This window comes from Paenibacillus sp. IITD108, from assembly GCF_036541265.1.
Taxonomy (GTDB): Bacteria; Bacillota; Bacilli; order Paenibacillales; family Paenibacillaceae; genus Pristimantibacillus.
Genome location: NZ_JAZHCT010000010.1, coordinates 115,343 through 173,013, shown reverse-complemented (window position 1 = coordinate 173,013; position 57,671 = coordinate 115,343). Strand labels below are relative to the sequence as shown.

Below are 57,671 nucleotides of genomic sequence, written 5' to 3'. Positions count from 1 at the left end.
GCGGACATCACTCAGCATGGAAGATATGTTGCTTGCTGTAAGCTCGCATACCCGGACGACCATTTCCCAGCCGCTTGCCGCATCGATGCCGAGGCCGCACTTTTGTAATATGTCGCTAGTTTCTTCATATAGCGTTTTCATTAAAGATATACGATTGCTTGCCAGCAGCAATTCGCCATTAGGAACATCAAAAATAGCGGTCAACGGATTAATAACCGCATTGACGAGCAGCTTTTGCAGCATGCGATTGTACATGTCATTCGACAAAAATGCCGAAATTCCTGCCTTTTGCAGCATATTGGCTAGCAAAATTTGTGAATCGGGCTCTAGCATTTGAAGTTCTCTGCTGCCTTCAGCATGTTCACTTATCCATACCTCGCCAGTCCCGGTATGCTGGACCGTGTAAGCATCATATTTCCTGGCGCCTTCAGTTGTAATAGCCGCATAGATCCGGCATTCAGGCAGCGATTTGCTAAGCCACTGCAAATGCCCGAAGCCGTTTTGCAGCGCAATAACGGAAATGTGACGGCTGTCCATCCCTCTCGTTAGCTCCTGTAAGTCTAGTGCCAGCTCAGTACTTAATTGGGTTTGCTTGACGCACAGCAGCAGCCAGCGCATATCCTGCCCGAACTTCTTCATAGTCTGCGAACGGACAGCCAAGCAGTGCGCGCGAACGGTCAAGCCCTCAGCTGCAACCGAGCCGTCCACGGCAAGCAGCTTTAATCCGTGCTCATTAATCAGCTCGGCCTGCTCCTCAGTACGGGTCCAAAGGTTTACCTGAAAGCCAGCGCCAGCCAATCTGGCCGACATTAACAAGCCTATAGAGCCGCCGCCTACAACATCTATCAACATTGAAATCGCTCCTAGTATTTCCACAATCTCGCTATGCGTATTATATACTTTTATTAAATTAAAATAAACGGCTCCAAAAGAAAAGCCCGCATTGCCATTCGAGGCATTGCGGACTTTTCTTTATAGCTAGCACTACAATGAGAACTATTCCATTCTTTCCAGATTACCATTTGCGTCCATTTTAAAACGCGGCTTTACTTCATCCTCATGGGACAACACAGTCAATCTGCGCGCTCTGTCCATAATTTGAATTAGCGTTTTATAATCATCATTAACTGTCCGGTAATCAGTCTGCACATTACTTACTTCCTTGGACAATTTTTCGTTCTCAGTGCGCAGGCGGTTAAGCTCATCTTCCTTCTCTTTCAAATCCTTTTCGAAAAACTTAATTTGCCTGGATAAATCTTGATAGGTTGTTTTCCAATTTCGTAGAAAACGAATAACCGCATCAATGGATAAACCTTCATCCATCGAAACAGAATGGATCGCATCCTGTTTGAAGCTGCTGCGTTCTTCCGTTTCAAAAATAGCAACCGAAGATACCTGAGGCGTTGCCGAATACGATTGCTTTTTAAAGTAATTTCTTTTTTGTCTTTGCTGCTTCGCTATTTGAATAGCTTCTCCATACTTTTTACGGACATAACTGTTCCAGCGAAAGCCGCAGGCTGCCGGCGTCCTGGCTATTCTTTCCCCAACCTCTTCAAATGCCGCTAACTGAGTACTGCCCTCTCTAATATGGCGTAAAGTAACCTCGGCAAGGACTAAATCGTCATCCGGGCTCCACGCATCTTGTCTGACTGCTGTCATGCAACAAATACCTCCTAACGTAAAGGCGCTTACTTTATCTCTATGCCCTTGGTAGAGTTCATAGAATCTATTGGATACTATTTTGTATATCCATTTTGCAAATTAATCATACATACTTCGTCCAATCTTTGAGCAAACTATGTATAATGTAAGTAATCCGACTAAAAGTTTGCGATTTTGTCATGCTTTCATGTGGACACTATATCGTTACGAAGGTATAATGAACTTTAGAAAAATCGGCAAGCAACGAAAGGGGGATGGTATCGTGGCACGTATGTATCGAGTACTTGGTTTTTTCTCACTAGTGATCGGGCTGATGGCATTCGCAGGTGATTTGTACGAATTTGCACTGCTTTTCTTTGCACAGGCCGTTGCTTTCGTTTTTCTAGGTTACTTGAACTTCTCAGAAAAAACGTATATTTATATGTTCTGGGGATATATGGTAATTTCATTTGTAGGATTTACCTACTGGTCGGTATTCAAAATGAGCTTGCCGTTCTAAAGGAACAAAGATAAACGGCTTCGCTGTCCTTCGGACAGGCGCGTTTACCGATGAAATATAAGAACACGTATAAGGTGAAACTTATACTTTCTTATATTTACAAAGGGAAATATATACATATTTCCAAATGAGGCTATTCCAAATAGGTCTAAAGACCATTGGGATAGCCTCATTTCCATTTATGCGCCTAATTATATACAAACTGGTATTATTCTTATTTCTCCAATATAATCACTTTAAACAGCTCGCTCATTTGATCGCTGAGGAGCAGTTGTCGAATAGCCCTGTTTTTGCGATTCGCTTCGCTGAACGGATTCTCATCTGTCGTGTCGGCCAGCATTTCCAGCAAGCCGTTATCGATCAAAAATTGCTTTTGTGAATTATAATAGCTTACCTTGAATCCTGACTGTTCAGCCGCATGACGTATGGAAGTAAAGCAAACCTGTGCAGTAATATCCTGCTGTCCCGCCCATAAAAAAGGCTGATCGCTAGCCAAATGACGGTGATAGCACATCAATGTTCCGTTCATGCGATATTCTGCTGTAAATTCCTCGGCTTCATGACCATAATCTATCAGGATAAGCTTTCCTTTCCGCATATGCCGAAAAATTTCTAGCAGCCATGCCTCCGCATCCAGGTTTACTTCCGTTATTTGCCCTTCATGCAGCTTAATCCTGTCACGTTCCAGCAGCTCCATAATGGCTGGGCTGGAGAGCGGCATGTACATGTAGCGGAAGCCTTTCTCCTCATCGCTCGTGACACCCAGCTCCACAAGCTTGTCCCCCATCCGCTGCACGCGATGAATGGCAAAAGCATCCAGCAGCTCATTGGCAATGATGATAGCCTTATCCGTGCCTGCAAGCAGCTCCCAGCCTTGTGCAGACGCTGCGATATGCTCCGCCTGTATCCAAGTACTAAGCCGGCTTTGCTGCTGCGCCGCTTGCCGATGGGCAGCATGATCATCAATAAGCCAGTGCTTTAGCCGTATCGCTCCAATGGGATCGATGCGGTTTGCTGCCTCAGCCATTTGGAAGGAAAGCTTGCCTGTGCCGGCTCCCCACTCGATTACTGCCAGCTTTTCCGCGCTGCTTGACAGCTCCTGCAAACAATTGGCTGCCAGTATCTCAGCGAAAATGGTGCCGATCGCAGAGCTTGTATAAAAATCGCCCATCTTGCCTATACGCGTCTCACCGCTCATATAATACCCATACATAGGATCGTACAGGCAGCTTTTCATATAGGTGTAAAACGTAATTCCTTTTGCCGGTATCTGCTCATTATTTTCGTTATAACGCCATCCCTGCAGCTGCGAGCTCTCGATTTGTTTCATCAATTGTTCAGCTAGCTTCGTGTGGCCAAAATTATCATTTTGTTTCATCTCATTATTCATCCTTCTTCATTTGTAGGATATAATAGATATATTTGCCGCATAGAATAATAGCCGAGGAGGAGGTATCCGTTGAAGCAAATAAATTATAAACCGTTATTCATTATACTGCTCGCCGCCTTCACTTTATGTACAGCCTTGTTTCTGCGGCCGCCTGCTCTGGCTGAGCAGCAGCCTTTTGAAGCTGAAGACAGCGGCACTCAGGCTATTTTAGAGAAAAGCTTATCTCTGATAGAAATTGATAAAGAAATTGACAGGATTCAAGAGGAGAAAGAGCTTCTGCTATTATCGCTTGACGAAACAGAGCTGCTCCTTGTCCAGCAGGAAGCTGAGCTGTCGGACAAGCAGGAGCAGGCAGGCAAAGTGCTGCGTGCTTATTACATGGGTGATCGGAATTTTGTCTATGCTGCCTTAGTTTCTTTCGAATCGCTGCCCCAATGGTTTCAAATGCTTGATTTTATAGAAATAATATTTGCTAGCGACAAAAATACGCTTATCCAGTACGCCAATAAATATGATCTGCTTAAGGAAAATAAAAATAAGCTCGAATCGAGACAGCAGGAGCTGATCCTGCTGGAAGAGCAGCTGCATGAGCAGCGCAGCCGTGTATTGGCGCTTGAAGCCGAGGTTGCCGATGAGCTGAAAAATAGATCGGATGCAGAACGCATTCTGCTATTGATTAAACAGCTAAGCGACCATTGGAACACGCAAGGCGTCGAAGCTGTCCGCCAATATTTTCAAGCCTTGGCAAACGCAATGAGCGAGCTTCCAGGCTGGATTCAAAACAATAAGCATTTGCTGGAAAGCAAAGGATTAACGTATACGATAACGGTACCGGATACCGATTTAAATGCCTTTTTGCGCGAGCAAAATCAAATGTTCAACCACTTCGTATTCGAATTTGCCGATGGGCAAATTATTGCCAAAGGTAAAAATGAAGAAATTGAAATTAGTGTAACCGGCCATTATAGTATTGAAGAAAAGCCTAAAAACGGAATTATATTTCATGTAGATAAGCTCATTTTTAACGGTTTCCCTCTGCCAGACACGACTCGTAAGCAATTGGAGAAAGATTTTGATCTCGGCTTTTACCCGCAGCTGATCATTTCGTTCCTCAAAGCAGATGAAGTGAAGGTAGAGGACGGCAAGCTTATTATTAAGCTAAGCATCGCTTTATAAAATGAAAAAGCAGCCTCATCTTCGTACTGAATTCAAGAGGCTGCTTCTTTTTGCTGTTTATTGTAGGCACTGATAGAATGCAGTAAAGCATCGGCATCCTCCAGCCAGCGCTGCTGCCAATCTTCCCAATAAATAAGCCATTGCGGATCAAAACGGGAACTCTTATGCTCGGCAGGCTTCTGGTTCAGGCGATTGAGCCAGTCAAACTCCCTGCTGAACTTGTCTTGCTCCCAGTAGTCCATCTCCTGCAACGCGGTTACCGTAGTAGGCAGGAAGCGGAAAGATTCATGCAGTTGCTGCTGATGAGACAAGTCAGTCAGCGCTTGAATCCATTTCATAGCTTCCTTGTCATGTTTCGTTCTGGAGGAAATAACAAAGCTCTGACCGTTCAGCCATGGATATATAATAGACTCCTCATCAACGATTAGCTGTTCCTTTACACTGCTGTTCAAATACATATATTCATTCCAAGGCAGCACGGCTGCAAGCAGATGTCCGTTGGCAAATGCCTGTCCTACTTCTTTGCGATCTGAGGTTTGCAGCAGTAGATTATGCGCTTCAAACTGTCTTAGGTCATTTATTTGCTCATACTGGCGGCTGGACCATGTTTTGAGATGAAGCACATTATCCTCTTCAGATTCGAATTTGCCTAGCAGCGGCAGCAGTTGAGTGAAATCATCCAATTCAACCGCAAATAATGGCTGATCAGCTGCAGCATCCAGGCTGTCTGCGGCTTCCACCCACTCCTTCCAGTTTGAAGGCGGCTCCGTCCATCCCAGCTCAGTCAGCAAAGCCTTATTCCATAGCAAAATATTAGGATTGAGCATTCTTGGCACACCCCATAAATAACCGTTCCATCTGAGCGCATCCAGCACAGCCGGAAGCTGGTCTGCAAGCACATCGCCTGCCATTATGCTGTCTACGGGCTTCAAGTAGCCTTGAATGGCAAACTGCCTGACCCAGCTATTGTCCAGCAGCATAATATCCGCCGTTTTTCCTAATGCATGCTGCTCCGACCATCGTTCATATGCATATTCCGAACTATTATCATTGCTTAAGTAAACGTTAATGCCTCTTGTATACTTCATAAATTGCTCATTCATCAGCCGCAGCTGCTCAAATTCCTCCGATGTTAAGGAAACGTTTACAAAAAGATCTACCGGCTGCTCCGCTGTAATTTGGCCTTGAATAGGCAAAGCAGGCAGATGATGCATTTGATCTACACCGCGCGACCATTTAATGCTGCGAGAGCTTGGAATTAACAATAACGCAATAATGAGCAGCGCGCCTATAACGAGTGGCGCAAACTTCCGTACTTGCACAGCCTCTTCCCTCCAGCTCTATCATATGCGTATAGAATAACAGTAATTGTCCGATATGTCCAAGCACATATTTCGAACAAACAAGGATAAACGGCTCCGCCGTCTTTTGGACAGGCGCGTTTACCGATGAAATATAGGAACATGTATAAAGTGAAAACTTATACTTTCCTATATTTTAAAATAACAGACGAAACCCGCCTTCAATCGGCAGCAGGTCCCGTCTGTTCGGTTTAAAGCAGATCAGCAGCTAATTGGGCTAATCGGGAGCGTTCTCCTTTCTCCAGCGACATATGTCCACTGATGCTTTCTTGTTTAAAGCTTTCAATAATATGCGTCAGCCCGTTGCTGACGGCATCGAGATAAGGATGATCAATTTGCTCCGTATCGCCCATTAAAACAATTTTACTGCCTTCTCCTACTCGCGAAACAATCGTTTTAACCTCATGCCTTGATAAATTTTGCGCTTCATCAATAATAATGAACTGGCCAGGAATGGACCTGCCGCGAATATATGTGAGCGCCTCCACTTGAATGCTGCCCATGCCAAGCAATATTTTATCGATATCGCCTGTTTTTTTCGTATCAAATAAAAATTCCAAATTATCATAAATCGGCTGCATCCAAGGCCTTAGTTTTTCTTCCTTTTCTCCCGGCAAATAACCGATGTCCTTGCCCATTGGCACTACTGGTCTTGCTATTAGCAATTTTTTGTATTTATGCTCGTCCTCCACCTTCATTAAGCCCGCTGCCAGCGCCAGCAATGTTTTTCCGGTGCCTGCCTTGCCTGACAAAGTAACAAGCGGGATATCATCATTAAGCAGCAGTTCCAGCGCCATTCTTTGCTGCGCGCTTCTCGCGCTGATGCCCCATACGGGATCATTGCTCAAATAAAGCGGTTCTAACCGGCAGCCATCCTGGCTTACCTTGAGCAAAGCAGATTTGGAAGTGCCGATTTCATCTTTAAGAATGACAAATTCATTGGGTCTGAGCCTGCCCTTCACCGGTATCATCGCGACAGGTAAAAACCGATTCGAATAAAATTCATCAATAACAGACGGGTGCACATAAATCGTTCCGTAGCCTGTGTAGCCATCGCTTGAAATGACCGATTGGTCCGGCAAATAATCTTCAGCCAGCAGCCCCAGCACATCGGCTTTTATGCGAACGAGCACATCTTTGCTTACAATGACAACCTGGCGTTTATCCGCCTTATCCTTTTGTTCCAGCTGATAATTCAACGCTACAGCTAAAATGCGATTATCATTCGATATTTCGCTAAACAAGCTTTGGACGCGCTCAAAGCTGCGATGGTTCAATTCAACCTTTAAAATACCGCCTCCTGGCAAAGCAATGCCATTATGCAAATGCCCCTGTTTGCGAAGCGAATCCAGCAATCTGGAAATATGCCGCGCATTGCGGCCCAGCTCATCGGCCAATCGTTTTTTGGAATCAATTTCCTCTAGCACAACCGCAGGAATAACAACCTTATGATACTGAAAGGAAAATATGGCTTGCGGATCATGAAGCAGCACATTAGTATCTAGCACGATTATTTTTTCCATCTAAATCCTCCTACCGTCTAAATTACTATTGCGTACATATCCTATCGCTTGACGGGCAAACTATGGATGAAAGAAAACTCACATGTAAGAAGAGGTGGATACATGTACAAATGGCTTGCTTCACTTATTATTATTGCTGCTGCGGCTACCGGCTGCACAACTGCAGCTAACAAAGAACCATCACCCTCTCCACAGCATAATCAATCTATACGGGCAAAGCAGTCTGATGTCAAAAAAGAAATTACTGATCCCAAGCAAGTTTCCGCTCATTTGGAGCAGATTGCTATGTCAGTCAATGGCGTACAGAACGCCCATTGTGTCGTATTTGGCAATACAGCCATCGTTGGCATTGATGTGGATGAAAAGCTTGAGAGATCTCGCGTCGGCACTATAAAGTTTTCTGTGGCCGAGGCGCTTCATAAGGACCCTTATGGTATCGATGCGCTTGTGTCAGCAGATATCGATATTGCTGAACGGCTTAGAGAAATCGGTAACGATATTCGCGCCGGCAACCCTATAACAGGCTTTGCTGAAGAAATGGCAGATATTATAGGACGAATTATTCCTCAGCTCCCGCGCGACATTATCGTTCCAGATCAAGCTGAAACCGGCGGTCAAGACGGAGCTGTTGCTAATTATTAGAATATGCTCCTAAAGACGCTTCGGAACCTACCTTGTCCGGATGAAAAAAATGTGCTCCCAGCTTTATTTCAGGAAGAGAAGCAACATTGTTTGGGGCTGGTGGTTTATGGATGAAATTCAAGTGAAAATCTCAAAAAAGCCTAGTGAGCTTCACTAGGCTTTTTATATGAACAATTACAGTCAAGCGTTTATAGCAATGCTGAGCTCCCATATTGTTTGTCCTCCCTACTGCCGCCCGTAATGCAGCTGCAATTATACGACTATACTTGAAGTATATTAAGGGAAGTGGTTGTTCATTCTGCCATATTTGCCTTTAAGGCATCGCTGGCTTCTTTTACGCTGTCATTATTCAAGTAAACATAAGGGCTCTTCCATGTTCCAGCAACGGTTATAAAAGTAATATCAGAGCGTTTGACATTATAATAAGTCGAAAGCATATTTTTAATTTCGCTCTCTGGCATATCCATCTTCATATTGTTGCCTACAGCATCAATTAACGAGCCGATTTTCATCATTCCGCCAAAAGACATCGCTTTATCAAAAATAGCGCCGACTACTTCTCCCTGTCTGCGATTTCGGTCAAAATCGCTTGACATATTTTTGCCATCCTTCGATTGTCTGTAACGGACAAAATCAAGCGCTTCTTTGCCTTTTACTATTTGCCGGCCTTTTTCCAAATTAATATTGGTACCGTCATAGCTGTCTGAATAAACCATACGCATATCAACATCAACCTCAATGCCGCCAAGAGCATCAACAACATCGGTAAAGCCTTTAAAATCGATAATAGCACTGTACTTAATATCGATGCCAAACAATTCTCCCAACACATCACGAACAGCACTCATGCCGGCTAGCTCGGCTTCCTCCTGCGGAAGCTTTTTGTTTTTGGCATTCATGTAGAAAGCTGCATAAAACGCATTAGCTTTGCGAGCTTTATAGCCTTTGGCCGACAGCTTCGAATCCCTTGGCAGCGACACGACGACGACTTTCTTCGTTTTGGGATTGAGAGAAGCGACCATCATAACGTCTGTGTTAAGACCGCCGCCCTTCACGCCGGCAGGGCGCTTATCCAAGCCCATCAGCACTATTGCGGTCGGCTTGACCTTGACTGATTCAGAGGCTGTAACTTTACCGATAAGGTTACCTAACGATCCGATCTGCCCAAGCGCTTCCGACGACTTATGTAGCACATATCCTGCGCCAGCCCCAGCTAGAAGCAATATTCCGACGAATAAAAGCAAAAATATACGCAAAAGCGGTCTTTTTTTCTTTGTTTTTTTTAATTGCTTCGCCTTCTGTGGACTCGACTTTCTAGGAGGAATTGGTTCATACTCGACGTTCATTTGTTCCACCTTCAAGCTTCATTGTATTTAGGATTCGCATTGATATCAGCCAATAGCTGTCCAGCGAGCTCTTGTCGAAACTGTTTATGATGAACTGTGCCATCAAGCTCATATTGAACTAAATACATATTATCGCCTGAATCATTTACACTGAAATGACTGATACTGAAATCCTCTTGTAAAATTTGTTCAAAAAACTGCAGCGTTTGTTCCGCTGCCCCATCATGAGGCCTCGCCATGGCGACAACTTTAATTTGCAACCAATTGAATAGAGCCTCCTCCAGCTTCATTGCTGATCCTGCCTTGGCTGCTCCAGGCCGCTCTTTTTCGCAGAATTGCCTTTCCACTTGTCATACATTTGTCTGCCGCGCAGCATAAGCATCATAGCGACGGCAATAGCCATACATTGAATAATCGGAAGCTTATCTATCTGCAATATAGTTAATATAAACGATCCTATCAAAATCAAAACATAGACTAATATTTCCTTAAGAATCGGCAATTTTTGCTGCGGCCGGAAAACCGAATTGAAAATAAAAATAGTAAAGGCAACAATTAAAATATAAGATATAAGCATATGCTCACTCAGCCATGCTTGCATATTTACATAACCTCCACTTTTATGTTAAGACACGCAATCAAGGATAAACGGCTTTGCCGTCACTAGAACATTATGGAACAGTCCGGCGTTAAACGCCGGACTCTGCCATTTTGCGATGCTTTTCTGCTCTTTCGCGTTCGCTTTTTACTAGAATTTTTTTGCGAAGACGAATCGATTTGGGAGTTACCTCGCAGTATTCATCGTCATTCAAATATTCCAAAGCTTGCTCAAGAGTGAAAATCCGCGGTGTCTTCAGCTTGACTGTATCGTCTTTTCCAGTTGATCGTACGTTGCTTAGATGCTTTTCCTTGCAAATATTAACGATAATATCGCTATCGCGGTTATGCTCGCCTACGATCATGCCTTCGTAAATTTCGGCTCCTGGCTCAAGGAACATCGTACCGCGATCCTCAACGCTCAGCATGCCGTAGAAGGTCGATACGCCGTTCTCGCTGGCAACGAGCACACCTTGATGGCGGCCGCCTACTGACGAGCCGGCAAGCGGACCGTAACTGTCAAAAACGTGGTTCATAATGCCATAGCCTCTTGTGAGCGTCAAGAAGGACGTGCGGTAACCGATAAGTCCGCGGGCTGGTATCGTAAATTCAAGACGAACCTGTCCATTGCCATGATTGACCATATTAAGCATTTCAGCCTTTCTTGATCCCAGGCTTTCCATTACAGCTCCCATGCTTTCTTCAGGCACATCAATAAGCAAACGCTCATACGGCTCCTGCTTCACGCCATCGACTACTTTAATAATAACCTCCGGCTTGGATACTTGCAGCTCAAAGCCTTCACGGCGCATATTTTCTATAAGAACGGTCAAATGAAGCTCTCCGCGGCCAGACACGATAAACGCATCCGGGCTGTCTGTTTCGTCGACACGCAATGCAACATCCGTTTCCAATTCTTTAAGCAGACGCTCGCGCAGCTTTCTTGAAGTCACCCACTTGCCTTCACGTCCGGCAAACGGGCTGTTATTAACGAGGAACGTCATTTGCAAAGTCGGCTCGTCAATTGTCAGTACAGGCAGAGCTTCAGGCTGATTAGGGTCAGCAATCGTCTCCCCGATATTGATCTCGCGAATGCCGGCAATAGCAACGATATCGCCTGCTCCTGCTTCCTGAATCTCAATACGCTTCAACCCTTGGAAACCGTACAGCTTCTCGATACGGGCTTGCTTAATGCCGCCTTCTCGCATCATTACCGCTACAGCTTGCCCTTGGCGGATAATTCCGCGGTTGACACGGCCGATGGCAATTCTTCCAACATACTCATTATAGTCGAGCAGCGTAACCAAAAACTGCAGCGGCTCGTCGACTTTTTCCTGCGGAGCCGGAATATGCTCGGTAATGGTATCGTACAGCGTCATCATATTTTCATCCTGCTGATCTGGATCGAGGCTTGAAGTTCCCATCAATGCAGATGCATAAACAACAGGGAATTCAAGCTGACTGTCGCTGGCTTCAAGCTCGATGAACAAATCAAGCACCTCATCGATTACTTCAGAAGGCCTTGCATTTGGACGGTCAATTTTGTTGACGACGACAATCGGAGTTAGATTATGCTCCAGCGCTTTGCGCAGCACGACCTTCGTTTGCGGCATACAGCCTTCAAAAGCGTCTACAACAAGCAATACGCCATCAACCATTTTCATAATTCGTTCCACCTCGCCGCCAAAGTCAGCGTGACCAGGTGTATCAACGATATTAATCAAATAGTCTTTATACGTGATGGCTGTATTTTTTGCCAAAATAGTAATACCGCGCTCACGCTCCAGATCATTGGAATCCATTGCTCTTTCTTGGATAACCTCGTGCTCCCGGAATGTTCCTGACTGCTTAAGCAGCTGGTCCACAAGAGTTGTCTTGCCATGGTCTACGTGGGCAATAATTGCGATATTACGAATATTTTCTCTTTCTTGCATAAAAGTTAATCCACACTCCATCTTTATAAGTCTTGAAAATTATTGTGATCAATTACCATCGTTTACGGCTGCTGATTGTCAGCCAGGCGCCTGCTCCAATAAGTGCGGCAGCAATTACATAAATGCCCCAGCTCCACATTAAAGCAATTACGAAAAACAATGCTGAAGCTGCAGTAAGTGCGATCGCTGCTGTAAAAACAATCTTTGGAACTGACGAGCCGAACAAATAATACTCGTACAAGCCAGCCGCAACGCCAAATATAAACAAAGGCCATAAAAACTTCAGGCTATCCCAACCGAATATGTTGCACAAAATAAACAGCAATGAATAGACTACAAGCACTCCACCAGGTACTAGCATATATGCTGGCACTAATCTGCCGAAATACAGTACATGAATTAGTATACCGGGAATCAACACGAGCAATGGCCAGAAAATTGCACCAAGAAAGCCAAAAACTCCTGCTTTACCAAGTAAAATAATTACTCCGACAATCAGCAAAATGATACCAGCGGAATATTTGTTTTTTGGCATTAGCTCCGCTCCTTACAGCGTCAGTCGCATTTGACGAAAGACGACAGTTTTTATCTCTATTAGTTTATAGGAACTGAGACAAAAATACCAGTGCAGCGAACAGAGAATCACAAAAAAAAGCCGCAGAGATTGCAGGAAGGCGGCTAATTTGTTCACATTTTTTTCTTAAATTAACTTTTTTCTCATAATTGCAATGACGAAAACGAGCGGCACACAAAGCAGCGGAATGAGCTCCTGCAGCGTTTTTTCGGCAAAAAATGCAATTTGAACAATAGCCTTGTCCTTTATAAGCATATCTCCTGCTGTGTAAGCAAGCATCCCTGCCCCAATGTAGGCCAGAGCAGGAAATTTATGCAGCAAAGTTGTAAACAGGCTGCTGCCCCATAATATAATCGGAATGCTTAAAATAATACCCAAAAAAATCAAGATTATATCACCGCCTGCAATTGCAGCTATTGCAATTACATTATCAAGGCTCATGACAACATCTGCCATAACGATTGTCGCTACTGCTTGGCGAAGCGTTTTGCCCCCGCCCTTCACATTCACTTCATGACCGGAATCAGCAAGCAGTTTAACAGCGATAACGATTAAAAATATGGCGCCTGCAGCCTGCAAATATGGAATTTTGAGCATTTGTATGGCGGCAACCGCTAAAATACAGCGCAGCGCAATCGCTGCGCCCGTCCCCCAAAACAGAGCTTGCTTTCGCTGCTGCTTGGGCAATCCCTGGCTGGCCATTGCAATAACGATAGCATTATCTCCGCTGAGCAATAAATTAATGAGCATTATTTCTAGAAATATGATTGCATGATCCACGTTATTCCCTCCCATACTAAGACGTATGTACAAGCATGAATCATTATGTCTGACGACAAAATTTTTCTAATAGCACCATCTGTATCTTCCCGAAGCTTCCATTTTGTTGTATTCTTCATTATGTAGAAATAATGAAAGGGGGTTAAATCTAAGTGGATTTTTTCTCGGCCGAATTTTTCACTGCTTTGCTGACTATCATATTTATCGATTTAATACTGGCCGGGGACAATGCAATCGTCATCGGGCTAGCAGCTAGAAATCTTCCCGCGGAGCAGCAGAAAAAAGCTGTTATCTGGGGAACTGCCGGAGCTGTAGGCATTAGAATAATAGCAACACTTCTTTTTGTTAAATTATTAGCTGTTCCATGGCTGAATTTAGCAGGCGGATTATTGCTGCTTTGGATTGCTTACAAACTTGTTGTGAAGGAAGATACACACGACGATATCAAGGCGGGCAATACGCTTATGCAATCGATCAAAACAATTATCATTGCCGATGCAGCCATGGGCATTGATAACGTGCTTGCCGTAGCAGGCGCGGCGAACGGCCATCTGCTGCTAGTTGTTATTGGTCTCATTATTAGTGTTCCGATCGTAGTATGGGGCAGCACCTTGTTTATCAAGCTGATCAATCGTTTCGAATGGATCGTGTATTTAGGCTCTGCCGTCCTTGCTTTTACAGCCGCAAAAATGATTACACACGAAAAAGTGTTTACTGACTTTTTCAGCAATAAACTTTATTATTGGGTATTCATTGCTATTATGATTATTATTGTTATTAGCCTCGGTTATTGGACAAATACCCGCACTAGCAAGCGGGCAGCAAAAAAACAGGCTTCCACCTAGGAGCCTGTTTTTTTGATTAAAACCAATTGTCCTCGCCCGCCGCTTCAGCAGCTGTTACCGAATCCGGTGAAAGCAGCAGCACCTCAGTCGTTTCGATCGCTTGCTCAAGCATTTCCTCCAAATTGGCAATCGCTGCTTCTTGCCCCTCTACAACTCGCAAATTTGGGTTTGTGCTAGGTGCTTTTGGAATGAATAAAGTGCAGCAATCCTCGTAAGGCAAAATCGATGTTTCATACGTTCCTATTTTTTCAGCAATATCGATTATTTCCTGCTTGTCCATCATAATCAGCGGCTTGATCAGCGGCAGGCTTGCCGCTCTGCCAATCACATTCATGCTCGATAACGTTTGGCTTGCTACCTGGCCAAGGCTTTCACCTGTCACGATGCCTTTGGCGCCGTGCTTGAGCGCTAGACGCTCTGTAATTCTGAGCATTGCCCTTCTCATTAACGTAATCAGCAAGTGATTTTGCTTGGACTGCGCCAGCGTTGTTTGAATTTCAGTAAAGGAAACCATGTGCAGCTTCAAAGGTGCTCCACTGTAATAGGACAATCGCTTTGCCAGCTCAATGACTTTATCTTTAGCCTGCTGGCTAGTATAGGGATAGCTGTGAAAATGTACAGCCTCTATCTCAAGCCCCTTGCGCAGCGCCATATATCCAGCCACCGGGCTGTCGATCCCACCGGAAAGCAGCAGCATTGCTTTGCCATTGGAGCCGAATGGAAAGCCGCCAGCAGTCGGAATTACCTCACAAAAAATATAAGCCGCCTCTTGTTGAATATCGATGCGCAGCTCCAGCTCCGGTTTTTTCACATCAACGCTAAGCTCCGGGAACGAGCGTAAAACAGGAGCGCCTATCAAATGGCACATTTCCTGAGAATCATGCGGAAACTTCTTCCAGGCGCGCTTAACACTTACTTTAAACGTACGCGGCGGATTCGGCTGGGCATGCATCAGTTGAAGTGCTGTTGCTTCAATCTCCGCCAAATCCGGTTTGCAACTAATAACCGGACTGAGTGATACTAATCCGAAGATGTCCTTCAATCTGGCTATAACCGGCTCGTGCTCAGTGCCATTCAAAATAACGTAGAGCCTGCCAAACGTGTGCCAGTATGTCAAATTTTCATAAGAACGAAGCTTATGCTTGACCTGACTCAGCATTTTTCGTTCAAAAATATTGCGATTACGGCCTTTCATCGTAAGATCGCCATAACGAAGCACGATTTGATCATATTGCATTTACCTGTTGCTCCTCTCCAAATGGGACAAATTCGATACAGTAAGCCGCAGCGCGCTGAGCAGCGTATCTACATCCGCTTCTGTATGCTCATCGCCAAAGCTGATTCTAACGCCGCTGGCAGCAGCACCTGCTTCGGCGCCCATCGCAAGCAAAATACGGCTCGGCTTTTCTTCCTTGGAAGAGCAGGCAGATTTAGTCGATGCCATAATCTGATGCTGCTCCAGCATATGAATCATAACCTCAGGCCTCATGCCGGGATATGAAAAATGCACAATATGCGGCGCAAGCGGCTGTTCGCCATTAAGCTTAAGTTCTGGTATTTCAGCAATGCCGTCACGCAGCCTGCTGCTAAGTTTCCGGTATAAGCTGGCATTCTCTTTTCTTGACTCCATTGTCAACCTTACCGCTTTGGCTGTGGCTACAATCGCCGGCACATTTTCCGTTCCTGCCGCCAGACCTTCCTCCTGTGAACCGCCGGTTCTAAGCGGCGCCAGCTGTACGCCGCAGCGGACATAGAGCAGGCCCACTCCTTTTGGACCCCTCAGCTTATGCGCTGATCCGCTTAGCAAATCAATGCCATATTCTTCTGGCCAAATATCCAGCTTGCCTATACTTTGCACCGCATCAACATGAAATAAAATTTTCGGATATTGTCGCAGCAGCTGTCCAATTTGCTCAATTGGCTGCACAGCTCCGACCTCGTTATTCACATGCATAACACTAACGAGAATCGTTCGCTCTGTAATCGCCTCCTGCACTTGGTCAGCGGTAATATGCCCTCCAGCGCTAACAGGCAAATAAGTTACTTCAAACCCCTCCTGCTCGAGCCTGCGGACAGTTTCGAACACAGAAGGATGCTCTATCGACGTCGTTATAATATGATTCCCTCGATTGCGATAATGATAAGCCGCACCTTTTAGCGCAATATTATTCGATTCTGTGCCGCCTGAAGTAAACAGCCATTTGCCGCCAGACGTACCGAATAGCTTGGCTATCAAAGCGCGCGACCGCTCAATAAGCTGGTTTGCTTCTACGCCAAGCTTATGCATGGAGGATGGATTGGCATAATGCTTCTTCATCACCTCATACAAGGTTTGTATGACCTCATCATAGGGTGGCGTAGAAGCTGAATGATCAAAGTAAAGCATAATGTCACCGCCTTGTTGTAAAAATAATGAATGAACAGTTTCCGGAGATTTGCAAGCTGTCCAGAAATCGAAAAAAATCATTGTTGTAAACCGCCATCTGCTGCGGAACACAACAATGATTGTCAAGCAAGCTTATTGCCAAGCATTCATTACTTTAGAAATGTAGCGCTGTGTTTCCTGCGGCAGCAGCTGAAGCCGCTCCTGCAGCTGCTCTTCTGTACGGATGCCAAGCCGGTCTACCCGGCCAGGCCCTGCGTTGTAGGCAGCAAGCGCAAGAGGCGCCTGTCCATCATATTTGCGAAGCAGCATCGCCAAATATCTCGTTCCGCCCTCTATATTCTGAACAGGATCAAAAGAATCGGCTACGCCAAGTCCTCTTGCCGTTCCATCCATGAGCTGCATCAGCCCCTTGGCCCCGGCGTGGGAAACAATAGCGGCATTATAGCCGGATTCCACCTGAATCACAGCGTGAATAAGATCAGAGTCTATATTATACTTAAGTGCAGCCTGTTCGATAATCGAATCATACTTCGTTTCTTCGCGAGGTGTCCTGTCTGATATGCCTAACTGATTCAAATGCGTCCACAAAGGATTATAGCTGCTTAAGCCGCTCATTCCGTTCAAGCCGGGGCTTGCTTCAGAATAACGATTCATTATGCTGCTAGTGCTGTTATTCCAAACAGAAGGCTGCTGAGACATCTCGCTGCCCAGCATCATTTGAAACAATGAGGCTATGCCAGTGCCGCTGTCCTGCCCTTGCTGATTGGAAGCAGATAAAAAATTGACGCTTGGCGTCATGTATTGCAGCAGCAATGATTTCATGATGCGCGGATCCATGCCGATGTCCATGCTCAAATCTTATATCTCCCCTCAAGTGCTTATCCATTCGACAATTAATGATACTATTGTACTTGTTTTAGGGTGAAACATCTAGTCGCTATTCTGAAATTTCTATTTTAATTGGCGACCATTCGCCTATAACCGTTTGCCCATGAACCGATGTGCTTCCCTCCGGAGAGAGATCCTTCTCTGTCATAATGCCCAGAGCAACGGTGAACTGATTGAACTGGACCGGAACGTCGCGCTCCCGGCGAATCTCTTCGCCGTTCAGGTAAAAGACAATCTCGTTGCGTTCTTTGCTGTACGTAATTTTGTACGTGTTGAATTCATGCTTTTTATAGTTCGTATCCTCTTTGAAGATGCAAAAATACTTGGTCTTGCCTGTATTTGGCACTTCTACACCTGGGAATGGCAGTATTGCATATACACTTGCGTACTTGTCATTGCCGGCAAAGAAATCAAGTGCCGCGCCAGTTGTAAAATCAAGCAAATTCAAGGATACGTATCCGTCATACAAATCGTTAGGCGCCGTTCCCCGCGTTCTTGCTCTCATTTGCAGCTCAAAGCTTATTTCTCCTGCTTCCGGCACGATTACAGGCTCTGCCGAATAATACATATGCTTGGCATTGTCCAAAATTTGAATTTGATCATTGGCGCGGCTTAACAAAGCTCTTACATATAATATGCCATTGCGTACAATAACAACGGCTTCTGGCTCCCGATATTCCCAAAAAGATCCGTCTGGAAGCTGAAATCCGCCCATCTTCCATACTTTTCCTTCCTCAAGAATCGTATCAAAATCTCCTAGTACCCATTGCTTTTCCATTTATGTCCACTCTCCTGACTGATCTAGATCCTCTATTATCTTGTAATGAATAATATTATTTTAATGAATAATTAAAGCTTGTACAATAAGCGCCACTATCATTATGGCACCGCATCGAATCGCCGCTTGCAGCGAGGCGCCCATAAGCGGAATATAGGCTTTCGCTTCATTACCGTTGCCCAATCTGCCGTAAACCATATATAAAGGAATAGCAGTTACAAGTCCAATTAAGCTGTAAGGTGGCAGTGTACCGTATAGTACACAAACGATTAAAGCCAAGTAGGCCAGCGCCAGCAAAAGCTTAGAGAACGAAAGCGCACGCTGCTCGCCCCAAACGACAACAAGTGTTTTTTTGCCTGCCTGCTTGTCCGCCTGCCAGTGTAAAAAGTGATGGTTGAACAAAATTAGCGTTGTAAGCAAGCCGATGGGAAGCGACAGCAAAAAAGCATCCAAATCAAGCGTTGAGGTTTGCACATAATAAGCGCCGGCAACAGGCAGTACGCCAAAGGACAGCAAGATGGCAATCTCGCTATAGCCTTTCCCTCGATAGCCGAATCTTATCGGAGGCGCTACATAAAAATAAGCGATCAAGCCCCCCAGAAGGCCAAACACAAACGCCCAAAAACCGCTGGTAAAGCTAAGAATAATGCCGCAAGCTGCAGCGACGGCAAGCAGCAGCCAAGTAACTGCTTTAAAACGCTGTATGCTCCATGTGCCGTTAGTTAAAAATCCGGAGTTGGTCGATATAGCATCGACACTTTCCTTTGCTTTGGAATCCGTGCCATTTTTATAATCCCATAAATCATTGACCATATTGGAAAATAAATGGGCTGCGCTCGCGCCAAGCAGCGTAATAATAAATAAAACAATATTAAATTGCCCCTTCCAGGCCCACGCTCCAAGCGCGCCAAGAATGACGGGAATTAACATGACAGGAATAACTTTAAATCTTGAGGCGCGCAGAAACTGTTTAAACATATGAAGTCACTGCCTTTCTGTTACTGTAAGCATTATAAATATAATAAAAATCGTCATAAGATCATCTTAAGCTCGTGAAATCGACTTGTAAAGACTCGATAATCGATGAGAATACTGATGATAGTCGAACATTTAGACCTAATTTGACCAATTTAAGCCCGTTGAAGGTCCTTTTGAGAGTTGTCATACAGGCGACAATTTCGTTATAGTTATCAATATATACTTTAAATTTATGGGAAAAGGGTAGTGAGAATCGATAATGGGTATAGGACTTAATATTTTTATGTTCACTCTTCTAATTATACTGACTGCGTTTTTCGTTGCGACAGAGTTTGCAATCGTCAAGCTTCGTACAAGCCGAATCGACCAGATGGTATTAGAGGGACGCAAAAATGCGCTAGCCGTTCAAAAAGTAACGAGCAACATGGACGCTTACTTGTCAGCTTGTCAGCTCGGTATTACAATTACGGCACTTGGGCTAGGTTTTCTTGGAGAGCCGACGGTTAATAAATTGTTAACCCCTGTGTTCGCCAATCTTGAGCTCAACAGCAAGCTTAGCGGGGTTCTATCTGTCACCATCGCCTTCGTATTTACAACCTTTCTGCACGTTGTTGTAGGTGAGCTAGCACCTAAAACCTGGGCGATCCAAAAAGCAGAGTTTATTAGCTTGCATACGGCCAAGCCATTAATATTTTTCTACAAGCTGATGTTTCCATTTATTTGGGCGCTTAACGGGTCAGCTAACGCGCTCGTTCGTTTCTTCGGGCTAAAGCCTGCCAAAGAGCATGAGGAAGCGCATTCCGAGGAAGAGATACAAATTATTTTGAATGAAAGCTATCAAAGCGGCAAAATCAACAACACAGAATACGGTTACGTAAGCCGCATCTTCGCTTTTGATGAGCTGTTAGCCAAAGAAATTATGGTGCCGCGTACAGATATGATCTGTTTGTACACCAACAATACACTGAAAGAAAATTTGGAGATTATCCGCAAGGAGCAATATACCAGATTTCCAGTAGCGCTTGAAAGCAAAGACAACATTGTAGGGATGCTGAACACGAAGCAGTTATTTCTTGAGTATGATTCCAATAAGGAATTGGATTTCAAAAAATTGATCCATCCGGTTTTAACCGTTTCGGAGGTTACTCCGGTCAAAATGCTCCTCAAAAGGATGCAGCAGGAGCGTGTCCATATTGCGATTTTGGTTGACGAATATGGCGGCACCTCTGGACTTATAACAATCGAAGATATTTTAGAAGAAATTGTAGGCGAAATTCGCGACGAATTCGATGCCGACGAAAGGCGCGAAATCGAATTGCTCGCTGAAAATTGTTATTTATTAGACGGAAAAGTGCTGCTGGATGAGTTGACTGAGCTTACTGGACTTGGCTTTGAGGATGAGGATGTAGATACGATCGGCGGCTGGCTGTACAGCAAAATTACCGAGCCTAAGCCTGGCAAGGAGATGCAGTTCCATCACCTCAAGTTCATTATTCGCGAAACGAGCAAAAACCGAATCCGCAAAGTTGAAATGCAGATTTCCCCTCCTGAGCTGGAAGGCGAAATTGCATAAAATAAAACCGTACCCCTCTGTATAAGTGGCGGTACGGTTTTTTATTAAAAATTTAAGAAAGTATAAGTTTTTGTAACCTTATAGCTGTTCTTATATTTCATCGGTAACGCGCCTAGTCCAAAGGACGGCGGAGCCGTTTATCCTTGTTTAAGTGACTATCTGCCTAATCAGAATAGTTGTGGAACCCCTTTGGACTTTGTAAATGCCATCCACTTCCGTTCCATTTACCATTTGATCCCACTCCAGTGCCATCCGATCCGCCCAGTACCATCCTCTTCCGTCGCAGTTGCCGAGTCCATGATTCGATAGCTTCTAGCCGGTCAGTCGTTCCGTTATTATGCCCAAATTCGTAGTTTTAAGGTAGCAAGTGGACAGACGATCCGTTATTGACCCATAAACCGCAGAGAAAGCCCCGTTTGAAGACGAATAGCGGAATGTGTGACCGCGAAATTAAAAAAATAGCGGTTTTAAGGCAAATAACGGAACGTGTGACCAAGTCGATCCATTCTTTATATCGCGAAATGTGCCAACTAAAAGTAGTTTAAGGTGCACCCACCCGTTCTGTATGATATTTCATACCCAATTGTTTTTTTCAGAGCATGTCAGGAATCCAGCAATAAAAAGCGGTCCCTTTTTGAAGGGAGCTTTTTACAGTAATAATGCCGCCCATAAGCTGGCTGAAGCGCTGGCTAATGGCAAGCCCCAATCCAGTCCCTCCATACTTTCTTGTCATGGAGGCATCTGCTTGTGTAAAAGGCTCAAACAGCTTGCCCAAATGCTCCACGGTCATGCCGATTCCGGTATCCTCAACAAGAAACGTATATCCAGGCTGATTCCCTCTTGTTTCCCTATACACCGTAAAGGCAATGTCGCCGCCCGCATCCGTAAACTTGTTAGCATTGCTTAGCAAATTAATCAAAATCTGCCTTAGCTTCATGCTGTCTACCGTTATAAAGCCGGTCAGATCAATATTCGTTGTTAAATGATTGCCTTTGGCCGATACTAACGGCCGGATCGTTGTAAGCACGTCCTGCACAATTTCCTGCAGCGAGCACGGCTCAACAAACAGCTCCATTTTGCCCGCTTCAATTTTGGATATATCTAGAATATCATTAATAAGCGCAAGCAAATGGTTGCCTGCGGAGCTGATTTTTCCCAAATCATCAGAAAAAACGGTTTCCCCTATTTCATCTGCTTCTTCCTTGAGCATCTCGCTATAGCCGATTATGGCATTAAGCGGAGTACGCAGCTCGTGGCTCATATTAGCTAAAAATTGGCTCTTCACCAAATTGGCTCGTATCGCTTCGTCATGCGCGGTGGCCAACTGCTCTGTCCTTTTCGCAAGTTCGGACTCAGCTTTAACACGATCCGTTATGTCAGTCCGAATCGATATAAAATGATGCGGCGAACCATCCTCATTCAAGTACGGGACAATCGTCGTATTCATCCAATACTCACTGCCATCCTTGGCGCGATTTTTCACCTCACCCTTCCAGACCTTACCTTGCTTTATCGTATCCCACATATTTTTGAAAAAGTGTTTGGAATGATGGCGTGAATTGATGACTCGATGCGTTTTGCCGATCAGCTCTTCCCGATTATATTTCGATATTTCGCAAAATTTAGTGTTTACATATGTAATAACACCTTTTTCATCGGTTATGGCGACGATCGACGATTCATCAAGCGCATTCTCGATATCGCGCAAATTTTCTACCGTCTGGTCCAGCTGGCTTTCATGCTGCTTGCGCTTCGTAATATCTGAGCCGATGGCAAGGTATTGATAGATAGCTCCCCCCTGATCCGCGAACGGAACAATCTTCAGATCCAGCCAATATTCTGTACCGTCCTTGGCCCGGTTTTTAATATCGCCTTGCCAATGCTCGCCTTCGCGGATCGTTTCCCACATTTGCTTGAACATTGCTGGCGGGTGAAAGTTTGAGTTAAGCAATTTATGCGGTTGACCCAAAAGCTCGCTCGGATTATATTTTGACACCTCGCAAAAATTATCATTTACAAAAGTTATAATGCCGTTTGCATCTGTCATGGAAACGATAAATATTTGCTCGAATGCAGACAGTGCGTGCTTCATATCGATCGAGTTAGTAAACATGTTGTCGGCAGTCCCCTTTTTATACTACATTAAGTCTATTTTCACTGGCAGTTATAGGGCTGTCAAGAAATAGTTTATGCCTGCAAACGAGCTAGCGGCTGAATTTTTAGAAAATTTAAACTTTGAAAAAACGCTTGCAATCATTATAGATTCTGTGTATTATAAATCTTGTGTTCCGAAACGTTAACCACGCCGTTGTAGCTCAACTGGTAGAGCAACTGACTTGTAATCAGTAGGTTGGGGGTTCAAGTCCTCTCGACGGCACCATTTCTTATCGGGACGTAGCTCAGCTTGGTAGAGCACCTGGTTTGGGACCAGGGGGTCGCATGTTCAAATCGTGTCGTCCCGACCATAGTTGATTAGAATGGTTTTTTACATAACTGAAAGGACATTTCCACTAGGAAATGTCCTTTTTTCTTAGAACAAGGATAAATGGCTCCGAATTATTAGAACTTATTCTAATGCGGCCACCCATTCGAGTTGACTTACTTCGTCGCAAAGTATACCGAGCAATGAAGAACTTCTAAGGGTTGCCACAAACGCTATTCGTGCAAAAATGACAGCTTGAATTTTCTAACGGTTGATATTGTGCTTAATTTCCCAAAAATCATTGGTTTTGCTCGAGAAATGGTACAATAGCGCTCGTGGCAACCGTTACATGCTTAAATGAGCTAAAATAATCGAAATAGCCCCTATGGCAACCGTTAGCGTAATTTCGGAAATTGATTACAGGGTACGTTTTGATGTGCCGTGTAAAAGACACCTCTTCTATGCATATATGCCGATTTTCGCTCTGCGAAAGTTGAGCTATAAATTCTTTTAAACAAGGATAAACGGCTCTGCTGTCCTTTGGACAGGCGGGTTTACCGATGAAATATAAGAACAGGTATAAGATAAAATTTATACTTTCTTATATTTTTAAGAAGAAACGCTGCAGCCTATATAAAGACACAACGTCTCTTCTTATTTATTAACGGTCAGCTTGCATACCTTCATCTTCTTCAGGATCCTTCGGATATTCAATTGCATCCCATTTTTTCGAATAGGCTTTACTTATAGCAAACAAGGTCAGGCCGCAAATAATAACAGCTACTAGTCCCATTACGATCCATACCTTTAGTGGCACTTCCATTCTTTTCACTCCTTTAGCTGCAAACAATGGCAACTACCACTATAACATTATTTCACGCAAATGGGCAGTATCGTTCAGTCAATCGGCGCGAGCCTTGCCTCGATTTCTGAGCGGCGCTGCTCAAGGAATGGCGGCAAATCAAGCGAACGGCCCATATCTTCAACTGGAGAATCAATTGTGAAGCCAGGTCCATCGGTTGCTATTTCAAACAGAATGCCGTTCCCTTCTCTGAAATACAAGCTTTGAAAATAAAACCGGTCTATAACACCTGACGTATCATAGCCGCGCTCTCTCACTTTTTGCTCCCAATAGCGAAGTTCCTGCTCATCCTTTACTCTAATCGCCAAATGATGAATGCTGCCTTTGCCTGGACGCTCAACAGCGCCATCCTGCTGCACGATTATAATTTCGCCGAATGACTCGCCAGCTGCAGACTGCAAAATTGCAGATTGCTCATCCTGAGCTTTTACCTGATAGCCAAACATTTCAGTTAGCATAGAAGAAAGCTTCTGCATATTTTTCACCGTAATTTCTACAGTCCCCATTCCCATAATGCGATGTTCTTGCACTACAGAAGATCCATCCCACTGCTGCCAATGTGCTGGAACGGGCTCACCGTTATTGTTAATGATCGCCAAACGCAAACCTTCATGATCTTCAAACAAAATAGCATCACGGCCAGCAAAAGCAGTAATATCACTGTGCTGTACGCCGAACTGCTCAAAGCGCCGCTTCCAATAATGCAAGCTTTCATAGGAAGGTACTAAAAGTCCGATACGAGTAATTGCATTCGTCCCCCTTACAGCCTGCGCAAGCATCGGCATCTCAAAAAATGAAAGCTCTGTGCCAGCACTGCCAGTCAGATCACCGTAAAATAAATGATACATAAACGGTGAATCTTGATTCACTGTTTTCTTAACTCTTCTCATCCCTAAAACTTCACTATAAAAACGGTTATTTGTTTTTGCATCCTTCATTAACATAGAAATATGGTGATGGCCTATAATAGTTGTCATTTGTAATTCCCCCTCATATCACTTGATTAGTCAATTGAAATATTAAAAAAAATTACACAGGCGGCAATTTTTTTTTCATACTATGCTTCTGAACTTTCGTTATTAATTGGTACAGCAGTTTCTGCTCGTCACCGGATAACGGGCATTCGAAAAACGAGGATTGGAAAGCTAATTGCTCTGGTATGGCGCGCTGCAGCACAGCTTCTCCCTTATCCGACAAACGGATCGTTTTCGTTTTCCAATCCTGCGTCCGCTCAATATATCCTTCTCTTTCCAGCCGGGCCAGCATTCTAGAAATACCGCCTTGAGTGACGATGATTTTCTCTGCAAGCTCTGTCTGGGTCAGGGGCTGATAGACTTGAATTTGCAGCAAGCAATCGAACTGGGCAGTTGTCAGACCGAAGCGGCTAAGAAAATCATTTGATAACTGATTGCTTTGATTTGCGAACCTCATAATACGCAGCCAAGTTAACGAGCCAATCGTATTATTTTTCATCAGCACCCTCCTTTCTGCTTCCGTACCATCACTTTACTACTCAAGTGACATTCTGTCAACTGTTTTAACTCTGCCCCTTTTCTTTTACGCCGCTTACCGCAGCTGTTGGCTGTTTCGCAATCCTCTTCATTCCAAATTGCAAATTATATACAAGCAGCAGCAAAGCTACTACCAAACTCATCACCAGCAATATATTACTGTAAATAGAAGCCGCGGAGTTGCTTACGATCGGATTAAGCGGTGTTACAGTACTATTTTGATCTAAAAACTTGCCTATTACACTCATCGAAATCGCTCCGGAAATAAAATTCATCATAGAAAATAATCCCATTCCGACGCCAATTTGTGTTTTTGATAAAGTTCTGGAAATCGTATTGGACATCGCAATTTGCATAAAGGTCAGACCTATATTGCCTGAAATTAAAATAATGGCGATAACATAAGGCGATGCACCGACGAAACTAGACAAAAGAAGGAAGCAAAGCAGCATACTGGAGCCGGCTAGCATAACGAGAAAGCCATTGCCGCGCTCATCAGCGATACGCCCTCCTCGGCGTCCAAGCATAGAAGCGCATAGCGCCGCAGGAAACAAAACGAAGCCGATGCTTCCTGGAGTAAGACCATTTACCGCAGACAAAAACTGCGGGGTCATAAAGGAAAGGCCGAAGTTCATCGATGTTGCAAAAAATGCAATTGCAAGGCCGATCGAGTAGCTTCTATTCGCAAATAAAGCAGGCTCGATAAATGGATTTTTTGAACTCTTAATACGAATAAAGAACAGTACAAACAAGATTAATGCTCCCGCGAGCAGCAGCAGACTGCCCTGTGTAATCGTTAAAAGGAGCATCGCAATGGCTCCGCCCAGCAATATGCCGCCGATAAGGTCGAAGGAGCTCTTTTGACCGCCTGAATCATTCAAATATTTACGGAAGAACGGCAGCGTGGCTAATGAAATCATTGAAAATAAAAACAATATTCGCCAGCTTCCAAAATTTGAAATCATTCCGGCAACTATCGGTCCCAGGGCGCTCCCCAGCGCAAGGCCCATCGCCGTAGTGCCTAGTGCGCGGCCTCGTTTTTCAGGAGCAAAATACCTTACCGGAATAATCATGGCAGTCGCGGGCATTACAGAAGCGCCGGCTGCTTGCAGAATTCGGCCGGCCACTACCATCCAGTAATCCACAGCAAACATTCCTACTACTGAGCCAAATGCGAAAATAATAAGGCCTATCGTCAGCAAATCTTTAAGGCTGTAACGGTCTGCCAACTTGCCGAATATAACGGAGCCGATGGCGTATAGCACCATGTAGCTCGTCATAACCCAGCTCACCTGAGACGGCAGCAGCTCAAATTCTTTTCCGATCATCGGCAATGCGACGTTGAACATCGTGCCGTTCATAACTGAAAAAATTAAAGCGAAGACAAGTACTTTCAACAGCCGATCTGCATGTTTTATTTCATGTCCATTCATATCCTTCACCCTCTGCTTTCTTGATTAAAGTGCAAACTTGTACTAATCCAGTTATAATAAAATTATGAATTGAAATGAAAGGAGAACTGGAACTTGCCTTCCAATGAAAGCCATTCGCAAGCTGTCGATATTTTACACTACCTGGCACGATCAGCGCATTTCATTAGGCGTGAATTCAAAGCGGAGCTGGCAACGCTGAATTTGCCATTTACGATTTCGGGGCCGCGCCTGAGACTGCTTTCTACTGTTCACAATGCCGGACAAATCCGCATGAATGAGCTGGCCGCTAAGCTGGGCATTCAAGCTCGGACGGTTACTGACTTTGTCGACGGTTTGGAGAAAGAAAATTTGATCATCCGTTTGCCGGATCCTACTGATCGGCGCGCCATACTAGTCAAATTAACTCCTCAGGCTGAGGAGCATTTGGATAAAGCTTTAGCGAAACAGGCTGAAGCTGCTGAGCTGCTGCTGCAAAATCTGAATGAAAAGCAGCGAAGCGAGCTGTTGGCACTGCTTATGCAATTAATATCAACGAGCGACTTAACGAATCCTAGCGTCGACCATCTGCTATCCTAGCCATATGAGCCGCTATGCACAAGTATGCTTGCACGACTATGCAGCAAAGCTTGCGAATAATTACTGAGGTTACTCACTATGTGCTTACACACTTAAATATAGCGTGTTCATGACAAAAGGTCAATCCACTTCTCAATGGATTGACCTTTGTATAATTATGACACATAAATTCTTTCTACCCGCTCCCCAATTCGGCAGAACACTTCATTCGTTATCGTATTGCAGCGCCGCGCAATCTGTCCAGCTGTAATCTGTTCATCGCCGTCATGCCCTATAAAAGTAACGATATCGCCTGGCTGGACGCCATCAATAGCTGATACATCGAGCATCATTTGATCCATGCAAATATTTCCCGAAATTGCCGCTCTCTGCCCTTTTACAAGCGCAAACCCACCACTTTCAAACAGCTCGCGCGGTATGCCATCCGCGTATCCGATCGATACTGTTGCAATTCGGCTGCCTTTGGCAGCAAAGTAATTTCCCCCGTAGCTGATTGTGCTGTCTTCATCTATATTTTTTATTACCGTAATCGTCGCCTTCAAGGATAACGCCGGCTTTAAATCTACTTTTTTCTGCACAAGGTCCTCATCACGGCCAAGAACGCCAAACAATGCAATGCCAGGGCGAGCCAAATCACAACGCAGCTCCGGATAATTCAATATTCCATAGCTGCTTTGCATATGAAGCTTTCCAGGCTCGATGCCCGCTTCTTTTAATGAATCAATAACCGTATAGAATCTTCTAATTTGTTGATCGGTATAAGCAATATCTTTTTTGCTTGTGCTGTCAGGGGCCGATAGATGAGTATAGGTTCCCGTTATGTTCAAGTACTTGAGCCTATACAGGCTTTTAATACTTTCGGCATGCAAATAGGACTCGCCCACTCTGCCCATGCCTGTGTCTATTTTAATATGCACATCGAGCGTTTTCTTATAGCTATTCAACAGCTGCGCGTATTGAACATCCAGAACGGTCTGCGTCAATCGGTAGCGTCTAAGCTCATCGAATTGCTCTGGCTGCGTATAGCCCAAAATTAATATATCGCCTTTGATTCCGCCTTCTCGCATTTTAATCGCCTCTGTAATAGTAGCAACGGCAAAATGCGTAATACCTGCATCTGTAAGAGCATGTGCAGCTTCCACACTTCCGTGACCGTAGCCATTCGCTTTTAAAACGGCAATTATTCCACATCCGCTTGGCAATATCCGGCTTAGCTCCATCGCATTATGCTTAATATGCGTTACATTTATTTCAGCCCACGCTCTTCTATTAGGTACGGACGGCTCTGCTCGCTTGCCTGCAAACTTTGTAATTACAGCAGCTAAAGCAAACGACAATACAACCACTGCCATATAATGCAAAATACTATTAGTTACGAACAAATTAGTTGTGCCTGTTACTTTCGCAGCACCTCTGACGATAATAATCGCTAATGGATGCAAAATATAAATCCAAGTGCTAAGCTGCCTAAAGGACACATAGTTGCGCACGTCTAGCTTTAATAATAAATGGACGAGAAAATATACGACAGGCACTAAAAAAATATACATGCTGTCATGTCTTGGGAACTCGGAGTAATGAAGCAATACTCCTTCCAGCACCATAATAAACGTACATATTATTAAAAAGCCCGCATTCGTATTTACATCAAATATAGCTTTCGGCCGCTTTGCCGTCCAAGCTCCCATCGCAATAAACAGCGGTGCGAAAAACAAACCGTTTCGAGTATAATCAAATATTTTAAACAATATATCATAACTGGCTTGCAAGGCTGAGCTCTGTACGGATACCCCATAGTAACTATCGCCAAACAAACCAACAATATATAAGCCGCCTGTAATTGCCATTATGAATGCGAACGGCAGTCTATGATATAAGAAAGCTACAATATATACGCCAATAATTAAAGCTGGAAAATACCATAAATGATACAAGGTGCCATCGAATATGAAATCCTTCACAAGTGAATACCATGTAAAATCTGTACTAAAGTAACCTGCGTATATATTAACTGGAATATAGATCGCAACTGCTATTGCATACAGCTTTAATATACGCCATATATACTTGTTCACTATGCTGCGATCCTGCTTGCGTCTGCCGCTTAATTTCCCAAATAGAAAAAAACCTGCTGCCATAAAGAAAAAAGGTACAGCTACTCGCGCAATAATGCCGGTCAGCAAAAAATCTCCATACTCTGAATAAGTAGTTAACGGCCCTGTATGAATAGCTATAACAAACAGAGCCGCAATAAGCTTGAAGATATCAATAGCGCCATAGCTTTGCTTTGCGTTCAATTGTTTCACTGCCTTTTCCAATGAGCTATTGTAACGATAAACCCATCTACATTATTTCCCGAAGTAGTATAGCTGACCTGTTCTGGAATCATTACTTCCGTCTCAGCACCCGTCGAAGCGATATAGTAAATTTCATAAATACAGCTCCCCTGCTCAATAAATAAATGCTTTTGATTGCTTTCAAATTGCTTAAGATACAAAATATATTCCTCTAAGCAAAAATCTTGCTTCTCCATCAGCATCGCATGCGGAATACCGACGTAGCGATAATGCCATGGCTCGCATGAAATTCGGGTTATACTTGTTTTGCTTTCCTTGTATCGCTGCACGAAGCCATATTTGGCAGCGAGTCTTTTGAAAATTGCGCTTTTCCCTTCATCTGGAAAGGAAGGACAAATATAATCGACCTCCTCCTTGCTTAAACCAACATCAACTGCGAGTCCCGTCTGATGCTCGCTCTCATGAGGCCTCGCCACATAGCTTGCGGCAAACAGCTCTCCGCGCTCTGCTGCCGCTGCTTTACATAGCTCATGCTGCTCGCTGCTGGAGCGGAAACAGCTTACAGCTGCAATATCATCCAGCGCATGGCAGGCCTGCAGCAAAGCCAGCAGCTGCTGCAAGCATTCTGCCTCCAAATACATCATGCGCAATTGTTCAGATTTATGAATATGCGCGCGCGGGACCGGCCGCAAATCCTGCTTCAGACAGCGTATTGGATGGTCTTTATTTACAAGAAGCAAATGCCCTTTATAGATGTCTGAATGTTTCAATCGAATTACAATTTCTTTCGTATCTACAACTTCCATTGCTCATCAGCCTCCACCAAAGCAAGATTCAACAAACGATCAATAATTTCCGAATAGTTCATTCCGCTTTTTTGCAGCATGTTGGGATAGCGGGAACTAGAGGTAAAGCCAGGGATCGTGTTTACCTCATTGAACACAATTTCCTTCTCCGGCGTAACGAACAGATCTACACGGGCAAAGCCTTGGCAGCCAAGCACCTTATAAATGCGCAGCGCCGTTTCACGCGCGCGTTCAGCCGTGTCGCTATCAATTCGCGCAGGCAGATGAATCTTAGAGCTTTGCAGCGTATATTTTTCTGTAAAATTGAAAAAACCGTCAGTCACTTCAATTTCATCAATTATGCCTACTATCGGCTCCTGATTGCCGAGAACGGCACAGCCGATCTCAAAGCCGGCAATATTTCGCTCAATAACGACCTTATTGTCATGCGCAAATGCTGCTTGAATGCCGGCAATGAGCTCTTCCTTATTCACAGCCTTCGTTATGCCAATAGAGGAACCGGAGCGAACAGGCTTTACATATAGAGGGTATCCCAGCTTCTCTGCTTGCACAGCTGCCTCTGTCGCCGATTCTCCTCGATATACAACGACGGAGCTTGTTACCTTTATCTCTTCTGCTTTCACAAGCGTGTGCGCCATGACCTTGTCCATAGCAACAGCTGAGGAAAGACTGTTGCAGCCTACATAAGGGATGCCTGCGAGCTCCAGCAAGCCCTGTACAGTACCATCCTCGCCGTATTTGCCATGAAGCACCGGAAACACAACATCGACAGGCACAACGTGGAACTCCGTATGTACCAGTTCAACTAACCCTTTTACCTCTCTGCTGGGAGAGATAAATGACGGTATACAGCTCGGATGCTGATGCCAGCTATCCTTTTTTATCTCGTCAATCGAACCGCTGTATCTAAGCCAATTCCCCTCTTTTGTAATGCCAATCATAATCAAGTTATATTTATCCAGATTAATTTGCTCGATTACGGATGCAGCTGATTTTAGTGAAACCTCATATTCGTTGGAGCAGCCACCAAACAATACCGCAACTGATTTCTTACTCATCTCTCCAGCCTCCTGGTCTATACTTCCATATTTCTCTTGTCCTTCTTCCATAAGAATAGAGAAAACAATTTAAAAAAAAGTAGGGTTATTATAAAGAAAACCTTAATAAAGTGACTGTTTTTCTAAATAAAAAGCGTTAAATCTTAAAGTTTCATAAAGAGGAGCAAAAGTTTCAAGGATAAACGGCTCCGCCGTCCTTTGGACAGTGGCGTTTACCGATGAAATTTAGGAACATGTATAAAGTGAAAACATATACTTTCCTGTATTTTAAAAAAAGAACGCCTGTCGGCGTCCTCAAAAAATTCAGTATGCGGGCATAAAAAAAGCTTGATGACACATCCGGAGGGATGGCATCAAGCTCACTTAAAAATGTATCGAACAGTTATGTTGGCACTTTTTCGCTCTTGAGCTTTGTCAAGCTGGCTGGTCTGCTTTGCCTAAACGTTGCTATTGAGAATAACACAAGCGAGCACCAAATAAATATAAAGCTGTAAAGCTGACTGTTTGTAAACGGCTCTTTAAATACAAAAATAGCGAGCAACAGGCTCGTTGTCGGAGCAATGTATTGGATAAAGCCTACGATTGACAATGGCAGCCGCTCTGCAGCTTTCGCGAACCAGAACAAAGGCAATGCGGTAGCAACCCCTGCAAGCAGCAATAGAATGAGCGATGCAGTCGACAACTGACCGATCGTCGCTGTATGGTTGCTGTGTACAAATATCAAATAAAAAAGCGCAATCGGGAACACGATCATCGTTTCCCAAGTAAGGCCCAGCAAAACATCCAGCTTCGCTGCTTTTTTAGCTAACCCGTAGCATGCAAATGATATAGCCAGCGACAAGGCAATCCAAGGCACATGACCATATTGAATAGCCATCCACAGTACACCGATCGCCGCAAGGCCGATAGCTAGCCATTGACCGACATTCAGCCTTTCCTTCAGAAATATAACGGCAAACAAAACGCTAATTAGCGGATTCATATAATAGCCCAGACTCGTCTCCAGCACCTGGTGCTGATTAACTGCCCATATAAAAATGAGCCAGTTCGCACTAATAAACAATGCACATAGCACAACAGCAAGCTTGCTTTTCCAGTCAGCAATTGCAGCTCTCATATGCTTCCAGCGTTTAACCACGGTTACTAAAAGAGCAACAAATATAAAAGACCATAGGATTCGATGCGACAAAATTTCTGGCGCTGACATCGATTCGAACAGTCTCCAATACAAAGGGAGCAATCCCCAGCATAAGTACGTAATTACGGCATACATGATTCCTTTTTTCATGTTACGATCCCTTCTAACTTGCAAATTACGGCCTAAAAATATTTCTATTTTCTACGATTGGACCATTAGACTATAATAGCCCAACAAGCAGCAGCTGCACAATAGAAAATACTTCAATTTACTATAAAAGAAAATGAGGAAGGTGTACTTTGTCGAAAGTATTACTGAGAAAATAAGATGTTTTTCCCGATAATGGTGCGGAGGATGCATTGAATTTCAAGCGATAAATAGTCATAGTTTAATTATAGATGCGATGATAAAGGAGGAGTATGGCGGCTATGGCGCAGCATAAAGAACATTCATGTGATTTTACGCTAGAGGTGTTGGGAGAAGGTGCGGTAACAGCAGTTCCAGACCGTACATTGATTACTTTAGGAACCGTTAGTGAAGGGGTAGAGCTGGAATTGGTCCAGTCTGATAATGCTGCAAAAATGTCCGCGGTTATTGAAGCGCTGGAGCGTTCGGGAATTGCCCGTGATAGCATCAAAACTACGCAGTTTCTAATTGAGCCACAATACGATTATATAGACGGAAAGCAAGAATTCCGCGGATACAAAGTTACCCATCTGCTTCAAGTGACGCTAGACAATATTACAGAGGCTGGACGTTTAATTGATAAGGCCGTTGCAAAAGGGGCGAATGCTGTTACATCGATAGAGTTTGATTCTAGTGAAGCTGCTAAGGCTCAGCAAGAAGCGCTGATTGCCGCTGTGCGTGATGCTGAGGCGAAGGCTGCAGCCATCGCCCAGGCGCTCGGCGTTTCCTTGTCCGCAGTTCCATGCAAGGTTGAGGAAGTTACACGGCCTGAGTCCAGGCCTGTGTTCTTTAAGACGGCAGCTATGCCGCTGGAAAGCGCCTCAAGTCCCATTGAGCCGGGTCAATTGACCTTCAGAGCTGCTGCACGAATTTGGTATATGTATGGCTGAAAAAGAACAGCGTCATCATCATTTCATCGGTGTATAATAAGCATTAATAAAGATCTATCCCTTGACTTTGTTAGAAAGGAAAGCCGGCGGAAGAGCAACCGTCGGCTAGCAAGTTAGGTCACCGATAGGTGACCTAACTTGCCATCTTCGTGTGTAAAAAAACAAGTGATGCTTCCGATATCTATTTAGCCGACTGTCTTCATTGTGGTGCGGTCATTAATGACCGTTAGAACCAAAAAGAAGTTTTTTTGTTGCCTATGCGGACATTTATGACCATTAGAAGAAAATTCCGTCGAATACTCTAGTTTTTTTCTCGCTAACGGACATTTCTGTCCGCTAGAAAGGGAAATTGGCGAAAAATGAGCGCTAACGGTCATTATTGTCCGCAGCATTCGGAGCGATTCGAGCGCAATAGCTGCATCGTACGCCAAACATACAGAACTACGCCATCATCATCCCTGTTACGCATATTTCATGTTACGGCATGGCAGTGCAGTTGTTTCGAGAACTGATTCGTGTTTCGATATACTTATCCACAATTTTAACTGATGCATAATTTCCTAGACAGTGAAAAAAAAAGCCAACCAGAAATCTCTGGTTGACCTAATAATACGAAATGTCCATTTTTATTCTACCGCATTAGTAAAAAAACTGGACGCTCCAGCGGATGATCATTCGGCGCATGCAGCGAAACTAATCGTTCGCCAGCCAACGAAGCAAAGATCATGCCGTGCCCGCCGTTCTCGCCAAATAGCGGCACCTCCTCTTGATGCCATGGCCCTAGAACTTCGCCTGACTCAGATATGGCCCTCCCCATCGCATAGCCCCCCTCGCCTTGGCTTGACCATAGCATGATTAGCCTGCCATCCGTTTCCCGATACAAAAAAGGCCCATCTGTTACATATTCCTTAGCTTCACTTATCGCACGAGCCCAAGGTGCTTCAGACGCTCGAAATAGCATCGTCGGTTCTGCCTGCAAAGCCTTCAAATCAGATGTCAGCGGCGCTGCCCATATCTGGCCGTCTCTCACCTCCAGCCACTCCCGGCAAAAAACAAGCCATGGCTGTTGATCGGAATCGACATACATCGTGCCATCCAAACATTCCCACTCCGCAGGTGTTATCGGTCTTTCCGTATGTGGAACGAAAGGACCAAGCGGAGAGTCCGCATGCAGAATTTGTGTCGCTCTTGGCACATCCTTTGCCTTAAAGCTTGCAAACATATAGTAAGCCCCATTATATTCATGTACCTCGGGCGCCCAATAATCCTGATCTGACCAAAAATGTTCCTCTGGACGAAAAGCGGCGATCGGTCCTTCCCAATTTTCTATATCATCGCTCACATACGCATCAAAGCCTGCTGGTCTTCCCGACCATGCGGTCTCGCCAATTGTTCCATACATCACATATCGATTGTTCTTCATATCTGTTAGAACGAACGGATCTCGAATATGAATATCCTGCAATTTCAACATATTTATCGACCAAACTCCTTCCCGTTCACTTTTACTCCATCACTCATCACTCATTACGCCTTACATCTGCTAGATCGTTAGACAACTGGGCGCCATTGCGTACCATTCCATATTAACAATTTGCTTAGATCGGTATCATAGTACGTCGAGACATATGGAATTAAACGATTTGTTGGACGAGCTGACGTTTTCCCAGAGGTAGGCACAACACCTAGCTTTGTAAATTGAATCCGTTTATTCGGATCTACTGGAAACGCTCGATAAATGTCTTTATCCTCTTGGTAGGTGTACCAAACATAATTATCTAGCTGAACCGTGTATTCGCCAATTGCTTGCTGCGGACGATCAAAAAAAACAAAGCCTTTTGCGTCTGTACGATTCAAACCGCCGACCTTTGCCCCATGCAAATCAGCATTCGGATCATTTAAGCCCTTCACATGGAGCGTTCCCACACGCAAATAAGCTGCAGAGTGCGGCTTGAAGGCTGCACCGATGTCATAAACGCTGTCACCAATCCGAATAATGCTTGTGTTCTGCTGTTCAATTGGAGACAAATATACAGACAAGCTTTCAACAGAGCCTGAGCTGCCATCAAGCGTAATATAGCCCGTATCCGGATTTCGCAGCGTCACACCTTCAATATGAATGGTAGAAGCAGCAAGACCATATACATCCTCTAGCAAAATAGCGGTATTCACCTTTGTATGCTCCACGTTCAGCTGCTGAATGGATACTTCGCTTTCCTCGCCTGTTAATGCGAATGGAATATCAACATTAGGCCGCGAGGACTTTAAGTAGATGTTGTTGAACACATTGCCAGTACGGATATCAGAGGAAAAATCAATGCCGCGATATGAAAAATCCTCAATCTCCAGCGTATCATACGTAACGGAGAATGATTCTGCGCCATTAGGCGAGTAAATGGCAGTTCCTACATCCGAAATACGCACATTGCGAACCGTAGAACCACGCTGCAACGACCACTGTGCAGCCGTATAAATACCAACTCGATCTCCGCTGCCTTCAGCATTTGTAATCAAGCCGGGCTCAAATGACAATTCCAGATCAGCTACTACTGAGCTTCTCCCTGCTCGCAAAATTGGCATCTTCGCATCCGAGCTGCGAGATACTATTTTTGTTACAAACATACCTGAACCTATTAAATTTTGATTCTGAATTTTTAAAGATTCCTCAATGTGATAAACCCCTGCTGGAACAAAAATACTTTTGCCTGTCGCAATCGCTTGTTGAAAAGCAACCGTATCATCTTGACCATCATTTGGAACTGCACCATAATCCACAACGTTTGCATAACCAATATGCGGTCCCTCTTGAGTTGGAATGCTAGCTTTGCCCTTCACAATCGACACATCGTCTATTGCGATGGCGCCACCTTTACGAATCCCCCACTTCACTTGCATATCTGGTGCGGAGCCTGTCTTAAATGTCATTTTTGCAACCTTATAAGTACCCCGATCTGCTACTTCAGCAGCGTCCGCATTCGTCCAAATCGGTGCAGCGCTAGAGCCAAAGTTCATCGCTTTAGATTGATCGCCAGTCCCTGCCATTACATAGAAATAGCTGTCTTGCCCCTCTGGCTGAATCACTTTATATTTGAACATTACGGTATAGACGGTATTCGCAGCCAGTTCTAGCTTTGCTGGATCAGTAGCGAGAAACTCATGCCATTCCTGTTGAACGGTAGCGCTCGCTCCCACTGCATACTTCCCCTGAATCGCCTTTGCTTGCTGCACTAGCGCACCGCTACCTAGAGCTTGAAAAGAAGTCTTCGTTAAATCACCGCTTTCAAAGCCCTCAATAGCTACTGCCGCCGTTTTATTTACCATGACAGGCAGCTTGCCTTCTTTAATAAGCACATCGTCAATAACGATAGCGCCGCCATCCTGTATCCCCCAAAGCATGTTATACAGCCCGTCTCCCGCTGCCTTAAAGCTAGCTTCAGCAAGCCAATAGCCATCCTTCTCTGTTAAACGAACCTGATCTGCGGCAAGCTCTGCTCGATAAGGAATTGTTCCGCCACTCTTAAAGTTAAAGCCCGAAGTCACATCTGCTCCATTCACCTGTTGTTTCATATAAAAATAAAAGAAATTTCCTTCCTGCTCCAAAATCCGATATTTAAAAGAAATCGTATAATCCTTCCCAGCCGTTAGCTGCACACGCTTATTAAGCGAAGCATACTCTGCCCATTGCGTACCTCTAGCGCTTAGCCCCTTGATCGAGCCAGTGCCTGCAATGACTTGGTTAGCTTCTTTCGTCAACGTGCCATAAGGCGTATTCAGCGTATAGAGTGTGCTTGCAATTGCTCCTTCAAATCCTTCTTCGTGCAAAGGCGACGCTGCTTGGTCTGCAGAAACGAAACCGATTGGCGTCATAATAGCAAACATGAATAGAAACGTAGATAGTAATAATTTTTTCATTACCCTTCTCCTCTACTGATCGTTTATTGTAAGCCAGCTGGTTCCTTCCACAGCCTATCCTTGTTTATATTTTCTTTAGCCTTTTACACTTCCAATAACAATTCCTTTTACAAAATACCGCTGCAGAAATGGGTACACAGCGACAATGGGCAAGGTTGCGATTAAAATTTGCGCCGACTTAATGGTTCGATCGGAAATAATCGACAGCTCTGATCGGCTGAGTTGCTGCAAATAAGTCATATCCCGCTGCATAATGACCGTTTGCAAATAGCTTTGCAACGGATAATTTTCCGGCTTATTCATTAGAATCAAGCCGTCAAACCAGCTATTCCAATGCCATACTATAGCGAATAACGAAATGGTCGCCATGGCTGGCAAGGACACTGGCACGAATAGCTTCCATAGCACCGTCCAATGCCCCGCTCCATCCACAAAAGCCGCCTCCTCCATTTCCTTAGGAAGCTGCCTGAAGAAATTGAGCAGAAGTACAATGTTGAAAATAGGAACAGCCCCTGGCAGCACCAATGCCCAGATCGTATCCAGCAAGCCCAGCTCCTTGATCACCATATACCATGGAATTAAGCCGCCTGCAAACAGCATCGTAAAGAAAAAAATCCACGCATACCATGTACGCGAACGAAACGTCGTTGATTCTTTAGATAACGGGTAGGCGACAAGTATCGTAATAAGCAAATTAATGGCACTGCCTAACAACACGCGTTGTACCGTAACACTCATAGCAACCCATATTTCCCCCCTGGCAAATACATGCTCATAGGAACGAAACGTCCAATCCACAGGCCAAAACTTTACAAATCCTGCTGTCACTGCCGCGCTGGAGCTGAATGAAACTGCCGCAATATGAATAAGCGGAGCAATGCACAGCAATGACAATAGAATGAGAAAGCTAGCATTTGCGAATTGAAACAGTCTGCCGCCGAACGTTTTTCTGTGCATCCTTGTTGCCTCCTTTTTCTAAAAAATCCGATAATCAGCCAGTTTATAGGCCAAAAAGTAGGCAACAGAAATAAACAGGAACGAAACGACTGACTTGAATAGCCCTACGGCAGTTGCCACACCATATTGAGCCTGCTGAAGTCCGATCCGGTACACTAAAGTATCAATTATATCGCCGCTCTGATAGACCTGCGCACTATACAAATTGACGATCTGATCAAAGCCCGCATTCAAAATATTACCCATGCTCAGCACCATCATCAACACGATAATCATTCGCATGCCAGGCAAGGTCACATGCCAGGTTTGCTTCCAGCGATTCGCGCCATCAATAACAGCAGCTTCATATTGCTGCGGGTCGATCCCGGTTAATGCGGCCAAATACACAATGGTAGCAAAGCCAAACTCCTTCCACACATCCGAGATCACCATTGTATAGGGGAACCAATCATTGCTGCCAAGGAAGAAGATAGATTTCAACCCGAACATATTAAGCAGCTGATTCACCAAACCTGATGAAGGCGATAATATATCAATGAGTACGCCCGCTAGAATAATCCAGGATAAAAAATGCGGCAAATATACAAGCGTTTGAATCCCCCGTCGAAGCCCTGAGCTGCGAAGCTCATTAAGCAGGAGGGCGACCGTAATCGGCACGATCAGCCCTGCAATCATTTTCATCCCTGCAATAAAGACGGTATTCCAAAGCACACTATAAATCCCTGGCATATCGAGCATGTAAACGAAGTTATCCCAACCAATCCACCGTTGATCCCCGAAAAATCCTTTGGCCGGAATGAACTTTTGAAAAGCAATATACAATCCAGCCATCGGAATATATGAGAAGATTATCAATAGAAGCAATCCCGGAAAAATCATCAGATGCAGCGGCAGATTACGCCGAAAAGCATGCTTCCCGCTCATAATTAGTTTCCTGCCTTATGAAGCTCGTTAACTTCCTTCGTAATTTGTGCGCCGCCAAGCTTATTCCAATCCTCTACATATTTATCAAATGCCGCAACATCCAAATCGCCCAAAATAATGCGCATAAAGGTTTCATTCGTCAGCTTTGAAAGAGTAGCGCTCTTATCCGCCATCGTTGGTGTTGGCGCGCTTACAAAGCTATTTTTCTTGAACAAATCCTTTTCTTTGTACTGCTGCATCACACTGTATACGCCATCCGCTCCATATCCTGCGCTCCAGGACCATGAGCCCTCATTGCCATTTTTCTCATAATCGGCAATTTTCTCAGCAATAACCTTAGCCTCGCCTTTCAACTGATCAATCGTACCATTCTTCGTCGCCTCCTGAATGGCTATGAAAGCATCCAGGTTTTTGTTCGGCGGCTCAGGTGTCACCGGCGAAAGCTTCCAAGTTCCTTCCGCATCACCAGGCAAGTAATACGTATCGAACTCCGCTGTCTCGCCCCAGTTCTTTTCGATGTAGAGATTAAACATTTTGAACAACGCTTCTGGATTTGCCGCATCCTTGCGAACCGCCCAATATTGCGTTGTGCCAAGGCTAATTTCAGACAATGCAGGCTCTTGATCCGCGGACATTAACGGGAAGCCTTTCCATACCGCTTTCACGTCATTATCGTGATTCGACTGGAATGGCCATGCGCTTAGCCACTGTTGACCGAAAGTTACGCCAGTCTTGCCAGATGAAGCCGTCTCTGATGTTTTACCCCAGTCTTTAACACCAAACTCTTGATCAAACATGCCTTCTTTATACAAACGCTGCAGCTCCGCGAGCGCTGTCTTCACTTCCGGTCTAGTGCTGCCGTGTACAATTTGCCCATTCTCATCCTCAACCCAAATCGTCGGGTAAGCATGATAGCCATTAAAGAAGCCTTCCAAGCTTGCAAATCCGCCGAACAAATCCTTCTGTACCAATAACCCAACCGTATCATCCTTTTGGTTGCCGTCTGGATCCTGTTTAGCGAATGCTTCAATTATAGCTAAAAGGTCTTGCATCGTTTTGGGCTCTGGCAAACCTAGCTTCTCTAGCCAATCCGTCCGAACCCAAGCAAACTGCGCCATATCGATCGAAGAACGAATATTCGGAATGCCCAACAGCTTGCCATCAATCGTTGCTGCCTTGAACGGAGCATCTCCGTCTTGCTTCAATACTTTTTTCGTAAGCGGCGCTGCATACTCCTCATACAAAGCGCCCAAATCCATAATGAGATCCGCTTCCTGCAATTGTTTTAGCTCGGTAGCATCGACTTGAATAAACTCAGGAACCTCGCCAGACGCTAGCGATACATTCATTTTTTGCTTGTATTGATCTGTACCTTTCGCAATCCAGTTATATTTGAATTGAATACCCAGCTCGTCTTGATAGAGCTTGGACCAGCGATTCTGCTCAAACGTCTCGCCCTTCAGCTTTGCTAGGACTCCTTCCAAAGTATCCTCTGTTGCACCGACCAAAGAAATCGTAATCGCCGGATCATACTTGCCTTTGTTTACTTTCCCCGTTTGTTGTTCTCCATTAGCCGCCTCACTGCTTGATTGAGGCTTTGCATTATTAGGCTGTGCGCTATTACCGCAAGCACTTGTCAGCATAATTGCCGCAGCAAGCGACATGGCTGGTATCATTTTTCCCAGACGTTTCATACTATCACTCCACTCTCGATGTGTTGGGCCCATGACATCATCTTAGCATCGGCTCCCCGAGCTTCGTAACGCTAATCTTTTTACTTTCTTGACTTCTCATGACTAATCCAATCACTTCTTCGGTTCGCTCACACTATCAAACCTACTATAGTTCCTACCGTACACCACCAGCGCACATGTACCTACCATTCCTACCGTCTGACAGCATTATTTATGTTCTTCGGCGTTTTTATCGGCAGCGGCTCCGAGCAGATGCGCTTCCCTGTACTCCTGCGGCGACCGCTTGGTCATTTTTTTGAAAAAACGCGAAAAATACGCAGGGGAATCAATCCCTACCGCTTCAGATATTTCGCTTATTTTTTTGTTTTCCTGCAGCATCGACATCGCCCGCTCCAATCGCAGCTCAGACAAGTAATCCGTAACGCTTTTTCCAGTCGCCTCTTTAAATAATCTGGATAAATACGACGGATTAAAATACACCCGATCCGCGAGCTCAACCAACGACACTCCAGTATGCAAATTCGCTTGCATATATTCCTTCACATGGCGAATGACATTGGATTCTCGATGCTCATGCCGCTCACCAAGCAAACGAAAAATTCCCTGCCCCACCCAACGATGAAAATCGAAAAGCTCGCTCCAGCTTGCAAACAAATCAGGTTGCGTCAACTTCTCGACAATACCAGGCATATCAAGCAATGATTGCAACTGCCAGCGGTTCATATATGACAATAACGGCGCGGAAATCCCGAAAAAAAGCTCCAAGCACGAGCTTGAACTTGCGCTTTCCCCCGTCAAATAAGGAATTGCAGCAACGCTTTGCTCTAACTCGGTTAGCGTCTCTTCGAACGCTTCCTTTTGCCCCTTCTCCAACTGCAGCCGTATCAGCTCAAGCTTGCTTCGATCCGGCTGCCAACCGATGGTCGGCTGAGCCTTTTTCTCACGCTCACGCTCGCTCTCCGTCAATAATAACTCGCGGCCATAGATCATGCGCTGCATCAGCCATTGCCGCAGCCCCGCTTGCTTTTGTCCCACTTGCTCCCAGCTAACCGGCTGCTCGGCTATAATCAATGATAACGATATTCCCAGCTTTGTCCGGCAGTCCGTTTGAATCCGTTCCAAGCTTTCTTCGACATATTTGACCGCCGTCATGCTCTGTTCAGCAGCTTCCTTCTCGCCTTGAATAAACCAAATCACACTATCTAACGTGCTTAGCCATTCGCAGTTCCTCCATCGCACAAGCGCGGCTGTGGCAATTAATTGCGCCGCGATCGGAATCAGCTCCGGCTTCATAAATGAATGCTCGCGATTCTCTTCATCTATCCGGGCAATGATGATCATAACAGGCTCATCCGCCTCCAAAGCTATATCCAACTCCTTAAAGCTTTGCCTTCTTTGTTCGGCATCGCGCTCCCCGCCACGCAGCAATTCAGCCAAATAATCTTTGCGTAGCGCTGCGATCGCCGATTGCTTCCGGTCCTCCGCCTGCTGCAGCATCCATTGCTGTCGCATCGATTCTTCAATGCTATCAATCGCGCGATGCACGGCGGCAATAATAACATCATCATCCTCGGTTTTCAGCACATAGCCGGCCGCTTCATTTTTAACCGCTTGGTATGCGTAATCAAATTCGTTATGGCCTGTCAAAAAGATTACTTTGCACGCTGGCCATAACCGGCGAATATGCGTGTGCAGCTCTAAACCCGACATTCCCGGCATCGCAATATCCGTAACGACAATATCTATTCTAGTTCGGCCAAGCCAGCAAAGCGCATCGGTCACCGTAGTAGCTTTGTATAGATCAAGCTCGACGTCCTTAATCTCTCCAAGCATTTCATACATCCAATCCACTACATGCGACTCATCATCCACGATCAGTATGCGATACATGAGCTATCCCCTCCTTAAATAAACGAAGCTGCACTAGTAATCCGCCGCCGCTTCCTATACAAAGCGAAATCCCGCTGCCAAAGCCAAACTTAATATGCAAGCGATGATGAATATTCATTAACCCCGTCACTTCAAAATCCGGCTGCGATTCGCTCATTGAAGTCAAACGCTTATTCATTTCCCGCAGCTCAAATTCTTCCATGCCAGCGCCGTTATCTTCCACCTCTATAAGCCAAGCGCTCTCCTCCTCGACGAACCGCATATTCACCGAACCATTTCGCTCTTTCGCATGCAGGCCATGTTCGATTGCGTTTTCTAACAAAGGCTGCAAAATAAGACGCGGAACATAGATATATTGAAACGCATCTGGAACATCCCCAATTGTCAAACGCAGCCGATTGCCAAGCCGCATTTGTTGAATTTCCGCATAATTTTGCGCATGCTCCACTTCGCGCGCGAGCAGCAGCTCATCTGCTGTATTCCGTGTAATGTACTGAAAAAACTGACCCAGCTTCTTGGAAACAACGACAGCGTTTTCATTATCCTCCAACTTAATCATCCGATGCAGCATAAAGAAGCTATTGTACAAAAAATGGGGATTAATCTGCGCCTGGAGCTGTTTCAGCTCCGCGTGCTGCACCAATATTTTTTGCTTATACACTTGATCGATCAAGGAATGCAAATGCTCTACGGTAACATTGAAATAGTCATACAAATAAGTAAAATCATCTTTTTTGCCCCGATGAATGCGTAAGTTGAAATCCCCCTCCTGCAGCTTGCGAAATGCGCGAATCAATGTAACAAGAGGCTGATGAATAAACCTGTAAAGAAAGACGGAGAAAAACACAATAATAAGGGTCGCCGTTAATGAAAAAAACCAAAACCAACGCTGATAATTGTGAACCGGACCGAAAAATAAATCACTGTCCACATAACGCGTGAGCCCCATATCCAGCTCCTCCGAACTGTTATACACTGCAAAAAGCCGATCTTTTCCATCCTCGATAAATGTTCTACCGCTTCGCTCTTGGGGATGCCAATTCAATGCGCCTTGCGTCGCATGAACTGCAGCTATAACCGATCGATCAGCCAAATTTCGCAGCACGACCTGTTCCCCGTCCTCATTGCGCGCCAGATTGGATAACGATTGGGTTAGATTTTCTAGCGATATGCTCAAATCAATGACGAATATCGGCTTGCGTCCAGCAGAGTTAGGAAACGATGCTCTGAGCAGCAAATGATCATCTTGAAGCTGAGGCGTACTAGTAAACCGTAACTTGCTATCGACCAGATCTGTCACCTCATTCTCGCTCATGGCAGAAAAACCGTTCCCGCCCGATACCTTCATTGCATTTTGAGGGATATAGGCTACAACATCGGCTATGAGCTCACTGCTGCTTTTTATTGCATTCAAACGCTGCTGCAAGCGGGTGATTGCCTTTTGCTTTTCGTAAACCGTCTTCACGGGCGAAAGCATAGCCAAATCACTCAAATTGTCATCATTCAAAGCGTCCAGCATAAGCACCTTCATCTGCTCCACGTCTGTCGTCAGCGCATCTAAATAATACGTCATTTGCGAATCAACGGATTGATAGACCTGTTCCTCTACCGCATCAACGCCCCAATTATAGATGAGCAGCCCGATGATATAGATCGGCATGAGTATAACAATGAACAGCAGCAGGAAGCGCAAATATGTCGTACTTGTCCAAGGTATAAATTTATTTTTCACTGCTTCTCTCCTCCGGTTATCCAGTCAAAAATATATGGTTCAATCCCTAATTATAACAGGACGGGCATTTCGAAATCGATCATACAATGATGACATTATTGACTTTTTATGCTGTATGACATCTTTTTCACTTCTATGGTTGAAAATACTACCAGGCTTATGAAAATACAAAAAGACTGTCCTATAAGGCAGCATATGCTACCAATAGGACAGCCTTTTCAGTTTTTCAATTTGAAACCTATGGATGCTATGGATGATCCTTCCGATACAGCTCCTTGCTCTTGTAACCAGCTTGCAAAATCTGCTTCATCTCGACTCGCCGATTTTCACGCGTTTCTTCCTGCTTCGCGCTATAAATATACCTTGCCCAATCTTTGCGGTAGCCCGGCGTCAGCTTCTCATAAAAAGCAAGCAGCTCCGGCTCATCCTTCAAATCGTTTTCCACATCGGCAATCAGCTCAATATAGTCGTCTACCCGCTGGCTCGCTTTTGTGGATGTGCTCGATTTCCCTTTACTTTTGGCATCCTCTTTAAGACCCACCACAGTAAATACGTCATCCATCCCAACCATTCGCGCAAACTTGACAGTGCTTGTCCCGATATAGCCTTCTTCATCGCACCCTATGGCCGGCATGATCTCATCACGGTGCACGTAAGTGGAATACTTTTTATTGCCCTTTTTCGGATAAGCCATAAAAAGATAGCCGTTCTTATTCAGCAAGCCTCGCTCGATTACATCAAAAGTAAGCTTCTTCATCGCATTCAGATCAAGCACAAAGGCAAAAATAGTGTCATATCCGGCCGCTGCAAGACTTGTGTCCGCTTTTTCCAACTCGTCGAAAAAATGAGAGCCTTCCGGCTGGTTTAATATTGCAATATCGTTAAATTTATGCAAGTTAAGCTTCTGTACAATTGTTTTCTCCATGCCATTGTCAGCTCCTGAACCGATGATCTTGCCCGCGAGGGGCATCATTCATAACGAATATAGGGAGAGTGTCGATTAATTGTGGATAGGGCAACAAGCAAACGAAAGGTAGGTTACTACGATCAAGTTTGGGATTCCGACCGCTGTTGTAGTCCAATTTTTTTGATGGAATAACTCCTGTAAAGGATAAAATTAGCCTACAAAGGCGGACGCTGCCGCTTCTCCATTCCCAATCTTGCTCTTCGTTCCCCTTTCTTTTTGCTTATCAATCGTTGCCCACAATTAATCGACACCCTCATAGGTAACATTATAGCATATCCGAACGGCGAAGCCCTGTTCCGAATTGCACCGTCAGCACCTGCTATATCCGCAAATGCTGCACTGCTTGCAGCCTTCTATATTAATTAATGACGCGGTACCGCAGGACGGACACAAATCTTTATGTCCCTTAGACAAATTGGAATGATTTGCACCGCTTGCTGTTGCTGACAGCTCATCATAAGCCTGCTGCTCAGACTGCTCCACGTGTTGCTGTTGGATTTCAGAGCATCTAGTATGCACATGCAGCTCCAGTGCTTTGGCAACTGCATCCGCAATTGATTCTACTCTGTTTGCGCCAAAGCCACTCGCTTCGGAGCCCCCAATCCCTTTCAAATGCTTGACGAGCAGCTTTACTTTATCGCCATGATCACCGTAACGAAGAAATAACGAGCATACTCTGCCAAGTGCTTCTGCCATCGCAAATACGTCTGAGCCAGCTTTGCCTACATTAAGGAAGATTTCTCCGGGAGTGCCGTTAATATCATTGATTGTAATATATGCCTTCCCGAACGATGTTTGCATTTTGTAGGTGGCGCCTGTCAATATTTGCGGGCGCGATTTGTATCGTTTGTCAGGAGTGCCTATAGAAGTACTTGGAATCAAGTCTTCGCCTTCTGCTTGAATCAATGGTTGAGTGTCTGATATTGGCAGAACATCCGATTGGTCCTCAGAGTCTTGAACCGTATAAGCTTCAGCCTCATTGCTTGTCTTCTCTTCCTGATCCACATCCTTGGTTTCCGTAGAAAGAACCTGAATATCCCTGCTTCCATCCCGATAGATGGTTACGCCTTTGCAGCCAAGCTCATAAGCCAGTTCATATAATTGCTCCGTATCCTCAATTGTGAAATCGTTCGGAGCGTTAGCAGTTTTGGAGATAGAGCTGTCTACCCAGCGCTGAATAGCTGCCTGCACCCTAATATGATCCTCTGCTGAAAGCGTCATTGCTGTTACAAAATATTCAGGAAACTCCTCATCAGGATGGTCATTCTTCCACTGCTGCGCGATCGGAACATACTGCTTATCGAAGCCGAGACGGCTTTGGCGGAAATATTCAAAAGCGAAATACGGCTCAATGCCGGTAGATGTGCCTACCATCGTTCCGGTACTGCCTGTCGGCGCTTGCGTAATAACCGTTACGTTGCGCATGCCTTTTTCGCGTATTGCCTCTCCAACTTCCGGAAATGCTTCTACAAGCTGCTTCATAAAGCCGCTTTGCAAGTAGCGCTCCGCATCAAAGGCCCGGAAGGAACCCTTCTCAGCAGCAATGTCCGCAGAAGCCATGTAAGCTTCCTTTGCCATAAAGCCATATAAATGATCCAAAAATTCGAGGGAATCCGCGCTGCCATACCGAATGCCAAGCTTGATCATCAGCTCTGCAAGACCCATCGTGCCAAGGCCAATGCGTCTCTCCAACTTTTGATTTTGTTCATTTTCTTCAAAATGATACGGTGTCTTGTCGATGACGTTATCGAGAAAACGAACCGCCAAGCGTGTTGTCTCGCCCAGCTTCTCCCAAGCGACATCATGACGCTCGGCATCATAAAATTGTGATAGATTGACCGCTGACAAGTTGCAGACGCCCCAAGCAGGCAGCCCTTGTTCTCCACAGTTATGAACGACTATGCCGTTAGCAATTAATGAATTTGTTATCGGTTCATTGATATCATAAACCTCGATTTCTTCCGCTTTTGTAATGCTGACTAATTTAGAGAAAAACTTTTCAGTTTTTCTAGATTTGCGCGAAATCCTTTCTAAAGCGGCTTGTTTTCTTGAAATAAATTTAAATCCGATTTGCTCTTTGAATGCAACGATGTTATTTCCACTTAAGACTAATTCAAAGAACATATTACTGCTATATTCACGCTTCTCGCCGCTTATCGTTTCATATTTAAAAGGTGCCTGATTTCTTTTGGGACGACTATAAATATGGCCATGTATACCGAAATTGAACAGTAGCAGCTGTACATCAAGAAGCAGCTTCTTGGATGAGGATGTGAGCCGGACTGTGCGATGCATTTCATCATTTTCGTACACTGTGCCATCTGCGCTAAACAAAGCTTGCACGAAAGCTGCTACAGTCTCCTTAGCTGCCGTAAAAATACATTCAGGTACTTCCTTCTCCGCAGCCGGTACTGCTTTTATCCCGAGATCCAATAATTTATCTCGAAATGCCTTGCGCCACCAAAATAGCTGCGAGGTTCCATTATCACGCTTATGGATTTTTGCTTCTGCGCCACTAAAAAGCTTGCCCGCTTCGATCATATAAGGGATTACTTCAGAATCCTCCTTTCCGAAAACCATCCCGATATCTCCACGCTTAGCAATCCAGCCATCGCCAACCAGCCAACCCAAAAACATTCCCCACTGTTTGCCAAGATGATCTTTTTCAGGAAAAATCCCGCTGCCTGATTGAACATAAATGCGATCATTTTCATTCAGTTGCTGGGCTTCTTTCCAACCGGAATCCGTATAAATACGATGCTCAGGTGTAACTTTAAGCTCCAGGCCATTTGCGAATACAAGCTTCAACGTAGGCTTATAACCGCTAGGAAAAACGGTGCCTGTGCGTATACACGTTCCTGTTGTCTCATATTGACGTCCACCAACTACTTTGGCCGCTTGAATGACTCGTTCATCCGTGATCATTGTAAAGGACTTTGCTCCAACTTTTTTATATAACTCTGAAATTTTAATCAGCCCAAATTCAGTAGCTATCCGGGTATCAGGATGAAAGCAAGGATTCGTACTAATGATCGAATTGAAGTACCAGCTGTTGGACATTTTATTATAGCGTTCCATAAAAACGACGCCAGGCTCAGCAGATTTCCAGGCTGACTCTATAATTAACCGCCATATTTCCCGCGCTCTGACCGTCTTATAAGTAACGACTTTTTTGCCAATCTCTCTCCACTTCGCTATATCTCCGTCCCATAGTTCGTCGTAATCTTGCTCCTTCGTATCGGGGAAGACAAGCTCCCACATGGCGTCAGCTTTAACGGCTTCCATAAATGCATCACTGACGCATACCGACAGATTAGCATTCGTTACTAATCCCATCGTCTGCTTCACAGTAATAAACTCCATTATATCCGGATGCCAGTCATTGAGCATAATCATTAAAGCTCCCCTCCTGCTTCCGCCCTGCTCAATCAATCCCGTGGTATGGCTGAACAAGCCGCCCCAAGACACAGAGCCGCTTGACGTGCCGTTAACGCCTGCAACGATTGCCTTGCGCGGACGCAAGGAAGACAGATTTATACCTACACCGCCGCCCCGAGCCATAATTTCTGTCATTTCGGTTAGCGTCGTCATAATGCCGCCGCGGCTGTCCTTTGGAGAAGGAATAACATAACAATTGAATAAGGTAAGCTCATCGCTCGCACCTGCACCTGCGGCAATTCTGCCGCCCGGAACCAGCTTCCAATCTGTCAGTACATGGCGAAACCGCTCTTGCCACAGTTCTTTTTCAGACTCACTTTCAACGGATGCCATTGCTGCTGCAAGCCTGTCCCACATCTCTTCGGGAGTATGCTCAACCGTAAGCGTCAGCTGCTCAACCGGAGCATGGACGATCTCGCCGCTGCGCAGCTCTACAGTAACCTCACTTCTGTTTCTTTCAATTACTTTACCTACTTCCTTCGTTGGAAATTTAGGATCATCCTTGACCATAACGAGCACGACATCGCCAATTCGAACCTGCTTTGAGTCTGCATTTTTTTTCGCATAACGGTCTAAAAATATTTTTTCGCTTAATCCTTCCAGCTTTGTCACATGTATCGTCTCCAATCTAGGATACAATATATTGTATATAAATCATTTTAACACACTATATATAGAAATTATATGTAAAAAATCACTTCGTAATATTAATTTTTGTTTATGTCGACTATCCTTATTGTTAATTTTATTCTCTCCTATATACAAAGCATTACTAGTTTTCTCTCTCTTTGGTCATACTATTAGTTACATAGTTAGAAAACGTAAAAAGGAGCCGTCTAAAATGTTCCAATCGACACCAGCACAAGCTGCCGACGCAGCAGTTGAATCACATATTGCACTGCGCAAGCTGCATCCGCTTGTACAGCTTCAGCATGATCGCACCTGGTTTCATGAACTGCAGGAGCGGCTTAGCCGTAACGGCTCATGGGATAACTGGACGTTATATCAGCTTGCCATGGAGGCTGAGCAGGCAAAAGCAATTAATAGCTTCGAGCAGCTAAGATGTCTGGGCAGCCTGCCTGACTTGGAGCCGCTGCCACACCAGATCAGCACAGCGCAGAAGGTGCTCCATTCCATGGGAGGACGAGCTATTCTTGCAGATGAAGTTGGGCTCGGAAAAACAATAGAGGCCGGTCTTATTCTAAAAGAATATTTGATAAAAGGCCTTGTAAAGCGTGCGCTTATTCTTGTCCCGGCCTCGCTAGTGCTGCAATGGGTGCGTGAACTGAATCAAAAATTCGGCATTGCTGCAGTAGCGCAAAAAAGAGCGCACACATGGGGCTATGATATTGTCGTTGCTTCCATTGACACCGCCAAGCGTGAGCCGCACAAGGATACAATTCTGGAAACGGATTACGATATGATCATTATCGACGAAGCGCATAAGCTTAAAAATAAAAAAACGACCAATTACCAGTTTGCGGTACAGCTGCGCAAAAAATATTGCTTGCTGCTTACAGCGACGCCTATTCAAAACGATCTTGATGAGCTTTACAACTTGATTAATTTGTTAAAGCCCGGTCAGCTTGGCGGCCAAAGCGAGTTTTCTGCCAACTATGTCGTCGACAAGCGCCTGCCCAAAAATGAAGACCAGCTGCAGGAGGCGCTTTCTTCCGTTATGATCCGCAACCGGCGCGGCGATGGCGGCATCAGCTTCACCCGTAGAATTGTAAAAAACATACCTTTGCAGCTGTCCGAAGAGGAAAAGCAGCTTTACGATGCGGTAACAAGCTTCGTAAAGGAGCGCTATGAGGAGAGTGAAGGTTTACTAGCCAATATGCTCTCACTGGTCACTCTGCAGCGCGAAGTATGCAGCAGCCGCGATGCTGTTTTTTTAACGCTGGTCAATATGTTCAAAAAAACAGAGGAGCAGTCGCCCCTGCGTCCCAAAATATGGGAGCTGGTAGAAAAAATTCGGGGCATTAAAGCTAACACGAAGGCTGAAAAAGCGCTGGAGCTTATTAAGGATATGAATGAGAAGGTTATTATTTTCACGGAATACCGCGCTACCCAAGAATATTTGCTGCAATTTTTCCGCGAGCACAATATGATCGCCGTACCTTACCGGGGTGGCATGAATCGCGGCAAAAAGGATTGGATGATGGATTTATTCCGTGGCCGGGCGCAAGTGCTTATTGCAACGGAAGCTGGCGGCGAAGGCATCAATCTGCAATTTTGCCACCATATGATCAACTTCGATCTGCCCTGGAACCCGATGCGCGTAGAGCAGCGGATCGGCCGTGTTCACCGGCTAGGCCAGACGGAAGATGTAAAAATATACAATCTATGCACGCTCGGTACAATTGAAGAGTATATTGTCAGCCTTCTGCACGAAAAGATTAATTTATTTGAGCTCGTGATCGGTGAGTTGGATCACATTTTGGAACGCTTCGACAAGGGAGAAGCAATCGAGCAGCAGCTGGCCAAAGCGCTGCTTGAATCAAAAAGCAATGAGGATTTCATCGAGCAATTTAATAAGCTGGGCAGCTCGCTGCATCAAGTTAGAGATGAGGTTTGTAAAGAAAACGACGCAGGTGCACCGCTTGATTTGACTAGCTGGCAATCAACCACAGAGTAGAGGTGAACATAACCCCCGTGAATGAACGTGAAATTCATCAATATGTACAGCGGTATCTTGATGCAACCAATTGCACAATTTTGGAAAAAGCTCCCGATCATTTTATCGTAAAGCTTTCACCGGATGCCGACCGCGCTTTAACGAACCGTCCCTATTATTGGGGCTTCGTTGATCGCGTAGGCGTTGAGCCGGAAACGATGTCCTTCCTGTTCGTAACAAACAGCAAGCAGTATGACCAGCAAGAAGTTTCCGCCAATATTCAGCAAGCGGATAGCGAATTTGCAAGTGAAACAGCTGAGATGAGCGGAAGCGATGCACATTTGGTCCGCTCGCTTGGCTTTGTGCCTGCTAGCTTGCAGGAAGGCAAGCGCTACCCGCGTGAAAATTTATACTTTGGCGCGCGCAAGCTGGAGCAAATATTTGATGCTGCCAAGGAGAGCGGAAGCTATGTTTGCCTATTTGAGCAGCCTAACCGCAGAAACGCGAATCCATTTGAGTCAGCGGCATACACAGCGTGGCTTGGCGTTAATTTAAAGGTGGAGTACATTTGCGATCAGAAAAAAGAAGAAATTTACAGCTTCGGCGTATCTCTCATTACAGGGCATTGCGTTGAAGGTTTTCATGACAAGCTGCTTAAATGCCGACTCTCCCCCCAGCTGCCATCCAATATTCATATTGCCAAAAATGGCGTCACAGCAATTCGCGCACTGCAAATTATTGAGCAAACGCTCGAAAGAAAGCTGAAGCAAATGGATTATGGATGGGCAGAACAAGCTTCCTTGCGGCTGGAAGAAGAACTTGATAGAGTAAGCAGCTACTATAATAAATTACTGGAGCATGCGCTTGAGGAGAACAAAACCGGAATTTCTGAGCAATTCGAGCAGCGCAAGTCTGAAATTCGCCAGCAGTATGAGCCTAGAGTGATAGCATCCGCTATTAACTGCGGCATTTTTCATCTTGAAGGCATCGATTGACGTTTCCCCCATTCAATCGCCAAAAAAAGCTGTTGCTTGCATCGCTATTCGCGACACATTGCAACAGCCTTTTTAAAGCTTGTCCGATAAACTAGCATGGAGGTGATCAGATTATGAATGCTAGAACAAAAAAATTAGCAGTCCTGTTCGTGCTAACACTTACTTTATTTGCCGGCGCGAAGCATATGAATGCGGAAGCGCCTGCCGAGCAGCAATTAACGGAGCTTGCTGAGCAATGGTGCAAACAGCTTGCCGCGGATCCATCCTTTGCCACTTGGCGCGGCGCTAAACTTTCTGTTTATCCGCTTGGTCCAGGCACTCACAGCTGGATGGTCATACTTTCCCAGCAAGAAGAGCGCGTAGGCTATTTTATTATTCACGCTGTAGAAAACGGCGGCTACACGCTTGGCGAATACGGATTGGACCCTTATATTTCTTTGCTTGATTCCTTTGAGCAGCAGACCTCGCTGCTGCCAGGCACTTATTCTAATGAAAATAATGAAGCTGCAGCCTTTTATTATATCCATCCCTTCCTTGCTGTATATGCATCGAACAATGCGGCAGAAGGACTCTATGAGCTTTTCAGCAGTGAGCAATTGCCTGTCACAATTGATCAGTTTAAAGCGGAAGCGCAAAGCAGCTCATTAAAAGCCAAGCAAGCTGAGCTGCAGGCTCTGACAAATAATAAAATTGCAACAGCCGGCCTTTCCAGGCTTGCTTCGTTTGCCCATGTCGAGCCCTTTGACAGCTATGCCAGCATGCCATGGCTAACAAAAGCTTCTTTAAATCAAAACTATTCACTAAAAGATATAGACAAACTGAAAGCGCAAATCATCAAAACCATTCAAAAAGACGAACAGCTCCGCTATGTCACGGAGCAGTACAACGGGAAAGTGCTGTTTGCATCGTCCGTAACCGGATATCATCAATGGGATGAGCAGCTTTATGTTGCGCTTTCTGTTCCAGAGCATCAAACAGCGGTGCGGTATGTTCCCCTTCCTGATCTTATGGCATACGGGCACTTTTACCGCTGAGCTTTATTTTGACGGCGATCCTGCCGTTTTTTGTTCCACAGTATAATGCTTAAGCCACCTGCTCCAAACCAACGCACTAGCCATGGCTCTCTTGAAGCTTTGGCTATTTTTTTTGCTTCCCTTCTTTGCTCAATCGGCTGATCCACATAATGAACAATTTGTTCAGTTACATATTTAACCAAATCATTTCCTTTTGCCATGCTTCCACCTCCTGCTTCAACGTCGTTACATTAAGCTTTCCCTCTTCAAACTAAACATAATCATGAATCATTTCCCGGCCCAAAAGGAACTCTATTTGTAACGGAACTACTGCAAAAGCTAATGGAGGATATTAAAATGCTAAAATGGTTTTGTATTGCTGCAACGATATGCCTGCTTCTATTGAATCCGCAAGCACACCCCCGGCCTCAAAATGTGAGTCAAGCAAACAAAATGGAATATACTGCTTCGCCGCATACACAATGGGCCGTTCCTTATACGACTGTCATTCTTGATGTAGGACATGGCGGCATCGATGGCGGTGCTTCTTATGGCGATGTGCTGGAGAAGGATATTAATCTGGCCGTTGCGAAAAAGCTATACGCCTTGCTTAGCAAGCAAGGCATTACAGTGGTCATGAATCGCACGAGCGATTACGCCCTTAGCGAGGATAACCGCTGGTCAACTGGACGCAGCAGGCATGGCAAGGATTTATCGCAAAGGAGACAGCTCACAGAAGAAATCGACAGCAGCCTTCTGATCAGTCTGCATGTGAATGCTTCGCCTAACAATGCAAGCCACGGGCCAATTGTTTTGCATCAGAATACTGGTGAAAGTGTTATGCTTGCTCATTTTATTCAAAACGAGCTGAACAAACAACAAAAAACAGCCTTTCTTCCTAAAGAAGGAAAGCCGTTTTATTTGCTTAAGCGGGTAAAAATACCTGCTGTTATTGTCGAAATGGGATTTATTAGCAACAGTAATGACAGACAGATGCTAACCGATACGAAAGGCCAGGAAAAAATTGCCGAAGCGATTGCATCAGGGATTGGGCAATTTCATTGGACGGTTCATTAGCTCGGTTGGAGCAAGTATGTCGGTAAGCTTGACAAATCGGGTCGTAGGGGTCATCGTTGGGATACTTCTCTTTAGAACGGCAGCAGTATGCTTGCCTGGAGGCCCAACATGGCCTATTGTAATTACACTGTCATGATTTTCAAGCAGCTTCTTAACCACGGCTACCTGTTTTGCCACATGCGCTTCACTATATACATCGTCTAAAAACACTTGGTTGCTCAAGTACTTCACGCCAAGCTCCTGCGCAATTTTGGGAACAACTGTTTTATGAGTCGTTCGGCTGTCCAGAAAAAAGAGCCCTTGTTCTTTGCATACGGTTAAAATAACTGTCATGACACGCTCATCAGCTGTTGCTTTCGAACCCATATGATTGTTCATGCCCACTGCATGAGGCACGTCAGCTATAGCTTTTAATACTCGAGCTCGAATTTCCTCATCGCTCATATCCACTGTTATCGCGCCTGGACCAAGCCACTCCTTCTTGCCTCTCATCGGCTCCAAGGGCAAATGCACAATGACATCATGCCCACGGCGGTGGGCTTCCTCAGCATCCGCCTTTGTGCTGGGCATAAACGGCATTATTGCAGCTGTAAAATACACCGGCATATTAAGCATTTCTGGCGTTCCATTCATATGATTGCCGAAATCATCAATAACGATTGCAATCATTTTCTGTGTTTGACCTTCTACTTCGGTTTCAGCTCCTGCTGACAGGCTTGGACTGCTGATTAACATCGCAATAATTAACGAAATAGCAATTGCTTGAACTGTTCGAAACATTATTTTTCACATCCTTATTATGACTAAATGAAATACTGTTTCATTGTTTGTTATTAAGATGTAAATTATGCTCCAATAGTTCAAAAGGATTATGTAGACAGTTGTCGAATGTTATTTACTATTATGAGAATGAAAACTAATAACGCATCAGCATCATTTACTTCATCGGCCTCTTTTAAAAATATGCTGTTTTTACTCATTACGCTTGCATTTTTGCTGGGGCTGCGCATGATCTGGCTTTCTGCCATTTCAGAAGGTGAGCACCCTCAAATTAAAGCAGGTATCTTAGATTTGCGCGGCACCTCGTTTGACACAAAGAAAACGTTCAATTTAGATGGAGATTGGATTTTTCATCCTAATACTTTAATCTCTACTATAGAAGAGGCTGACCGCAGCCAATCTACTACGATTCCTGTTCCTCATAATTGGAAGGACTATTTATCTGATCAGTCACAAAGCAGCAAAGGCTATGGAACCTATCAGCTAAAAATATTAGTTGACGATTTTTATAACGATTATTACGTTTTATGGGTACAGCGCATTAACAACGCTTCCGCTATTTATATAAATGGCGAACTTGTAGCTTCAACAGGAGCAGTTGCTGCAAATGAAAAAGACTATTCACCAAAAGTCATCTCATATACGGCGCCCTATTACAAAAACGAACAAAAAGAGTTAAACATTTTTATTCAAGTTAGCAATTATGAAAATTCAAAGACGGGTGGCATCGTCAAGTCTATTCGTTTCGGGCTGCAGGCGGCAATGGATTATGAGCGCTTATATTCGATCGGCTTCCAGCTGGCTACGTTCATCATTTTAATTCTGCATGCATTCTATGCGTCAATTCTCATTCTTTTCAAATCCTTTCGAAAAGATATTTTATATTTTTTACTTTTAACCTTGCTCGCCAGTCTTACCGTCATCTCCGATCATGACCAGCTGCTTGCCATTTGGCTACCGATTAACTTTACTTGGACTTTGATTATCCGCATTCTATCTTACTTATGGGTTTCCTTCGTATTGCTACTATTGGCACGAACATTAACCAACCATACGAAACGCTCTTTATTATTTAGATTATATTTCGTTTTATGTGTACTCTATAGTTTAGTTTCAATCATTTTCCCGTCAAACATGATACTTACCAACTATAAATATATCTTTTCTGTTTTATATTGTGCGCCATTACCGGCTGTGGCTTACTTATTCAGCAATTTCGCAAAAAACAATCGTCATGGGGCCATGTTTTTACTGCTTGCTGCCTGCAGTGTATTATCAAGTATTTTATGGGGAATTTTTTTAAAGAGTACTATATGGGTGTATTATCCGTTTGAAATCATATTTGCCATTATCGGCTTTTCAGCTTATTGGTTCAAGCAATATTTGCGCAATAGCAGTGAAAACGCGCTACTGAATGATAAACTGAAAAAATCAGACAAGCTGAAGGACCAATTTCTTGCAAACACTTCACATGAGCTGCGGACTCCGCTCCATGGCATGATTAATATTGCACATACCTTATTAACAAAAGAAAAGCACATGATTAGCGCGACCAGCTATAAGG

48 protein-coding genes and 2 tRNA genes (2 of these 50 running past the window's edge) are annotated in these 57,671 nt (G+C 44.7%); 14 read left to right on the top strand and 36 right to left on the bottom strand.

Features of this window, described 5'->3' with window-relative positions; genetic code table 11:
- Positions 1-852, bottom strand: the 5' portion of a protein-coding gene (locus V1L65_RS11575) for a ketopantoate reductase family protein (RefSeq protein ID WP_331699301.1). It extends 132 nt beyond the left edge of the window; only the first 852 of its 984 coding nucleotides appear in the window; it begins with the start codon at positions 850-852; its stop codon lies off the left edge, out of view.
- 144 nt (positions 853-996) lie between these two features.
- On the bottom strand, positions 997-1,659 hold the full coding sequence (locus tag V1L65_RS11570) for an RsfA family transcriptional regulator (protein ID WP_331699300.1): 663 nt from the start codon (positions 1,657-1,659) through the stop codon (positions 997-999).
- Positions 1,660-1,924: 265 nt separating this feature from the next.
- Here V1L65_RS11570 and V1L65_RS11565 point away from each other — a divergent pair, with 265 nt between their 5' ends.
- Positions 1,925-2,161: a DUF2626 family protein gene (locus V1L65_RS11565; protein ID WP_331699337.1), complete on the top strand. Its 237-nt coding sequence runs from the start codon at positions 1,925-1,927 to the stop codon at positions 2,159-2,161.
- Between the two features lie 214 nt (positions 2,162-2,375).
- On the opposite strand, the gene V1L65_RS11560 is transcribed toward V1L65_RS11565, so the two are convergent.
- On the bottom strand, positions 2,376-3,539 hold the full coding sequence (locus tag V1L65_RS11560; protein WP_331699299.1) for a class I SAM-dependent methyltransferase: 1,164 nt from the start codon (positions 3,537-3,539) through the stop codon (positions 2,376-2,378).
- Positions 3,540-3,620: 81 nt separating this feature from the next.
- On the opposite strand from V1L65_RS11560, the gene V1L65_RS11555 reads away from it, so the two are divergent.
- Positions 3,621-4,727: a coiled-coil domain-containing protein gene (locus V1L65_RS11555; RefSeq protein ID WP_331699298.1), complete on the top strand. Its 1,107-nt coding sequence runs from the start codon at positions 3,621-3,623 to the stop codon at positions 4,725-4,727.
- A 32-nt stretch (positions 4,728-4,759) separates the two neighbouring features.
- On the opposite strand, the gene V1L65_RS11550 is transcribed toward V1L65_RS11555, so the two are convergent.
- Together V1L65_RS11550 and V1L65_RS11545 are read right to left on the bottom strand one after the other, a co-directional pair.
- On the bottom strand, positions 4,760-6,049 hold the full coding sequence (locus V1L65_RS11550; protein WP_331699297.1) for an ABC transporter substrate-binding protein: 1,290 nt from the start codon (positions 6,047-6,049) through the stop codon (positions 4,760-4,762).
- Positions 6,050-6,279: 230 nt separating this feature from the next.
- Positions 6,280-7,611, bottom strand: a complete 1,332-nt coding sequence (locus tag V1L65_RS11545; protein ID WP_331699296.1) for a PhoH family protein — start codon at positions 7,609-7,611, stop codon at positions 6,280-6,282.
- 102 nt (positions 7,612-7,713) lie between these two features.
- Between V1L65_RS11545 and V1L65_RS11540 the strand changes: the two genes are divergently transcribed.
- Positions 7,714-8,253 carry a YhcN/YlaJ family sporulation lipoprotein gene (locus tag V1L65_RS11540; protein ID WP_331699295.1) on the top strand — a complete coding sequence of 180 codons (540 nt, stop codon included), beginning with the start codon at positions 7,714-7,716 and terminating at the stop codon, positions 8,251-8,253.
- A 293-nt stretch (positions 8,254-8,546) separates the two neighbouring features.
- Here the strand turns inward: V1L65_RS11540 and V1L65_RS11535 are convergent, their stop codons facing one another.
- From V1L65_RS11535 to V1L65_RS11510, 6 genes are all read right to left on the bottom strand, one after another.
- Positions 8,547-9,599, bottom strand: coding sequence for an LCP family protein (locus V1L65_RS11535; protein ID WP_331699294.1), 1,053 nt, complete (start codon positions 9,597-9,599; stop codon positions 8,547-8,549).
- Between the two features lie 11 nt (positions 9,600-9,610).
- On the bottom strand, positions 9,611-9,889 hold the full coding sequence (locus V1L65_RS11530) for a hypothetical protein (RefSeq protein ID WP_331699293.1): 279 nt from the start codon (positions 9,887-9,889) through the stop codon (positions 9,611-9,613).
- On the bottom strand, positions 9,886-10,200 hold the full coding sequence (locus V1L65_RS11525; protein WP_331699292.1) for a YlaH-like family protein: 315 nt from the start codon (positions 10,198-10,200) through the stop codon (positions 9,886-9,888). Before V1L65_RS11525 ends, V1L65_RS11530 begins: the two co-directional genes overlap by 4 nt.
- A gap of 88 nt (positions 10,201-10,288) precedes the next feature.
- Complete coding sequence (gene typA / locus V1L65_RS11520) at positions 10,289-12,130, bottom strand: translational GTPase TypA (RefSeq protein ID WP_331699291.1); 1,842 nt, start codon at positions 12,128-12,130, stop codon at positions 10,289-10,291.
- Between the two features lie 52 nt (positions 12,131-12,182).
- Positions 12,183-12,665, bottom strand: coding sequence for a hypothetical protein (locus V1L65_RS11515; protein WP_331699290.1), 483 nt, complete (start codon positions 12,663-12,665; stop codon positions 12,183-12,185).
- Positions 12,666-12,830: 165 nt separating this feature from the next.
- Positions 12,831-13,484 carry a TerC family protein gene (locus V1L65_RS11510; RefSeq protein WP_331699289.1) on the bottom strand — a complete coding sequence of 218 codons (654 nt, stop codon included), beginning with the start codon at positions 13,482-13,484 and terminating at the stop codon, positions 12,831-12,833.
- Between the two features lie 152 nt (positions 13,485-13,636).
- Between V1L65_RS11510 and V1L65_RS11505 the strand changes: the two genes are divergently transcribed.
- A complete protein-coding gene (locus V1L65_RS11505) occupies positions 13,637-14,329 on the top strand; it encodes a TerC family protein (RefSeq protein ID WP_331699288.1) in 693 nt (230 codons plus the stop codon).
- 16 nt (positions 14,330-14,345) lie between these two features.
- On the opposite strand, the gene thiI is transcribed toward V1L65_RS11505, so the two are convergent.
- From thiI to V1L65_RS11480, 5 genes are all read right to left on the bottom strand, one after another.
- Positions 14,346-15,566 carry a tRNA uracil 4-sulfurtransferase ThiI gene (gene thiI, locus V1L65_RS11500; protein ID WP_331699287.1) on the bottom strand — a complete coding sequence of 407 codons (1,221 nt, stop codon included), beginning with the start codon at positions 15,564-15,566 and terminating at the stop codon, positions 14,346-14,348.
- On the bottom strand, positions 15,567-16,715 hold the full coding sequence (locus V1L65_RS11495) for a cysteine desulfurase family protein (protein WP_331699336.1): 1,149 nt from the start codon (positions 16,713-16,715) through the stop codon (positions 15,567-15,569).
- 132 nt (positions 16,716-16,847) lie between these two features.
- Positions 16,848-17,564 carry a lytic transglycosylase domain-containing protein gene (locus V1L65_RS11490; RefSeq protein ID WP_331699335.1) on the bottom strand — a complete coding sequence of 239 codons (717 nt, stop codon included), beginning with the start codon at positions 17,562-17,564 and terminating at the stop codon, positions 16,848-16,850.
- Positions 17,565-17,652: 88 nt separating this feature from the next.
- Positions 17,653-18,381 carry a DUF6081 family protein gene (locus V1L65_RS11485; protein ID WP_331699286.1) on the bottom strand — a complete coding sequence of 243 codons (729 nt, stop codon included), beginning with the start codon at positions 18,379-18,381 and terminating at the stop codon, positions 17,653-17,655.
- Positions 18,382-18,441: 60 nt separating this feature from the next.
- The gene (locus tag V1L65_RS11480; RefSeq protein WP_331699285.1) at positions 18,442-19,359 is read right to left on the bottom strand and encodes a prenyltransferase; all 918 of its coding nucleotides are present in this window, start codon (positions 19,357-19,359) and stop codon (positions 18,442-18,444) included.
- Positions 19,360-19,618: 259 nt separating this feature from the next.
- Between V1L65_RS11480 and V1L65_RS11475 the strand changes: the two genes are divergently transcribed.
- Positions 19,619-20,932, top strand: coding sequence for a hemolysin family protein (locus V1L65_RS11475; protein ID WP_331699284.1), 1,314 nt, complete (start codon positions 19,619-19,621; stop codon positions 20,930-20,932).
- Positions 20,933-21,524: 592 nt separating this feature from the next.
- On the opposite strand, the gene V1L65_RS11470 is transcribed toward V1L65_RS11475, so the two are convergent.
- On the bottom strand, positions 21,525-23,045 hold the full coding sequence (locus V1L65_RS11470) for a PAS domain-containing sensor histidine kinase (RefSeq protein WP_331699283.1): 1,521 nt from the start codon (positions 23,043-23,045) through the stop codon (positions 21,525-21,527).
- 191 nt (positions 23,046-23,236) lie between these two features.
- On the opposite strand from V1L65_RS11470, the gene V1L65_RS11465 reads away from it, so the two are divergent.
- Both V1L65_RS11465 and V1L65_RS11460 read left to right on the top strand, forming a co-directional pair.
- Positions 23,237-23,312 (top strand) — tRNA-Thr (locus V1L65_RS11465).
- Positions 23,313-23,320: 8 nt separating this feature from the next.
- A tRNA-Pro gene (locus tag V1L65_RS11460) sits at positions 23,321-23,397 on the top strand.
- Between the two features lie 618 nt (positions 23,398-24,015).
- Here the strand turns inward: V1L65_RS11460 and V1L65_RS11455 are convergent.
- From V1L65_RS11455 to V1L65_RS11440, 4 genes are all read right to left on the bottom strand, one after another.
- Positions 24,016-24,177, bottom strand: a complete 162-nt coding sequence (locus V1L65_RS11455; RefSeq protein WP_331699282.1) for a hypothetical protein — start codon at positions 24,175-24,177, stop codon at positions 24,016-24,018.
- A gap of 74 nt (positions 24,178-24,251) precedes the next feature.
- On the bottom strand, positions 24,252-25,193 hold the full coding sequence (locus tag V1L65_RS11450; RefSeq protein ID WP_331699281.1) for a ring-cleaving dioxygenase: 942 nt from the start codon (positions 25,191-25,193) through the stop codon (positions 24,252-24,254).
- 52 nt (positions 25,194-25,245) lie between these two features.
- Positions 25,246-25,689, bottom strand: a complete 444-nt coding sequence (locus tag V1L65_RS11445) for a MarR family winged helix-turn-helix transcriptional regulator (RefSeq protein WP_331699280.1) — start codon at positions 25,687-25,689, stop codon at positions 25,246-25,248.
- A gap of 64 nt (positions 25,690-25,753) precedes the next feature.
- The gene (locus tag V1L65_RS11440; protein ID WP_331699279.1) at positions 25,754-27,160 is read right to left on the bottom strand and encodes an MFS transporter; all 1,407 of its coding nucleotides are present in this window, start codon (positions 27,158-27,160) and stop codon (positions 25,754-25,756) included.
- A 93-nt stretch (positions 27,161-27,253) separates the two neighbouring features.
- Here V1L65_RS11440 and V1L65_RS11435 point away from each other — a divergent pair, with 93 nt between their 5' ends.
- Positions 27,254-27,736 (top strand): MarR family winged helix-turn-helix transcriptional regulator, encoded by a 483-nt coding sequence (locus V1L65_RS11435; protein WP_331699278.1) that lies wholly within the window; start codon positions 27,254-27,256, stop codon positions 27,734-27,736.
- A gap of 155 nt (positions 27,737-27,891) precedes the next feature.
- On the opposite strand, the gene vanT is transcribed toward V1L65_RS11435, so the two are convergent.
- The 4 genes from vanT to rarD all read right to left on the bottom strand — a co-directional run bounded on the left by vanT (position 27,892) and on the right by rarD (position 33,185).
- Positions 27,892-30,042 carry a serine racemase VanT catalytic subunit gene (gene vanT / locus V1L65_RS11430; protein ID WP_331699277.1) on the bottom strand — a complete coding sequence of 717 codons (2,151 nt, stop codon included), beginning with the start codon at positions 30,040-30,042 and terminating at the stop codon, positions 27,892-27,894.
- Positions 30,039-30,839, bottom strand: a complete 801-nt coding sequence (locus tag V1L65_RS11425) for a D-alanyl-D-alanine carboxypeptidase family protein (protein ID WP_331699276.1) — start codon at positions 30,837-30,839, stop codon at positions 30,039-30,041. Before V1L65_RS11425 ends, vanT begins: the two co-directional genes overlap by 4 nt.
- On the bottom strand, positions 30,827-31,897 hold the full coding sequence (gene vanG, locus V1L65_RS11420; protein WP_331699275.1) for a D-alanine--D-serine ligase VanG: 1,071 nt from the start codon (positions 31,895-31,897) through the stop codon (positions 30,827-30,829). Before vanG ends, V1L65_RS11425 begins: the two co-directional genes overlap by 13 nt.
- Positions 31,898-32,279: 382 nt before the next feature.
- Positions 32,280-33,185, bottom strand: a complete 906-nt coding sequence (gene rarD / locus V1L65_RS11415; RefSeq protein ID WP_331699274.1) for an EamA family transporter RarD — start codon at positions 33,183-33,185, stop codon at positions 32,280-32,282.
- Between the two features lie 278 nt (positions 33,186-33,463).
- Between rarD and V1L65_RS11410 the strand changes: the two genes are divergently transcribed.
- Complete coding sequence (locus tag V1L65_RS11410; protein ID WP_331699273.1) at positions 33,464-34,111, top strand: SIMPL domain-containing protein; 648 nt, start codon at positions 33,464-33,466, stop codon at positions 34,109-34,111.
- Between the two features lie 631 nt (positions 34,112-34,742).
- On the opposite strand, the gene V1L65_RS11405 is transcribed toward V1L65_RS11410, so the two are convergent.
- The 9 genes from V1L65_RS11405 to V1L65_RS11365 form a co-directional block, all read right to left on the bottom strand.
- Positions 34,743-35,585, bottom strand: coding sequence for a glycoside hydrolase family 43 protein (locus tag V1L65_RS11405; RefSeq protein WP_331699272.1), 843 nt, complete (start codon positions 35,583-35,585; stop codon positions 34,743-34,745).
- Between the two features lie 77 nt (positions 35,586-35,662).
- A complete protein-coding gene (locus V1L65_RS11400; RefSeq protein WP_331699271.1) occupies positions 35,663-38,023 on the bottom strand; it encodes a glycosyl hydrolase family 28-related protein in 2,361 nt (786 codons plus the stop codon).
- Between the two features lie 75 nt (positions 38,024-38,098).
- Positions 38,099-38,980, bottom strand: a complete 882-nt coding sequence (locus tag V1L65_RS11395; protein WP_331699270.1) for a carbohydrate ABC transporter permease — start codon at positions 38,978-38,980, stop codon at positions 38,099-38,101.
- A gap of 18 nt (positions 38,981-38,998) precedes the next feature.
- Entirely contained in the window at positions 38,999-39,904 is a 906-nt protein-coding gene (locus tag V1L65_RS11390) for an ABC transporter permease (RefSeq protein ID WP_331699269.1), read from the bottom strand.
- 2 nt (positions 39,905-39,906) lie between these two features.
- Positions 39,907-41,598 (bottom strand): extracellular solute-binding protein, encoded by a 1,692-nt coding sequence (locus V1L65_RS11385; protein WP_331699268.1) that lies wholly within the window; start codon positions 41,596-41,598, stop codon positions 39,907-39,909.
- Between the two features lie 207 nt (positions 41,599-41,805).
- The gene (locus V1L65_RS11380) at positions 41,806-43,488 is read right to left on the bottom strand and encodes a response regulator (RefSeq protein WP_331699267.1); all 1,683 of its coding nucleotides are present in this window, start codon (positions 43,486-43,488) and stop codon (positions 41,806-41,808) included.
- A complete protein-coding gene (locus V1L65_RS11375) occupies positions 43,463-45,220 on the bottom strand; it encodes a sensor histidine kinase (protein ID WP_331699266.1) in 1,758 nt (585 codons plus the stop codon). The genes V1L65_RS11380 and V1L65_RS11375 overlap by 26 nt, the downstream gene beginning before the upstream one ends.
- A 247-nt stretch (positions 45,221-45,467) precedes the next feature.
- Positions 45,468-46,145, bottom strand: a complete 678-nt coding sequence (locus V1L65_RS11370) for a YdeI/OmpD-associated family protein (RefSeq protein ID WP_331699265.1) — start codon at positions 46,143-46,145, stop codon at positions 45,468-45,470.
- Between the two features lie 351 nt (positions 46,146-46,496).
- Positions 46,497-50,237 carry an LAGLIDADG family homing endonuclease gene (locus V1L65_RS11365; protein ID WP_442955690.1) on the bottom strand — a complete coding sequence of 1,247 codons (3,741 nt, stop codon included), beginning with the start codon at positions 50,235-50,237 and terminating at the stop codon, positions 46,497-46,499.
- 229 nt (positions 50,238-50,466) lie between these two features.
- On the opposite strand from V1L65_RS11365, the gene V1L65_RS11360 reads away from it, so the two are divergent.
- The 3 genes from V1L65_RS11360 (at position 50,467) to V1L65_RS11350 (ending at position 54,271) form a co-directional block, all read left to right on the top strand.
- Positions 50,467-52,263 carry a DEAD/DEAH box helicase gene (locus tag V1L65_RS11360; protein WP_331699263.1) on the top strand — a complete coding sequence of 599 codons (1,797 nt, stop codon included), beginning with the start codon at positions 50,467-50,469 and terminating at the stop codon, positions 52,261-52,263.
- A gap of 2 nt (positions 52,264-52,265) precedes the next feature.
- Entirely contained in the window at positions 52,266-53,237 is a 972-nt protein-coding gene (locus V1L65_RS11355) for a YqhG family protein (RefSeq protein WP_331699262.1), read from the top strand.
- Between the two features lie 113 nt (positions 53,238-53,350).
- Complete coding sequence (locus V1L65_RS11350) at positions 53,351-54,271, top strand: hypothetical protein (RefSeq protein WP_331699261.1); 921 nt, start codon at positions 53,351-53,353, stop codon at positions 54,269-54,271.
- On the opposite strand, the gene V1L65_RS11345 is transcribed toward V1L65_RS11350, so the two are convergent.
- Positions 54,262-54,471: a YqzE family protein gene (locus V1L65_RS11345; RefSeq protein WP_331699260.1), complete on the bottom strand. Its 210-nt coding sequence runs from the start codon at positions 54,469-54,471 to the stop codon at positions 54,262-54,264. The genes V1L65_RS11350 and V1L65_RS11345 overlap by 10 nt on opposite strands.
- Positions 54,472-54,607: 136 nt before the next feature.
- Here V1L65_RS11345 and V1L65_RS11340 point away from each other — a divergent pair, with 136 nt between their 5' ends.
- Complete coding sequence (locus V1L65_RS11340) at positions 54,608-55,327, top strand: N-acetylmuramoyl-L-alanine amidase (protein WP_331699259.1); 720 nt, start codon at positions 54,608-54,610, stop codon at positions 55,325-55,327.
- Here V1L65_RS11340 and V1L65_RS11335 read toward each other — a convergent pair.
- Positions 55,292-56,107 (bottom strand): divergent polysaccharide deacetylase family protein, encoded by an 816-nt coding sequence (locus V1L65_RS11335; RefSeq protein ID WP_442955689.1) that lies wholly within the window; start codon positions 56,105-56,107, stop codon positions 55,292-55,294. The genes V1L65_RS11340 and V1L65_RS11335 overlap by 36 nt on opposite strands.
- A gap of 129 nt (positions 56,108-56,236) precedes the next feature.
- Here V1L65_RS11335 and V1L65_RS11330 point away from each other — a divergent pair, with 129 nt between their 5' ends.
- On the top strand, positions 56,237-57,671 hold the 5' end (the start) of the coding sequence (locus V1L65_RS11330) for an ATP-binding protein (RefSeq protein ID WP_331699258.1). The gene runs 1,685 nt beyond the window's last position; 1,435 of the gene's 3,120 nt are visible here — the first part of the coding sequence; the start codon lies at positions 56,237-56,239; the stop codon falls past the right edge of the window.

Excerpts from the sequence above, each read along its gene's own strand:
- V1L65_RS11570 (WP_331699300.1), bottom strand. The coding sequence starts at position 1,659 with ATGACAGCAGTCAGACAAGATGCGTGGAGCCCGGATGACGATTTAGTC.
- V1L65_RS11560 (WP_331699299.1), bottom strand. The coding sequence starts at position 3,539 with ATGAAACAAAATGATAATTTTGGCCACACGAAGCTAGCTGAACAATTG.
- V1L65_RS11545 (WP_331699296.1), bottom strand. The coding sequence starts at position 7,611 with ATGGAAAAAATAATCGTGCTAGATACTAATGTGCTGCTTCATGATCCG.
- V1L65_RS11540 (WP_331699295.1), top strand. The coding sequence starts at position 7,714 with ATGTACAAATGGCTTGCTTCACTTATTATTATTGCTGCTGCGGCTACC.
- V1L65_RS11535 (WP_331699294.1), bottom strand. The coding sequence starts at position 9,599 with ATGAACGTCGAGTATGAACCAATTCCTCCTAGAAAGTCGAGTCCACAG.
- V1L65_RS11530 (WP_331699293.1), bottom strand. The coding sequence starts at position 9,889 with ATGAAGCTGGAGGAGGCTCTATTCAATTGGTTGCAAATTAAAGTTGTC.
- V1L65_RS11525 (WP_331699292.1), bottom strand. The coding sequence starts at position 10,200 with ATGCAAGCATGGCTGAGTGAGCATATGCTTATATCTTATATTTTAATT.
- typA (WP_331699291.1), bottom strand. The coding sequence starts at position 12,130 with ATGCAAGAAAGAGAAAATATTCGTAATATCGCAATTATTGCCCACGTA.
- V1L65_RS11515 (WP_331699290.1), bottom strand. The coding sequence starts at position 12,665 with ATGCCAAAAAACAAATATTCCGCTGGTATCATTTTGCTGATTGTCGGA.
- thiI (WP_331699287.1), bottom strand. The coding sequence starts at position 15,566 with ATGCAATATGATCAAATCGTGCTTCGTTATGGCGATCTTACGATGAAA.
- V1L65_RS11495 (WP_331699336.1), bottom strand. The coding sequence starts at position 16,715 with ATGCTTTACTTTGATCATTCAGCTTCTACGCCACCCTATGATGAGGTC.
- V1L65_RS11490 (WP_331699335.1), bottom strand. The coding sequence starts at position 17,564 with ATGGACATCGGCATGGATCCGCGCATCATGAAATCATTGCTGCTGCAA.
- V1L65_RS11485 (WP_331699286.1), bottom strand. The coding sequence starts at position 18,381 with ATGGAAAAGCAATGGGTACTAGGAGATTTTGATACGATTCTTGAGGAA.
- V1L65_RS11480 (WP_331699285.1), bottom strand. The coding sequence starts at position 19,359 with ATGTTTAAACAGTTTCTGCGCGCCTCAAGATTTAAAGTTATTCCTGTC.
- V1L65_RS11475 (WP_331699284.1), top strand. The coding sequence starts at position 19,619 with ATGGGTATAGGACTTAATATTTTTATGTTCACTCTTCTAATTATACTG.
- V1L65_RS11470 (WP_331699283.1), bottom strand. The coding sequence starts at position 23,045 with ATGTTTACTAACTCGATCGATATGAAGCACGCACTGTCTGCATTCGAG.
- V1L65_RS11455 (WP_331699282.1), bottom strand. The coding sequence starts at position 24,177 with ATGGAAGTGCCACTAAAGGTATGGATCGTAATGGGACTAGTAGCTGTT.
- V1L65_RS11450 (WP_331699281.1), bottom strand. The coding sequence starts at position 25,193 with ATGACAACTATTATAGGCCATCACCATATTTCTATGTTAATGAAGGAT.
- V1L65_RS11445 (WP_331699280.1), bottom strand. The coding sequence starts at position 25,689 with ATGAAAAATAATACGATTGGCTCGTTAACTTGGCTGCGTATTATGAGG.
- V1L65_RS11440 (WP_331699279.1), bottom strand. The coding sequence starts at position 27,160 with ATGAATGGACATGAAATAAAACATGCAGATCGGCTGTTGAAAGTACTT.
- V1L65_RS11425 (WP_331699276.1), bottom strand. The coding sequence starts at position 30,839 with ATGGAAGTTGTAGATACGAAAGAAATTGTAATTCGATTGAAACATTCA.
- vanG (WP_331699275.1), bottom strand. The coding sequence starts at position 31,897 with ATGAGTAAGAAATCAGTTGCGGTATTGTTTGGTGGCTGCTCCAACGAA.
- rarD (WP_331699274.1), bottom strand. The coding sequence starts at position 33,185 with ATGAAAAAAGGAATCATGTATGCCGTAATTACGTACTTATGCTGGGGA.
- V1L65_RS11410 (WP_331699273.1), top strand. The coding sequence starts at position 33,464 with ATGGCGCAGCATAAAGAACATTCATGTGATTTTACGCTAGAGGTGTTG.
- V1L65_RS11405 (WP_331699272.1), bottom strand. The coding sequence starts at position 35,585 with ATGTTGAAATTGCAGGATATTCATATTCGAGATCCGTTCGTTCTAACA.
- V1L65_RS11400 (WP_331699271.1), bottom strand. The coding sequence starts at position 38,023 with ATGAAAAAATTATTACTATCTACGTTTCTATTCATGTTTGCTATTATG.
- V1L65_RS11395 (WP_331699270.1), bottom strand. The coding sequence starts at position 38,980 with ATGCACAGAAAAACGTTCGGCGGCAGACTGTTTCAATTCGCAAATGCT.
- V1L65_RS11390 (WP_331699269.1), bottom strand. The coding sequence starts at position 39,904 with ATGAGCGGGAAGCATGCTTTTCGGCGTAATCTGCCGCTGCATCTGATG.
- V1L65_RS11385 (WP_331699268.1), bottom strand. The coding sequence starts at position 41,598 with ATGAAACGTCTGGGAAAAATGATACCAGCCATGTCGCTTGCTGCGGCA.
- V1L65_RS11380 (WP_331699267.1), bottom strand. The coding sequence starts at position 43,488 with ATGTATCGCATACTGATCGTGGATGATGAGTCGCATGTAGTGGATTGG.
- V1L65_RS11370 (WP_331699265.1), bottom strand. The coding sequence starts at position 46,145 with ATGGAGAAAACAATTGTACAGAAGCTTAACTTGCATAAATTTAACGAT.
- V1L65_RS11360 (WP_331699263.1), top strand. The coding sequence starts at position 50,467 with ATGTTCCAATCGACACCAGCACAAGCTGCCGACGCAGCAGTTGAATCA.
- V1L65_RS11350 (WP_331699261.1), top strand. The coding sequence starts at position 53,351 with ATGAATGCTAGAACAAAAAAATTAGCAGTCCTGTTCGTGCTAACACTT.
- V1L65_RS11345 (WP_331699260.1), bottom strand. The coding sequence starts at position 54,471 with ATGGCAAAAGGAAATGATTTGGTTAAATATGTAACTGAACAAATTGTT.
- V1L65_RS11340 (WP_331699259.1), top strand. The coding sequence starts at position 54,608 with ATGCTAAAATGGTTTTGTATTGCTGCAACGATATGCCTGCTTCTATTG.
- V1L65_RS11335 (WP_442955689.1), bottom strand. The coding sequence starts at position 56,107 with ATGTTTCGAACAGTTCAAGCAATTGCTATTTCGTTAATTATTGCGATG.